This window comes from Microbulbifer maximicatervae (SeqCode) (genome assembly GCF_052467815.1).
In genome coordinates, this window is record NZ_CP174326.1 from 238,186 (window position 1) to 295,856 (window position 57,671).

Genomic DNA, 57,671 nt, shown 5'->3' on the forward strand with positions numbered 1-57,671 from the left:
CATTATGCCAACGCTACAAGCGTTACACCTCGCCAAACAATATAAGAAAAGAAAAGTTGTTCAAGATGTCTCTGTCAGTGTCTCAAGTGGGCAGGTCGTCGGTTTGCTAGGTCCCAATGGAGCTGGAAAAACCACCTGTTTCTACATGATCGCAGGGCTGGTGCAGGCTGATGCCGGGCAAGTCCTGATCGACGACGAAGATATTACCCGCCTGTCAATGCACGGGCGTGCCCGCAAAGGGATCGGTTATCTTCCCCAAGAGGCCTCTGTTTTCCGCCGACTGTCAGTACGCGACAACATTCTCGCAATCCTAGAAACTCGCAAGGGACTCAGTCGCGCGGAGCGAGAAAAACAGGCGCAGGAGCTGCTTGAAGAGTTTAACATTACCCACATTGAAAACAGTCTCGGAATGGCTCTATCCGGTGGGGAAAGACGCCGAGTAGAGATTGCCCGCGCCCTCGCTACAAACCCGAGCTTTGTCCTACTCGACGAACCCTTTGCCGGTGTCGACCCCATCTCAGTAAATGATATTAAATACATAATTCGCCATTTGCGTGACAGGGATATCGGCGTTCTGATCACAGACCACAATGTAAGGGAAACCCTGGATATCTGCGAAACCGCCTATATCGTCAGCGAGGGCCATATCATTGCCTCAGGCACACCAAATGACGTCCTTGCCAATCAGCAAGTGCGGGAAGTCTATTTGGGACACGAGTTCACCATTTAATGGCGAATGATGACAAACATAATCAAATAAGCGAAATATCGAGAACCACATCATATTTTATTTTTGGACTGACCATTCAATTGCCTGCAGTCGGCACGCTTATTGCTTGTAATAGTTTGGGGGCCGGGGTAGTCTGCGCCATCTCGGGTTAACTTTGACGAACCCATTGTCGCACCGGCCTGCAGCACTAAACTATGAAGCAGTCTCTCCAGCTCAAGCTCGGCACACAGCTAACAATGACTCCCCAGTTGCAGCAGGCAATACGCCTCCTGCAACTTTCTACATTGGATTTACAGCAGGAAGTTCAAGCGGCCCTCGATAGCAATCCAATGTTAGAGGTTGAGAGCGAGGACCTGACTCCTGCAACAGCGATTACCGAAAAAAACGCCCAGCAAGAGCCCCCAACCACCTCGGAGGAAGGCTTAAACAGCACCTCCAGTGAAGAGAAAGAGCTTGGCGATACCGACTGGAGCCAGGACATCCCAACAGAGCTGCCGGTTGATTCTCATTGGGATGACATTTACAGCAGCTATAGCGGCCCAGCAGAGGGGGAAGACTCCAATTTTGAGCGCAACAGCTCAACTGATACGCTGCAGGACCACCTACGCTGGCAATTAAACCTAACTGCTCTGTCTAGCCACGACAAGTGGATCGGCGAGCACCTCATTGATGCGATCGATCCGAACGGACTACTCAACACTGACGTTGATGATGTTGCCACCTCCCTACAAGTCGACGAGGATGAGGTAGCGGCCGTACTTAAAGCTGTGCAACAGTTTGAACCTGCCGGCTGCGGGGCTAGAAGCCTCCAAGAGTGTTTATTGCTTCAGTTAAAACAGCTACCAGGAGAAACCCCGTGGCTGAAAGAGGCACAGGCCATCATTGAGCGCCACCTGGAATTGCTTGGGAAAAGAGACTTCAGGCAGCTCAGCAGGCGCACACGCCTCAACGAATCTCAATTAGGTGAGGTGATCCGCCTTATCCAGACTTTAACCCCTAATCCCGGTGAGGAATTTAATGGCGAGCAACCTGCTTACGTCATTCCTGACATTATTGTGTCGCGCAAAGAACACCGCTGGCTGGTTGAACTGAACCCGGAAATCACCCCCAAAATCCGCATCAATGGGCAATATGCATCCCTGGTAAAACGAGCGGATAACTCACGGGACAACAACTTTTTACGGGATCACCTCCAAGAGGCCCGATGGTTCCTTAAAAGCTTACAGAGCCGCCACGACACCCTACTAAAAGTTGCCACCTCAATTGTGGATAAGCAGCAGGGCTTTTTTGAAGAGGGGCCGGAGGCGATGAGACCGATGGTTCTGGCTGATATTGCCGAAACCATTGGCATGCATGAATCCACCATCTCTCGAGTAACTACTCAGAAATACATGTTGACCCCACGTGGAGTATTCGAACTCAAATATTTCTTCTCCAGTCACGTCAGCACAGATTCTGGAGAGGACGCCTCGTCCACAGCCATTCGAGCTCTGATTCGCAAGCTAATTGATTCAGAGGTGCCACGAAAACCGCTCTCTGACAATAAAATCACCCAGGAATTGGATAAGCAAGGCATCAAGGTTGCGCGACGAACAGTAGCGAAATACCGCGAATCCATGGGTATCCCCTCCTCAAGTGAGAGAAAAAGGCTGGTTTAGACTCCCCTTTAAAATTCAACCAGCAATTTTGACCGCAATACTATATATAGTCATGCACTAATGACGCCTTCCGCCGCCCACCTGCGACCAAAATCCAAAATTTGAGTGTATCCTTCCATTCTGGCCCACTTCCTAGTAGGGTTGCGACCCGATAGGGGGTGAGCGCGGACTTGTGATGCACTTTTAAGGAGAAATCCATGCAGATCAATATTAGTGGCCACCATGTCGACGTAACCTCACCTATGCGCAGCTACTGCGAAAGCAAAATGGAGAAGCTGTCCAGGCACTACGACAATATCACCAACGCGCAAGTTATTTTGTCCGTCGAAAAGCTGATCCAAAAAGCTGAAGCGACAGTACATATCAATGGTCACGACCTCTGTGCAGGGTCTGAGGACAGAGATATGTACGCGGCAATTGATGCGCTCACTGATAAGCTGGACCGCCAACTGAAAAAACACAAAGAGAAGTTGCAGAACCATCGCTGAACTATGACACTGGAAGCATTACTCTCTCCCCGCCTCAGCCTTTGCCACTTGGCGGGGAGCAGCAAAAAAAAGTTACTGCTCAATATTGCCCAGGCGATTGCCGAACAATATCCCCAACACGACTCCGACACAGTTTTTAACCAGCTGATCGCCCGTGAGCGCCTGGGCTCCACTGGTATTGGTGATGGTGTCGCAATCCCCCATTGCAGATTGCCCGGATGCGATAGTCCCATCGGAGTTCTCTGTACCACACAGCCCGCCATTGATTTTGACTCTGTCGATCGCCAGCCAGTCGACTTGTTATTTACTCTCCTGGTTCCCGAAGATGCGGAGCAGGAACATCTGGATACACTGGCAGAAATTGCCGCCTTGTTTTCCGATAGCCTGGTAAGAGATAAGCTAAGGCAAGCACAGAGTAGTGATGAACTCTACGCCCTCGCTATTGATAGTACTGCAGCCGCTTGAGGGCAGTTCGGTTAGCAGCTGACATTGACTCCAGTGTTTAAGTGGTACAACAAGCGGAATAATAAAGACTTGACCAAAGAAAAGGGCTCCCCATGCGCTTGGTGATAATTAGTGGCCGCTCCGGTTCCGGTAAAAGTTCTGCCCTGCAGTTATTGGAGGATGTTGGCTTCAACTGCATCGACAACCTCCCCACCAGCCTTCTCCCCGAGCTGGTTAAGCGAGTCAGGGCACAACCGCCGAAAGAGAATACCCCTTTGGCCTTAGGTGTCGATGCCCGCAACCTTTGGCAAGACATCAGGCAGGCTCCCGGCGTAATCGAATCTTTGCGCGAGGCGGGAGTGCAATGCGATGTTATTTATCTCGATGCGCGAGAGCCAGTATTGGTACAGCGATTCAGCGAGACCCGACGAAAGCACCCCCTCAGCAATGACTGCACCCACCTACTAGAAGCCCTCAACCAGGAAAAAGAGCTGCTCACCCCCATCTCCACCATCGCGGATATGGTTATTGATACCAGCACCTTGAGTTTGCACCAGCTGCGTGAACTGATTAAAAATCGTGTTGTTGGTGAACAATCAAACAGCATGGCGATTCTTTTCCAGTCCTTTGGGTTCAAACATGGGGTGCCAGTGGATGCAGACTTGATTTTTGACCTACGCTGCCTGCCCAATCCCTATTGGGAACCTGCTCTAAGAGAAAAAACCGGTAAGGATATCGAAGTCGCTGAATTCTTGCGCTCTCACCCAGAGACCGCAAAGATGGAGGCTGACATCACCAACTTTCTGGAAAACTGGCTGCCCTCGTACCAGAAAAGTAATCGCAGCTACACCTGTGTCTCTATCGGCTGCACTGGGGGCCGACATCGATCAGTTTATATGGTTGAACAGCTGGTAAAGAAATTTTCCAAAGAGTTTGATAACGTCCAGATACGCCACAGGGAGCAACAAAAATAGATTTTTGTCGAGCAGCGCAATGCAGAAACACCAACTGACCATCATCAATAAACTCGGCTTGCACGCCCGCGCTGCAAGCAAGTTCGCGCAGACCTCCTCCAGGTTCTGCTCCAATATTAAAGTGCATTGCCAGGGTAAAGCCGTAGATGGAAAAAGCGTGATGGCCCTGATGTTACTAGCTGCAGGCAAAGGCACGGAGCTGGAATTGGAAATAGAGGGGACAGATGAAAATGCTGCCCTGGAAGCTATCAGCACACTGATCTCCGATCGATTCGGCGAAGCTGAATAGAGGCCGGTATACTATTGCCAGGAAAAGCTCACTCTAAACATTAAATCGCTAAGCTTTTACATCGCCTCCCAAATCCACCATTAGCAGTAAGGACTTGTTGTGCCCAGCTCTCCCCAAGCCGAAATCAAATTCCGCGCACAAAGTCAGCTGGGTGAGCTGTATGCCGCGCTGGATAGCGGTACGGGACAAGAAGTCCGGCGCATGCTCAAGACCCTGACTCCGCAAAGTGTTGCGCAATTGCTGGAGAGCTCTCCACCGCGTATCCGCCAGGTACTTTGGAATTTGGTGGACAGGGAAATAGAGGGTGAGGTCCTACAGGAACTCACCGACGATGTACGCAGCCTGATCCTCGCCACTATGGATACCGAGGAGATGGTGGAGGTGATGGAAGGCCTGGATGCCGACGACATCGCCGATATACTTCAGCAGCTGCCGGAGCGAGTTGTTGCCGAAGTGCTCTCATCGATGACGGAAACCGACCGCCTCCGGGTTGAAAGTGTTCTCGCCTATGATGAGAACACTGCCGGCGGTTTAATGGATACGGATACTATCTCTGTCCGCCCCAACCTGACTCTCGATGTGGTACTTCGCTACCTTAGGCGCCATGAACAACTACCGGAATCTACCGACAGCCTTTTTGTGATTAACCGGAGGGGCCAATATATCGGTCTCTTGCCACTATCCAAACTTCTCACCACAGACCCATCGGTGACAGTTCGCGAAGTGGTCAATACCGATGTGGAACCAATACCCGCAGATATGCCCGACACAGAAGTCGCGCGCTTGTTTGAGAAATATGACTGGATTACCGCACCAGTAGTCGATGAGGATAACCGCCTGCTGGGGCGAATCACCATTGACGATGTAGTGGATGTTATCCGAGAGGATGCAGACCACTCCCTGATGAGCCTTGCCGGCCTCGATGAAGAGGAAGACACCTTTGCCCCAGTAGGGCGCACTGCGCGGCGCCGGGCCGTTTGGCTGGGTATTAATCTGCTCACAGCTCTGCTTGCCTCCTGGGTGATCAGTTTGTTCCAAAATACCCTGGACAAGGTGGTAGCCCTAGCAGTCCTAATGCCCATCGTCGCCAGCATGGGAGGCGTGGCCGGTAGCCAAACGCTGACAGTGGTCATTCGCGGTATGGCCTTAGGCCAGATAGGACGCAGTAATTTAAGCTGGCTACTTTCCCGTGAGCTGGGTTCGGCGGCACTCAATGCTCTTTTGTGGGCGCTTGTGATGGGCTTGATAACCGCCATGTGGTTTGGCGATATATGGATTGCGGTCATTATCCTTGCCGCCATGATAATCAACCTATTAACCGCCGCACTCGCCGGAGCGATATTACCAGTAGCATTGCGTGCCATGAATATAGACCCGGCACTGGCCGGCGGGGTAGCGCTTACTACAGTCACCGATGTAGTAGGCTTTATGTCTTTTCTGGGCTTGGCCACTTGGTACTTTAGCTAAACCACCTCTGAACCAAGCCCCCTTATTTACCGAAAGCGAATCAAAGATGTACGAATACGATGACTACGATGACGACCTGCCGAAAAGTAAATCTCAGGTCAAAAAAGAAATGCACGAGCTGCAGAATCTCGGCAAGCAACTAACCGAGCTCTCCAAGGCCCAACTGGCTGAAGTCCCCATAGATGAGGACTTACAGGAGGCTATTGCTACGCTACATCGGATCAAATCCAATGAGGCTCGCCGGCGCCAGATGCAGTACATCGGCAAGTTGATGCGCAGTGCCGATCAAGAGGCGATAGAATCAGTGTTGAACCGTTTTAAAGAGCGAGACCACCAATACCTGCATTTCGATAAAATGGCCGAAGACTGGCGCAAACGACTACTGGAGGAAGGCAGTAGTGCCCAGGGGGAGTTCTTTGACCAGCATACAAGTGTCGATCACCAACAGCTGCGCCAACTGATTAGGGACTCCCATCGAGAAATCAAAAACAATAAGCCCCCAACCAATCAACGAAAATTATTTCGCTATCTTCGCGACTTCTTTATCCAGGAAGCGGACTAGGGGCTCCGGGCGCTCCAGTGTGAACTGGCTGGCAGCGCCCGCAATCAAGTCATCAGAAGTTATTGCGCTTTCTTATCCCCAGAAGCCGGTACAAAGTCCAAAGCCAAAGAGTTTAGGCAGTAGCGCAAACCAGTGGGCTCCGGGCCATCTTTAAAAACATGTCCCAAGTGTTCCCCGCACTTTGATAACACCTCAGTCCGCTTCAAGCCCCAGCTGTAATCGTCCTTTAAGACAATATTTTTTGGGTAGGCAACATCCCAAAAGCTGGGCCAACCAGTACCCGATTCAAACTTCTGCTCAGAGCTGAAAACCGGTAAACGGCAACCTGCGGTAACATAAACCCCTTTCTCTTTGTTATTCAGAAGCTTGCCACTAAAAGCGGGCTCGGTACCTTTTTTCCAGAGAACTTTGTAGCGATCCTCTGGCAGGATCTGCTTCCAGACAGACTTAGGGATCTGATCGAGATCAGTCCCCTCTGCAATATGCTTTTCAGCTTGAGCGACCGTCATATTCTGATCGCGCTGGTGGTCATCGGCCTCAGAGCACGCCGAAAGGGTGGCGGCGCCACAAAGGAGGGTGAACAGTATTGAATACCATGCCATCTGCTGTGCTCCTTCTACAGGGAATCAACACTAAGATTAGATGGCTATAGGGTAATTAAAGTTCAGGCGGCAGGCGGCAGCTGCTCCTCAGGGCGGGCCTCAACCTGCGACTCATTTCCCTCATCCTCCAGGACTGCTCCCTGGCGTTTAGCACCGTCACCATCGAATAACTTCTCAAATCGCATTTGTGGATCAGCCCAACCACCACTTATTCGGTAACTGACACTGGCGACTTTCTTAACTTGCTTTTTAAATGCCTTACTGATCAGGTAAACACCTGCCGCCGCAGGTAATCCCCCTGCCAAGGCTGCAACCAGAGCGAGGTTATTCCCCACCGGCAAGGTAGCCACTAAGGTCAAGTCCAAATCTTCACGGACTAAATTCACTCGTCCAGCCATCTGCAGTTCACTGGTCGGGCCCTCTACCTGGATCGGAACCGCAATAAGGAGCTGGCCATCGCCTTCAAAGACCACTTCGCCCCTCACCCGATCAAAGGCCATACCACTTTTATAGAGATCTGAAAAATCAAGGCGTAAACGTCGAGCCCAAGTATCGAAGTTAAACAGCGACAATAAACGCAACACGGTAGAGCCCGTCGCACCAGTAGAGCGCAGAAACCGACCATCGCGAATATCAATTTTGAGCTCCCCGGATAGCAGGCTGCTTTTCACCTGCGTCGGAGATCCCGCCCACTTAAAAGCGGTTTCAAAACTCGCCGACTTGCTTTCAATCAACGGCTCATGTCCCATCTCCCGCTGAATATCCGCGAGATCATCAGCCACCAACCGACCGATAAACTGTGATGATTCCTGCCCCTCAGCATCCCTCATCCATACCAGCTCGGCACCCGCTTCATTTTTGCCTTTGCCCTGCCCTTCAAGGCGGAACCCCCTCACCGTACCAAAGATGTCACTCAGCACCAGACGATCTACAGATGGCCTTAATTTAAATGACCAAGGACCCAATGCTTCCTCACCTATTTGCAGGCTTTCAGTACTGAAGTCAATCTGTGGCAAACTGGTAAAGTCAAACCCGGCCAAAGGGTCTGATACCACCTCTTCTATAAAGGGGTCCAAGGGGAACGCCTCATCGCCCAGTTCAGGCTGTTTTTCAGGCATTGGCAAGCGCAAGTGAGCGAGCTTCAAGCTCAACGGTGCAGTGCCATCCAATAGTCCAGCCAGATCCCCCGCAACCATTTCACTGTCAAGTTTAAGCTTCCAGTTTGCCCCGACTCCCTCACCTTTAACATGGATATGCTCAATATCCACAGAACCCAGCTGCAACTGGTCAGTGCTGAGATCCAAGCGCACCGGTAGCGGTTGACTAGAACTCTCCTCAGCATCTACCGGTTTTTTTGTGGCTGCCGCAAAGGTATTGCCTTCTCTGTCGCCCGTTGGCTCAGAGGACTGATAGATGTCCAACAACGACTTCCAACGAAGAAAATCTACAGTGGAAATATCTCCTGTGACCGTTAACTCTCGTTTAGAAGGCAAGTTAGCCTCCGAATTCAAAGCAATCGCAGCTCGATCCAACTCCCCATCGATCAGCCAAAACTGCCCTTGTAAGTGCTCACCGTAATCCATATGGAACAAGCTACCCTGCTCCCCGATAGGCACTCGTAATACAAAATTGGTTTCCGCTTCCGCTTTCTTGCCCAAGGGCTCAGGCAAGTTAACTGCGACGCCTGTCAGATTTGAGGTAAGTTCAAATATTGCGGCGTAGGGTGTTTCAGCTGATTTCGCAGGAATGGTCACCAGGGCCTGGTAATCCATCCCACCCTCGAGCCACTGCAGCTCCGGCCGTGAACTCCATGCATGTACCGACTCAATCAGCGCATTACCGTCAATAATCACCTGGGTTTCCCTCGCATCCCCCTCACCGAAGTGCTGGATACGTGCAGTCAGCGGGCGTCCCCACAATTTGCCTTTGACCTTGGTGCCCTCAAGGCCTGTAGTACTGTCATATTTAACCAAGCCATTGAGTGCAGTCGTATCAAGACGCAGCCCCTGCAACTGAAGACCACCGTGATTCAATTTGAGTTCAACATGCTGCTTAGGCGCTACAGTTGCTCCTCCCAATGGAAGAGACAGGGACACGGCGCCATCTAATTGGCCCGTCAGAGTCCAGTCATCAAAGGCACTTCCAAGGTGATCCCTGATTGGTGATTCACGCAACAGACGCAATCCATCGGCGGCAGGACCAGCCACACCAGTTCGCACGTCCAGGCGTGAGCCTCCCCCCGCTTGAGGAGTTACTGCAACCTGGATATTTTTCGCATCCATGCTCCAAAGCTTGGCTTTATTGGCGTTGACCCGCACAATTTCATCATCGAGCAACAAGCGACCATCCACTTGTCGAACTCCAGGCCAGTCACTGGCGTAATCCAAGCTCGCATTTGAAAAATCGAGCGCCAACTGAATAGTCCGGCGCTTAGAGTGAACCCCGATCGCTCGAAGGGATTCATCCTTGCCATCTTTGCTATAACTACTGCCGCGATAAATAAAAGCTGCGCTCTCAACGCGCCCTTGATTGTTTTCACCCAAACCAGTTTTCAGCCATTTGCGCAAGTCATCACTGACAACAAATGGCACCAGCTCTTCTTGAGTAACAACACCCGCATCTTTCAAAGACAGGGACAGCACCAGATCCGCCGGTCGTGTCTGGGCGTAAAAAGGTAGTGAAAGCATAAACTGTCCACCGACCTCTCCGAGCTCACCATTCAGCATCAATGGGCCCGAAAAGACGGTAACTGCATTCTGCGCCTTATCGACATTCCAAGAGATGGTGCCGCTGGCTTGCTCAAACCCAAAGGCGTTTTTGTACAGGTTGGGAAAGTGTGCCCCCAGGGGAGTGCCATCGAGCTCAACCCGACCGCTGGCGCCCTCAACTTGTAAATATCCGCTCAGTTGGGCAATAGCCGGGGCTCCACGGAATGCTTCAGCGGTAATATCTTTCAGGTTTGCACTTATCTCTAACTGACGGCCCGCACCAGTCCGAAGACGCACGCTGTGTAATTGGCCTCGAGGCTTTAGAGCGCGCAACCACTCATCAGCAGCTCCCTCGAGCAGAGACAGGCGATTTAAAATACCGCTCCATCCTGCGAGATCAACCACATCAGCCACTAGGGACAACCCTTCTTGATCGCTTCTCACCTGCAGATTGAGCGGCGGCATTTGCAGGTCCTGCCAGTCAATTTGAATATTCTGCAAAGCTAATCGCCAGTGCTCACCAGGCAGCCAACGCCCAGACAAATCCCCAGAAAAAGCTCTCAGTGGGGCCAGGCTATGCTCCTCTATATCATTTGCCTTTTGCATATCGGCCAAGCTCTCAACTTGAGCCAGATCCACCTGACCGACTATGCGATAGCCACTGGCAGCATTACTGTGAAGCCATAAGCGGCCATCTGCCCATTTCTTCCCTTTCCAATGGAACCGGTCAGGCAACGGAGTAAGTTCGTGCAGCAAGTCAATGATATCTTCGTCGAGTAGCAACTCATTAAGCTGCATATAGCCCCGCAGTGAGAAGTGCTCTTTATCTTTCGGGTTGCCCCGCCCCTCTAGCACAACCCGCAGGGTCTCTTCATCAACTTGGCTACTCTCCCCTTCACGGGAAATAAAAGCCCGTGCAGTCAGTCGGTGAAAATCTCCACTATTTTCCAGCTGGATTTCAGGCAAATTAATTTCTGCCAGCTGCTCATCGGGAAGGCGCACAGTGATCGCTGCATCACTGATTTGGATTTTGGGGCTCAATTGGAACAGGCGGGCCGGATCTGCGGCTTCGGGATTAGGTGCAGTGCTGCCTTCAAGCTTAAGTGGGGCATCGGGAAACCCCTGCAGATACCAGAGGCCATTTTCATCGCGGTTGAGCCCGGCCGAAAACTGATTCATTTGCAGGTCTTTCCAGACCAACTCTCTATTCCATAGGCTGGAAAGCAAATCCAGCTGGAACAGACCGTGCCCCATTCTCAGCTCACCGTGTTCCCCCAGGCGCAGCCCATCCAGCTGCAATGCAACTTCAAGGGCCTCCCAACGCAGGGAAATACGATCCATCTGTACAGGAACACCAAGCTGCTCACTAAGCCAATGACTAATCTGTGGACGATAGTTCTCTACCTGCGGGGACAGCAATCGCCCTGTCTGCACGATGATTGCCAGGGCAATCACCAAGCTTATCGACAGCAACCAGAATTTTCTTGCAATCCAGCGTATTACAACCATCGCTATACCCTCACCAGCGAACAGGCGTAGACCGAGTGCTGACAATAAGCTCTCGTAGCTTGCGGGCGGGTGAATAAAGGATTACACAAGAACAATGTCATACTGCTCCTGGTTGTAAATGGGCTCTACCTGGAATTGGATAGGCCGACCAATAAATTCTTCAAGGTCGGCGACATTGGCCGACTCTTCATCGAGCAAAAGATCTATTACCACCTGGCTAGCCAGCACCATTATTTTTTCACTATCGTAAGAGCGCGCTTCACGAATAATCTCACGGAAAACCTCGAAACAAACCGTCTCAGCACTCTTTAGGGTCCCCCTACCACTACAGACTGAGCAGGGTTCACATAAAATCTGTCCCAATGACTCTCTGGTGCGCTTGCGAGTCATTTCAACCAATCCAAGCTCTGAGACCCCAGTGATGCTGGACTTGGCATGATCCCGTTCCAGAGCCTTTTCCAGGGTGCGCAAGACTTGCCTCTGGTGCTCAGGATCTTTCATATCGATAAAATCGATAATGATAATCCCCCCCAGATTCCTCAAACGCAACTGGCGGGCAATTGCTGTGGCGGCCTCCAGATTGGTTTTGAAGATAGTCTCTTCCAGATTCCGGTGGCCAACAAAAGCACCGGTATTGACGTCAATCGTACTCATCGCTTCTGTCTGCTCTACGATCAGGTAGCCGCCAGACTTTAAAGTTACTTTGTTGTGCAGTGCTCTTCTTATCTCCTCTTCAACACCGTACAAATCAAACAGTGGGCGCTCACCGGGGTAGTGCTCCAGACGACCGGCAATCTCCGGCGCATATTTACCGGCAAATTCTGCCGCACGACCGTGAGCCTCACGGGAGTCTATACGAATCTTTTCTGTATAGGGGCGCGCAAGGTCACGCAATGCACGCATAAATAACGGAAGATCCTCATAGATAACCGAAGGCACCGGACGCTCCTTGATTCGCTCGTCCAGCTCGCCCCACAATTTGTATAGGAACGGGATATCCCTCAACAGCTCTTCCTCGCTCACCCCCTCGGCAACAGTACGTAAAATAAAGCCTCCGTCAGCAGACAAGCCATCCTCTGCGAGGCGCAGTGAAGCCGCTTCAACCAATTGGCGCAGCCGCTCTCGTTCGCTCTCATCTTCAATACGGTTGGAGATGCCGATATGGCGGGTTTGCGGCATATATACCAGATAGCGCGCAGAGACCGATAAATGGGTAGTCAGTCGAGCCCCTTTACTGCTGATCGGGTCTTTCACCACCTGTACAATCAGTGACTGCCCCTCCCTGACCAAAGCGCGAATATCTGCTACCTCAGCATCCCGCGCCTCCATGCCTTCATCATCGAGAGGCGCGATATCCGACGCATGAATAAAGCCTGCACGTTCAAGGCCAATATCGACAAAAGCCGCCTGCATCCCGGGTAATACACGAATCACCTTTCCCTTGTAGATATTGCCTACAATCCCGCGCCGCGCGCTGCGCTCCAGATAGACTTCCTGAAGCACACCATTCTCTACCAAGGCCACCCGGGTTTCGGTTGGTGCGACATTAATTAACAGCTCTTCGCTCAAGATTGGCCCTCCTGCCAATAGGGAATTCCCGCATGATCCAGCATCGGAATCAGAGCTTCCAGGGGGAGTCCGACAACATTGCTATAACTGCCACTAAAAGCTTCTACCAAGGCGGCGCCAAAACCCTGTATACCGTAACCGCCGGCCTTATCGACAGGTTCCCCGGTCCTCCAGTAATCTGCTATTTGAGCTCTGGACAGGTGGCGAAACCTCACTCGAGTTTCCACCACGCGGCTAAACTGGCATTCCTGGGAGCGCAAACACACTGCAGTAAACACAGAGTGCTCTACACCCGACAAAGTCAACATCATGGATTCAAAGTCAGTAAAATCTTCCGGCTTTTCCAGTAATCTGTCGCCCGCCATAACCACCGTATCCGCTCCCAAGGTCCAAAGCCCTTCTGGACAGCCAGCAGCGCGAAATCCAGCGATAGCCTTGTCATGAGCCAGGCGCTCTATGTACTCAAGAGTACTTTCATTAGGTTGCTTTTGTTCTATAACAGAAGGTGATAATTGGGAAAAAGACACCCCAATTTGGGTCAATAGTTCGGCGCGACGCGGTGAACCCGAGGCTAAAAGAAGTCGATTGTCAGAAGCGCTTTTTGTCACTCTAATACATATTCCCTGTGGGCCAGCGGCTGATTATAGCGATACTGTTCGAAAAATGATCGATTTTTTACACTGATTTACAGTGCTGACGAGACGGTCAACGAACGTGTAAACGCCCGGAAAGGCTCCTCAGCCATGGGGTCACCCAGGGCCAGAGCAGGGCTGTGGTAAGAGCTGGCCACAGGAAGGTCAGCCCGGGTACCGACTTCCCCTCAAGGCCATGCACCCAATTGCCCACGACTTGGTGAATACCCACCAGAACAAATACCCACAATAATTGCTGGGCGGGGTTAAATGCTCGGGTACGCTGGTATGTAAGCAGACTGAAATAGGCGAGAACCGACAGGGCTAGGGCGTGAGTTCCCAGGCTCGCCCCAGTAGCCAAATCCTGGAATATACCGATCACCCAGGCGAACCCCACGCCAAAGCTCTGAGGCATGCGAGTAATCCAGAATATCACCAGCAAGGCCGGAAATGCAGGACGAAACCAAAGCCATTGTTGCGGCAAAGGCATAACGGCAAGCAGCAAGGACAGCAGAATCGTGACCGCAATAAACCAGCGGTTATTCGCTTGCAACAGAGCGTCCTCCATCGCCGATAACCGCTAATACAAATCGACTGCGATTCATTCGTCCCCTAGGTAGCACTTCGGCCTCCGCAAAGGGTTTCCCCGGATCTCTCTGTACCGAAATAACCTCTCCAACCGGATAACCCGCAGGAAACCGACTTCCCAGGCCAGAACTGAGTAACAAGTCGCCTTCACGGATATCACTTGTATTGGCGAGATGACGCAACTTCAGACGATACAGGTCACCTGTTCCCTCAGCGACAGTGCGCATGCTGTTGCGTAAAACCTGGACAGGAATAGCATGACTTGAATCAGTGATCAGCAGGATACGACTATAAGAGTCACCAGCCTCAATCACCTGCCCCAGCAAACCGCTGGCATCCATTACCGGGGTGCCAATATCAACGCCGTCATCCCGGCCCTTGTCAATCAGCAGTACATGCTCCAGAGGGTCAGGGGTAACACCCACCACCTGGGCCACCAGTACTCGGTCGTCGACCATTTCCGCCGAATTCATCAGCTCTTTTAGCTGAGTATTCTCCGCTTTGACGGCAGCCAATAACTGGCTGCGTTGTTCCAGTAACAGTACCTGCCGCTTGAGGCGACTGTTCTCTTCTTGTAACTCCTCGCGAGAGCGAAACTGTTCATCCGCCCAATCACCCACACGCTCAGGGGCACCTGTCACCCAATACAGTGGAGCGATCACCCCAGATAAGCGTTCGCGAACAGGCTGAAACCAATTGGTGTAATGATCGGAGACGATCAGCAAGATTGCGAGTATGGCGAGAAAGCCCAAGCGGTATTCAGCAGAGGGACCGCGGGTAAATAGCGGTTTCACAGGCAATTCCCTCTTAGCAGGTCAATCAAAGACAATGAGATCAGCACAAGCTATAAAAGTGCTTGCTCTGTTTTTATTACAGGGAGCCCCCGGATAAAACCACAGGCTCCCTATCTATATTACGCAATGCCGTCTGTCAGTTAGACATCAAGTAGAGGCGGCTGCGGTCCAACATATCCAGTGCTTTGCCGCCACCGCGGGCCACGCAAGTCAGGGGGTCATCAGCAACAATTACCGGCAGACCGGATTCTTCCATTAGCAGGCGATCGAGATCGCGCAGCAGGGCACCACCACCGGTCAGTACCATGCCGCGCTCAGCGATATCGGAAGCCAATTCGGGGGGAGATTGTTCCAGTGCGCTTTTGACCGCTTGTACAATCCCGGTCAGCGGCTCTTGCAGGGCCTCGAGAATTTCATCGGAGTTCAGGGTGAAACTGCGGGGGACACCTTCGGCCAGGTTGCGGCCACGCACGTCGATTTCGCGAACCTCACTGCCCGCATAGGCGCAGCCAATTTCTTCTTTAATTCGCTCGGCGGTCGCATCACCGATCACACTGCCGTAGTTGCGACGCACATAGTTGACGATAGCCTCATCAAAGCGGTCACCGCCAATGCGCACAGAATCGGAGTAAACTACACCATTGAGGGAAATAATGGCAATCTCAGTGGTGCCCCCACCGATATCCACTACCATAGAGCCGCTCGCTTCCTCGACATTTAGGCCAGCACCTATTGCAGCTGCCATGGGCTCTTCGATCAGCGATACTTCGCGGGCACCGGCGCCCAGGGCAGACTCGCGAATAGCGCGGCGCTCCACTTCTGTGGACTGGCAGGGAACGCATACCAGCACTCTTGGGCTCGGGCGCATCCAACTATTTTCGTGCACTTTCTTAATAAAGTGCTGCAACATTTTTTCAGTCACCTGGAAGTCGGCGATAACACCATCCTTCAGCGGGCGAATAGCGGTAATATTGCCTGGGGTCCGGCCGAGCATGCGTTTAGCTTCTACTCCGACAGCCTCAACAATTTTCTGGCCATTGTAGTGACGGATTGCGACGACAGAGGGTTCGTCGAGTACTACGCCGCGATCGCGAACGTAAATCAGCGTGTTGGCAGTTCCCAGGTCGATGGAGAGATCACTGGAAAACATACCCCGCAAACGTTTAAACATGGAATTCGATTACCTTGTACTAATTATCAGCCCCCAGGTCGGGCACTGCGGGCGCGGCTTCTTTTATGGATACAAATCCTAATTAGTCCGCATAAATAATTCTGAGTTCCGAGCCGCATTTCGAATCGGATTCTACGCAAAATACCGGAGTCTCTCATCACTCGGCAGGTTTCGGCAAACTCTAACAACGGCTAGGCATCAGGGCAAGGCTGAAGGGAGGTCATTTGAGGCCCACTATTCATTACAGCCCCGGCCGGTGAGAATATACCCTCATTGTGCTAAATTTGCCGGTTCTGTCCGCCACATATCATACGGGCAGCTTTCGACTCGCAACTCAAGCTGGAGGAGTCCATCACCATGACAGTGGATACGCAAACTGTAGAAAAACTTGCGGAGTTGGCCCGAATCGCCATATCCAAAGAAACCATCGATGAAGTCAGCAACCGTCTCGGGGATGTTTTGCAATTGGTAGACCAGCTGCAATCCACCAATACCGATGGTATCGCCCCGATGGCGCACCCACTGGACGAAGTTCAGGAGCTTCGCACCGACACAGTAACAGAGACTGACAATCGAGAAGACTTCCTAACACTGGCTCCCCAAACCGAAGAAGGCCTCTACCTGGTTCCCAAAGTGATTGATTAACCGGTCCAACACCAACGAAATCCACCTAAATACCCAGCCCTCAGCCCGTCTAGAGCCTTTAAGGGAATAACATGCATCAGCTTACTATCGCCGAGATCATCCGTGGATTGCGGAGCAAAGAGTTCTCAAGTACAGAGCTAACCCGCCATTTACTCGGCCGCATCCAGCAACTGGACAGCAACTACAACAGTTTTATTACCGTCACCGAAGAGAGCGCCCTAGCGCAAGCCGCAGCCGCCGACCAACGCCTGGCCAACGGAGAGGCACCGGCACTGTGCGGTGTGCCCATCGCCCACAAAGATATTATTTGCACTAACGGCGTGCGCACCAGCTGTGCCTCAAAAATGCTGGATAATTTTATCCCTCCCTACGATGCCACGGTGGTAGATAACCTCAACGCTGCCGGCACCGTCTCCCTGGGCAAGACCAATATGGATGAATTCGCCATGGGCTCATCCAACGAAAGCAGCTTTTACGGCCCAGTAAAAAACCCCTGGAATACCCGCTGTGTGCCCGGCGGTTCCTCCGGTGGCTCAGCTGCGGCAGTTGCTGCACAACTGATACCCGGCGCTACAGCTACCGATACCGGCGGCTCTATTCGCCAGCCGGCAGCGTTGACAAACACCACCGGGCTGAAGCCCACCTACGGGCGTATTTCCCGCTACGGTATCGTTGCCTACGCCTCCAGCCTGGATCAGGCCGGCCCCATAGCCCGCAATGCGGAAGACGCTGCTTATTTGCTCTCCGCCATGGCCAGCCACGACCCGAAAGATTCCACCAGTCTGAAGCAGCAGCTCACTGACTTTACCGCCGAACTGAATAACCCGATCGCCGGGCTGCGGATCGGAGTACCCCGAGAGTACTTTGGGGAGGGGCTTAACCCTGAAACCGCAAGCCGGGTTCAGGAAGCTTTGAGAGCGTTTGAAAAGCTGGGGGCTCAACTGGTCGATATCAGCCTGCCACATACCGAGTTAGCGATACCTGCTTACTATGTGATCGCCCCCGCTGAAGCCTCTGCCAACCTATCTCGATTCGATGGGGTGCGCTATGGCTACCGCTGTGAAGAGCCCAAAGACCTGCGCGATCTCTATATGCGCTCCCGTGGTGAAGGCTTCGGCGAAGAAGTGCAGCGTCGCATCCTGGTAGGCACCTACGCCCTGTCCGCCGGTTATTACGATGCTTATTACAACAAAGCCCAACAGGCCCGACGCCTGATCAAGCAGGACTTTGTCGAAGCATTCGAAAAAGTGGATGTGATTATGGGCCCCACGACCCCCTCCCCCGCTTTCGAGCTTGGCGCAAAGAGCGCTGACCCGGTAGCTATGTACCTGGAGGATATCTACACCATCGCCACCAACCTCGCCGGACTACCGGGCATGTCTGTACCCTGTGGCCTGGTGGACAATATGCCAGTGGGCCTGCAAATAACCGGTAATTACCTGGAAGAGGCGCGCATGCTCAATATCGCCCACCAATACCAACAGGTAACCGACTGGCACAAAGCCAGCGCCGTATAAGGAGATAAATTGTGGAATGGGAAATCGTTATCGGGTTGGAAATTCACGTCCAGCTCTCCACCCAGTCAAAACTCTTTTCCGGCGCTAGCATCCGCTTTGGCGCCGAGCCGAATACCCAGGCATGCGCTGTGGACCTGGCCATGCCAGGCACACTGCCGGTACCCAATGAGGAAGCATTTCGTTTTGCAGTAATGTTCGGCCTGGCGATGAACGCAGAGATCGGCAAGCGCTCTGTTTTTGAACGCAAGAATTACTTCTATCCCGACTTGCCCAAGGGCTATCAAACCACTCAATTGGAACAGCCGATTGTCGGCCCAGGTGAAGTGGAAATTCACCTGGAAGATGGCAGCAGTAAGAAGGTGCGTTTGCACCACGCTCACCTGGAGGAAGATGCCGGTAAATCCCTGCATGAAGATTTCCACGGGATGTCTGGTATCGACCTGAACCGCGCAGGTACGCCGCTGATCGAGATTGTCTCTGAACCGGATATGCGCAGTGCCGCCGAGGCTGTGGCCTACCTGAAAAAAATTCACAGTATCGTAACCTACCTGGGCATTTCCGATGGTGATATGTCCCAGGGCTCACTGCGCTGTGATGCCAATGTGTCTGTGCGCTTAAAAGGCGAAGAAAAACTCGGCACCCGCACAGAGTTAAAAAACATCAATTCTTTCCGTTTTGTCGAGCGCGCAATTAAAGTCGAAGCTGAACGTCAGATCGACATCCTGGAAGACGGCGGCACTATTACCCAGGAAACCCGCCTCTACGACGCGGACAAAAATGAAACCCGCTCTATGCGCAGCAAAGAAGTGGCCAATGATTACCGCTACTTCCCCTGCCCGGACCTTCTGCCAGTTGTACTCACTGATGAATATGTCGAACAACTGCGCAGCATCCTGCCAGAACTGCCTGATGCAAAAGCAGCCCGCTTCCAAGCGGAATACCAGCTATCTGCTTATGATGCAGACCAGCTGACACAGGAGCGTGCCAGTGCAGACTATTTTGAAACTGTGAGTAAATCCTGTGGCGAATCCAAGCTTGCCGCCAACTGGATTAACGGTGAACTGGCAGCGCTGCTCAACCGTCGTGAACTTACTATTTCACAATCTCCGGTTTCTGCCGACCAGCTAGCTGGACTAATCGCACGGATCAAAGACAACACCATTTCCAGTAAGATCGCCAAACAGGTATTCGAGGCTATTGCCGACGGAGAGGGCAGTGCCGACGAAGTCATCGAAAAGCGTGGCCTGAAACAGGTTTCGGATACCGGCGCTATCGAAAAAATGGTGGATGAAGTGATTGCTGCAAGCGGTGCTCAAGTAGAAAACTACCGCAAGGCAGATGAATCAAAACGCCCCAAAATGATGGGGTATTTCGTCGGGCAGATAATGAAAGCGTCCAAGGGGCAAGCAAACCCACAGATGATTAATAAAATCCTCAAGCAAAAATTGGACGCACTACTTTAATCGTCAACATTCTCAACTTGGGTCGGGCTTCGCCCGTCCCCTATTTATGTAGCAAGGATATAGTTTTGAGCCTGAAAAAAGACAAACAAAAAGTACTCGGAGAAGTTTTTGACAAGGAGCGTATTGCTGGATTCTTGATTGGCGAAGCCCCCGCTGGCGTAAACCGGGATTTTCACCTGCTCGAGCGCGCCTACCGAAGTATGAAAGCAGAGAGCTTTGCCACATTTGTAAAGTTATTTCTCGCTGAAGGCCTGGATCTGAACAGCCCCGGCCCCGACGGAAAAACCCTGCTGGCCCGTATTGGCGAACACCGCCAGGGCGCAGAGTATAGCGAGATTTTAAAAGCCGCTGGCGCCAACTAGCAGCCTAGTAGCCTTGAAATTCCTGGAATAGTTCCAGCGAGAGGTGAGAATATGACTTCAAATCCCGTTCACGGTATCGATGCACTGGTGCGCGGTATCCACTTGATTACCCGGCGTGAATTGCGCCCATTTATCCTGGTACCACTACTAATAAACCTCGTACTGTTTATTATTATCAGCGGCATTATGATTTCCCAACTGGGAGGACTTACCGATTATATCGGCAGCCTGCTTTCCCACACGCCAGTAAATACAGAAAATATGTCCTGGTGGGAAGCCATGATGGCCAAGGGGGCCGCGTGGGCTGCCAGTGTTTTTCGCTGGCTCGCCTGGATTATTGCGTTACTTGTGCTTTTCCTGTTTTTTCTCGCCTACGGCTATTTATTTAGCGTTATTACCAACATTATTGCCGCCCCCTTTAACGGTTTGCTCGCCGAGAAAGTCGAGGAGCTACTAACCGGTAAGGCTCCCCCTGCCGAGCCGATAATGCAAATGGTATGGCGTACCCTGGGCCGGGAATTACGTAAGCTGGGTTACTTTATATTTTGGGGTTTGATCGTATTCATTATTGCCACCATCACCAGCTGGACCATTATTATCCCCGCAGTGCTCACTGCAGTTTGGGGTGCTTGGTGCATGGCCATTCAGTATGTTGACTACCCACTGGATAATCACCAACGGCCATTTGATGAATTAAAAACAGTTCTGCGCCGCCGCAAATTGACCAGCCTGACCTTTGGTGGAACTGTCATGCTTGCCAAAATGGTACCGGTTTTAAATATCTTTATTATGCCTGCGGCAGTTGCTGGCGGTACGGCTTTGTGGATTGAAAGACTGCGTATTGAAGGAGATCCCGGCACTCAAACTCCGGTACTTCAGTAACTTTACCTGTAAAACAGGAAGCCCTCTTATACAGAGGGCTTTTTATTTTGATACTACCTTCCCGATGTTTTCTTCTTTTTCAATGCTCGATACCAAGGTTGTTGGCCCTTGGCAATATAAGCGCTAGCCGATAAGCACTTTGCCAAATTCTCAAGCTCCTGGGTGAGTACATCTCCTGAAAACCTTTTTCTTAACATTTGTTGGAGTTTGTCTGCCAATAATGCATCCCTCAACCCCTCTGGCTTCTGGATACCGGCAGATAGAATTTCAGGAATCCACTCAGACAGATCTCGCACCGTTATCCAATCATTTCCCTGTTCAGGGTACACAGAAAAATCAGTATCGAATGCCAGGCCTGAATCGTTACTAAGAAAGGTACTATTTAACAACTGATTGGATGCTTTGAACTGCAGGAAGAACTGCCTGGCATCATCTCTTGATGGAAGTAACTGAGTATGATCTTCCAGCATCATTGGCTTCAGCTTAATCAATTCAGACTCCGCTACCCCCAGCTCCAGTAATTTATGGGTCAGCAAGAACTCCTTTCTATCTACCCCTTCATTCACCCTGCGAGCAGAAAGCTTCACATCCCCATCAAGCAAAGAGAAAAAATCACTCACAATATCACCCCCGTTCAAAGCTTCCCGACCGAAAAGCCTCACCTTGAGGGAATCAGTCCCAAATACCGTCTCCCATAGCTTCAACTTGCTAAAATAATCGTAGTAAATCTCAATATCTTTATTGAGAGTGGGAAAAGCCCCCTCACTATGGCCAAGCAACTTACTAGAGGAGCTTCGATTGGAAGCGGCCCCACGAGCTCCTTGTTTTTTAAAAGATATTGCCTGTAAATCCTGCCTGCGCAGATAAACAATCACTTTAACGTTATCGAAGTACTTGGCACACACCTGCTGAACCAGCTCAATACTCTCATGTTGATGCAAAAAGCAAAGGTGCTCCGCCGATACAATGGTTTGCTTACTGCGACTAGCTGCAAGTAGCTCATCGAGCCGGGAATTGAGCTTAAAACGGACCAGCCCTTTCTCCCGCAAAACTTCAATACACCCAGAGGAGTTTCCTTTTTTTCCAAGGGAAAGGAATTCAAAGCCCGCCTTATTCAGGGCTTGTGTCTGCTCCTTCATTGCCAACTGGAGAGAGCTGGAGCCGGTTTTATGGAAACCGATATGTAAGTAGAGGGTGCGCATCCGAGTATTTACTTTAATTCTTATTGAGTAATGGATGTCAGAATGCAAGCTAGCCCCATACTATAGGAGCAATCTCAACCTGCAGAGTCTTGACTCATGCAACTGGCTAAATCCGTTTAATTTTAGGATAGAAATGGACATTAGAAAGAAATATAAGCCATTAATGGTACATTTGTCACAACTTTAACACTAACAAAGCACAGAAAGATTGAACAGAAAAGTGGATAAGAGCCACTGCTGTCCAATTCTGGGCAGTGGCTCATAATCACAAGTGGAGGGGAGCTGGTGTGTAAGAGAGGGGTGGCTTCGATGCCTACTATTTTGAGTGCTGGTATCAGCTAACCGCCTGGCCTTATATTCGAGTTCGCCATTAATAGTCGATTCATCAAGCCTGGTACCAGCATCTCTGAACCAAAAGTGCTCAGATGATTATCGTCGCGATACAGCGACCGACCCTCCATCTGTATTTGGCATTCTGATGGGCAAAGCTCCGACACAAGACTACCTCGCTGTATTTCAAACTCCTCCGACAAGGCCTCAAGAGTCGCCCTTACCCGACTGTTACGCTCCACCACCTGTTCTAGTGTCGGCGCCGCTTGTACCCGAGCCCCAATAAACTCCGCGCTGGCAATAGCCAATGGTACGGAAAAAGAAATCTCTGGAATCCCCTCAATAATCACCACGCTGCGGCCCGAAGCACGAATTCTGGCGATAGTTTGCCGAAGCCCATAATCAAATAACTCATAGTTTCGACTGGATTGGGCTCCATTTATCTGAGGGCCATCTTCATCTCCCGCCAACCCCAAAACTGCCGACAGCCCGCCTTCTCCAGGAGATCGTGTGCCCTCGGCCAATAGGGCCCAGCGAGCCACCAAAACAACTGTGCCTAAATCAGAGCGGCGCTCCAGCATCCCCATGACATCTTCATTAAAGCGGTCACACCCATGGGATGCACCCATTTCCAAACGAATTACATCCAGAAGCGGCGCACAAGCAGACTTTGCAGCTACAATTCCACTGTACCCCTCAGCCTCAAGCCAATGCTCAAATCCCGGAATAAAAGCACCCGCATGGGAATCTCCCCAGAGTAGATAGTCTACCTGAGAGTCGTCGTCGGGTGCCCCCACCTCACAAAGCCCCTCGGAAGGTGCAAGCTTCATACAGCGGCGCTCTTCGGGTGTGCGTGATCTAGCGCTCTCATAAGCTGCATATACCGGCTCTGGCAGCCTTGAGGGCACTCCTTTTTTTACATTGATAACCAGGGAAACACTCATGATAAGTGTTCCCACAGCTCCCAGTGACAAAGCCAGGCCCCGACGGGAAAGTCCCCTCTCAGATGCACGGCGAAATGGCGCCTCTACGAATCGCCAGCTGAACCAAGCGAGAATGAAAGAGAGCGCAATCGCGACCAATGCCATTGCCAGGGGGAGCTCAGCTGATCCATTGAGAAGGCGGAGTAAAACCAGGACTGGCCAGTGCCATAGATACAGAGAGTAGGAAATCAAGCCTATTGCTACGATGATCCGCAGCCGCAACAACCGAGCAATAATTGTTTCCCGATTCCCTCCAGTCCAAATGAGCACCGCAGCTCCGATACAAGGTAATAGTGCGGCAATTCCAGGGAAGGGCGTGGAGGAGTCATAAACAAAGACGCTATAAAGAATCATTGCGATTCCAGCAGCCGCCACCAACTCCAGCAACCAAGCTTTGCGCACTTGTGGAATAGCTCCTAAGGCCAGTAGAGCCCCAAGCCCCAACTCCCAAACCCGCGAAGGCGTCAGGAAATAATTGGCGAAAGGCTGGGCTTTAGTTGCCCAAACTGAGTAAACGAGAGAGAGTATCGATAACCCAGCCACAACCAGCAATTTCGAGCGCCGGCTACGAGAAGCTAGCAGGCAAAGCAACAGCGGGAAAAACAGATAAAACTGCTCTTCAACAGATAACGACCAAGTGTGTAGCAGAGGTTGCCAGTCTGCTCCCGAACCAAAATAGTCCTCGGTACTTTGCCAAAACCAGAAGTTAGATGCGAACAATAGCGTCGCCAATGCGGACTGCCCCAGTTCTTTAAAGGGGTCTGGTGGTAATACAAACCACCCTGCAACAATCGAAGTCGCCAGAACAAAGAATAATGCTGGCAAGATACGGCGAGCTCGACGCTCATAAAAATTAGCCAGGGAGAAGCGATATTCACCAATTTCCTTCACCAGGATACTGGTAATCAGGTAACCGGAAATAACAAAAAAGATATCGACCCCAACAAAGCCACCGGAGAAACCCGGTAACCCTGCATGGGCCAAAACAACAGGAAGAACTGCTAATGCGCGCAACCCATCGATGTCTCGACGGTACCCAATACTGCTCATAGTGTATAACCGTAAGTCCCTTTATCCCCAAACTTAATGTCTGCGGGGGCGACGGTTACCACCAGGGCCACCGCGTCGTCCGTCACGATCACCGTGACTGCGCTGGACCTTTACTTTAGGAGGCTCTACCAATAGCTCTTCGGGCGGAACTTCACACTTGAGCTTGCCACCGAGCAGCTGCTCAATAGGCTCCAGGCGCATGGCATCATCTTCACAGGCGAAACTGATAGAGGTGCCCGTTTTACCTGCTCGACCAGTTCGACCAATGCGATGAACGTAGTCCTCCGGCTCTTCAGGCAAGGTGAAATTCACCACATGGCTGATACCATCAATATGGATACCACGCCCGGCGACATCGGTAGCCACCAGGACCTTGGTTTTGCCGGACTTAAAGTCGTCGAGGGTGCGAACCCGCTTATTTTGTGCCACTTCACCAGAGAGCAGGCCGGCAGAAATACCGTGAGCGAGAAGCTGTTCGTGCAAGCGGCGACATTGATCGCGGCGGTTGGCAAATACAATCAGGCTATCCACTTCTTCCCGCTGCACAATGTTGTAAAGCAGGGTGTACTTTTCTTCACTGGCAGACAGGTAAACATGCTGCTCAACAGTATCTGTGGCAACCCTCTCCGGCTCAATCTCCACAACTACCGGATCATCTGTCCACTGCTCCACCAGATCATCAACTTCAGGAGTAAATGTCGCGGAGAAGAACATGGTTTGGCGATGGGTTTTACGCGGGGTCTGGCGGACAATGCGGCGTACCTGGGGGATAAAGCCCATATCCAACATACGATCCGCTTCATCGATTACCAGAACTTCTACTTGGTCCAGGTAGCAGTCTCGATTGCCGACGAAGTCCAGCAGACGGCCCGGCGTCGCCACCAGGATATCCACCAGCCGCTCATTCAGGTTTCTCTGCTGCTTGTCGTAATCCATACCGCCCACCAGGGTATGAATTTCCAGTTCGGTATGCTTACACAGTGCCTTGGCATCATCGGCAATCTGCATCACCAGCTCACGGGTCGGAGCGATAATCAGGGAGCGGGCTTCGCCAGCGTAGCGCTCACCTTCAAACGGGTGCTTAAGCAGATCGTCAATCACTGTGATCAGGAAGGCCGCCGTCTTACCGGTACCGGTTTGTGCCTTACCCACCAGGTCGTGACCATTGAGGGTGTGGGGAAGGGAGCGACCCTGAATAGGCGAGCAATACTGGAAACCCAAGTCGTGGATAGCGTGCATCAACTCATTGGGCAGTCCCAGGTCGTGGAAGCGGACCTTGCCCTCCTGTTCTGGAACCTGGAATTCATCCAGGGACCAGGGCGCTGCGGGTGCCGCTGGCTTTCTGCTGCGCTGGCGCCCTTTTTGAGCATTTCTGCTACCGCCCCGGCGCAACTTCCCCTCCGCCTGTGCGGATTTTGTACGCCCCTTGGCAGCCTTATCAGACGGCTTTTGCCCTTCTTTTTGGCGTCCGGAGCTGTCTTCTCCCCGGCGGGAGCCCTTATCCTCTTTGGAGGAGGATCGGCGGAACAACTTTCCTATCAAGTGAAATACTCGCTCAAATGTTCAAATAATCGGCGAGTATAACATCTCTATGGGGCTCCCTGCCCGCTATAGTGACGGCACAGCCAGTAATCCACACTGAAAAACCGCCCTGCCCCACTACAAAATAGCGCCAACAACATAATGAAGTAGGTAGCGGCAAACTCAATACCATTTTTCAGGATGGTCACTCCTCCAGTTTCCACCAACCACTCATAATTGCCGTGCTCCTTGAGTAAACCGACAATCTTCTCTTTGCGCACTGAGGCTTCATCAATCAGATCCTTGCGCCACTCCCAGGGCACACTCAAGGTTTTATCCGGCAATGCAGACCAACCGTTCTCCCAGTGGGCCGTATAAGCTGCCACTGCCATCACAAACATCAGTGGAAGCGCTACCAGGCGGGTCGCAAAGCCCAAAAGTATGGCAATACCGCCCAAAAACTCGGTCAAGGCCGCCAACCAGGCCATCAATAGTGGTGCCGGTAACCCTAGCCCCCAGTCCGGATTGCCAAACCAGGCTGCCACATCATCGATATTGTTCATTTTGTTGAGGCCGGCAAGCACAAGAATTGGCGCCAAGTAGATACGCAGGGCAAGGGGCCCCAACCAGTCAATTTTTCCGGCAGCCCGCAAGAAGCAGGCATACCAGCGGCTCAAGGTAGTCATCTGCACCCCACACTCGCTCTGTTTCGCTGTATTTGTTCACTGTAGTCGAGCCAGAGGCAACATTTCTTACAGTAGACCGGTCAGACTGCTGTGTCAGAGGGAGTAAAGAGGAGAAACCCAGCTTAAGAGCGCAAGACTCCAGCCTGCGTATCTAGCGCCGCCACGCCCTAGGGCTCCAAGGCCAGAAAATCAATATTGGCAACGTCATTGCCGAATTTTGCACAGGAAGTAGGCTTATCCCAAACCACCCAGGCCAAATCATCGAGGATAATATTCGTGCCCTCGGCAACCGTCCCCTGCAAACGCAGGCGATAGCCTTTAACCGCCTGCTTATCCAGCGGTGGAAAATCTACTCGAAACGCCTGCCAATCGCCCTTTCTGATTGCGACAGAACCGAAACACTCCTGCTCAGCAGACTCCAGCGATTGCGAAAAAGCACGCGCTCGGGGGGCATATTCCAAACAAACTTGCAGCGATTGTGCCTGTGTCGAGCGGGCGTAGCCGAGCAGTGAGTGAAGTGCCTGTGGCGGCGCCTCCACCAATCGATGAAAGCCGCGGGTGACTGCTTCGGCAAGACCCCGGCTGTTCCCACGCAGCACCATCGAGTGATCTCCCGAGCGGGCAATTCCCGCATTGATACTACTGGCGGGGGACAGACGCCAAGTGGCGGGCTGCCCGGGCAGCAGTCGGTCGGATTCAAAATCACCGGTCACCAACAGATCGCGACCACTGGTACAGCTCGCCTGTGGATCAATCCCCTCGAGCGCCGGCAATTGCTGTTGCCAGGTCAACGGCAGCTTGCCCACCCACGAGCCCGTTGTAGGTGCCAACGGGGCAGTACCGGCGCTCAGTGCCTTGCGGGCCCGTTTATCACTATCAGGCAAAATAACCCCGTGTCCGCCACTGGCCGACAGGGACAGTCCTTTTAGAATGGATTGATGCTGTAGGCGGCGGAGAATATGCTGCCGCACAGCCCCAACCGCAGGTGTGGGCTGGTAGTGCTGGATATAGAGCGGCGCCACCTCAGCCCGCACAAACTGCTCGCCATCCATCCATACGTACAACAGCGCAGATCGGTGGGTTTCCTGAAAATACTGGTCAAATAAAAAATTGCCCAGGGAGTAAGCGATAAGCTTACCCCGGTATAACTCAAAGCCGTGCAGCACATGAGGGTGATGGCCAACAACCAGATCGGCCCCCCGGTCAATGGCCAGCTTCATACGGCTCTGGCTTAGTTCAGTGGGCGCGTAACTGTACTCTTCACTGCCGTGATACTGCACCACCACCGGGCGCTGTTCAGCAGCTTCGCGGGCCACTGTGCGGGCTATATTCACTTCACTGCCCAAGGCAGCCCCGGCTTTTTCTCCCTCGGCCACCTGATTGGGGGAGAAGTTACCGCGCCAGCCCACAAAGCCCAATAGGCTGTATTGCTGTGAGCCTCCTTGCAGCAGAGCACTCTCGAGCGCCTGGGGCTCATTCAGCCCGCCCCCTGAAAATTTCAAGCCGCTCTCCCGCAGGGCGTCGAGCGTGCTCGTTACCCCGGCATCGCCAAAGTCATACAGGTGATTATTACCCAAAGTGACGTAATCAATGCCCGCCCATTTCAATGCTGTCAGGGTGAGAGGGCGGGAATAGAAAGTGACACTTTTCGGCGTTTCCGTACCGGGCTTATCACCAACCAGAACCGCTTCCAAATTGACTGAAGCGATATCCGCATCGACAAGGTAAGGTTTAATCGGGGCCAGCAGCTGTTTAAACTGTGCGGCATCACTGCCCTCACGCAGCAGGGGCAGGTCCCCCTTTAGCGGCTTGTAATAGCGCCGCCCTGTCATTAAATCGCCCGCAAAAGCCAACATAACCCGGCCGGGTTTTCGGGCGACCAGGGTAACGTCGGGAATTTTTCCATCGCTGAGCGTTAATTCATGGGCGGAAAAAGTATGGGTTAACGGGTAGTAGCCGGCCGCAGAAAATTTAAGCTGATAGATATTTTCGGCAGCCAGCGTCAGGCGGAAGCTCCCCTTGCGGGTAAAAACCACTCCATCATTATTATTGATCTCAACCCCAGCAATCGCCTTACCCTGCTCATCCACTACCCGGCCGGTAATAACCGTATTGGGCGCTGCGGTTTTGGCAGACAGCCCGGTTGAGAAAATTATGCCGGCCAGTAACAGGCTGAAACCCTTGATTAATTGGTGGCCCTTTCGCCCTATCCCGTTCATCTGTTCCCCGCAACCGATGGCTTTTAGAGTGATAAATTTGGCGCGCTGCGCTTACTGCACAGCGACTGTTCCAGCATCGGGACGGCGGGGGTCAGAGGCACCATAAAACAATCCCTCCTTCCACATAATGGACTGCACACTGCCCATGGTCCGCCCCTGTTTCACCTTCTGCCCTTTTTGCAGCAACAGTTTGATCGTATCCGGACTAAAGCCAGGCTCCAGTTCCAATTGGTCCGGCAGCCATTGATGGTGAATTCTGGGCGCGTGGACCGCATCGGCAATATTCATTTGGTGGTCCATAACATTGACCAACACCTGCAACACCGTAGTGATAATACGGCTGCCTCCCGGGCTGCCAGTTACCACATAGGGTTTGCCCTCGCGAAATATCATGGTCGGTGTCATTGAGCTCAATGGGCGCTTGCGCGCGGCAATGGCATTGGCCTCCCCTCCCACCAGGCCAAAGGCGTTGGGCACACCAGGCTTCGCGGAAAAATCGTCCATCTCATTATTCATCAAAATACCGGTACCTGGGATAACGATTCCCGAACCGTAGGAAAAATTAAGGGTATAGGTATTAGACACCGCGTTACCCTGCGCATCCATAACAGAAAAATGGGTGGTGTCAGGGCTTTCATAGGGCGCGGGGTTGCCCGCATGGATTTTTGCTGAGGGGGTCGCACTCGCCAGTGAAATACCCTCGGCCAATTCCCGCGCGTAGGCTTTACTGGTGATACCGGCAATCGGTACGGCAAAGTGATCAGGATCGCCGAGGTGTTCACTGCGATCCGCATAAGCGCGCTTCATCGCCTCCGCCAGCAGATGGGTCGCATCGGCACTGCCCGCCCCCATTTTACCGATCGGAAACTGCTCCAGAATGTTGAGCATCTGAATAATATGAACACCGCCGGAGCTGGTTGGCGGCATCGATACCACTTGATAGCCACGGTAATCGGTAGCGACCGGCTCGCGCTCTTGCACCCGGTAGTTGGCCAGGTCATCGCGGGTAATCAGGCCACCCCCCTCTTGCATCGCCGTAACAATTTTATCGGCGATTGCGCCCTGGTAAAAAGCCTCCGGGCCGTCTTGCGCCAGCTGTTTTAAGCTCCAGGCCAAATCCTTTTGCACCAATACTTCGCCGGGCTCATAGGGAATACCACCGCGCTTGTAGTAGGCTTTTGCTGTGGCCGTATTGGCAGTGAGCCAGGCCTGACGACTTTTCAGGTTCTCCGCCAAATCATAGGAGACCACAAAACCTTTTTCTGCCAGTTCTATCGAGGGAGCCACAACTTCTTGCCAACTCATGGTCCCATACTTTTCCAGAGCATGGGCCAGTCCCGCCACAGTGCCAGGCACCCCTGATGAGAGGTGGCTGAAGCGGGCTTTTCTGGTATCCACATTTCCCTCAGAATCCAGATACATATCCCGGTGAGCTGCTGCCGGTGCCATCTCGCGATAATCGAGCGCCACCACCTTATTCTCTTTAGCGAGGTAGACCAGCATAAATCCACCACCGCCAAGGTTCCCGGCCCTGGGTAAAGTTACTGCCAAGGCAATCCCTGTGGCCACTGCCGCATCCACCGCGTTGCCGCCCCGACGAAGAATATCTGCACCAATTTCACTGGCCAACTCGCGTTGGCTTGACACCATTCCACCAGTACCGATTACCGGGTGATGAATACTGTCATAGCGGATTATCGCTGCACTTTCATCCACATGACTTGCCGCCTCACCCGTCACAGACACGATCAGCAGTGTTGTCAGCAGAAATGATGATATCAATTGTTTGCTTTTCTCAACCATCAACATAATTCTTCTCGCTCTTATTTTTAACCCACTACCTGCATCATCTCGCCAAGCGTTTGCGGAGCCCGATATTGTTCAAATTGCACTGCACCTGCAGCGCTAATCCGATAACCGTAAACCGCCGGTGCCGGTAGGGAGTTATAATAAAATGGGTTGGAAAAATAATATGCACCAGTATCGTGGAGCATTACATAATCGCCACTATCAAGTTTTGGTATTACCCTCCGGTTGGCGATGACATCCCCCGAGAAACAGCAGGGGCCAGCAATATCCTGCTCAATAAAGTTTTGCGTCTTACAGACACCGCTACTATCGAAAGAGGATAGGCGCAGAGGCCAAGCCTCCGGCATAAAAATAGTGCGCGCGGCAATTTGGGCACCGGCGTGAGTGGTGACGATATGCCTTCCGCCACTGTTTTTAGCGTATTCCACTCGAGATAAAATACAGCCATTTTTTGCCATCACCGCACGGCCAAATTCAGTTTTCACCTTAAACTCGCCGGTGAATAATTCGGGAACTTCCTCTTTCAGGAAGTCGGCGTACTGCAGGTAGGTGGGTGTCACTTTATCACTGTAAAAATTTACCCGTAGCCCCCCGCCAATATCAATTGAACGAATACGCTGCTCTCCGGCACGCTTGTTGATCTCCTTTGCCAACGCCACTACTTTGGCGATCCCCTCTGCCATTAAATAAAAGGGGCAGCCCTGGGAGCCAACATGGGTATGGATTGTATTGAGCCAGGGGTAGTTTAAATAGTCATTAATAATACGCTCGCGATTGCCGCGATCATCTAGAGCCACACCAAACTTGGAGTGTAGCCCTGCGGTACTCATCGCCTTAATCTGACCACTGCCCACTTGGGGATTAATTCTATACCCCAGCTCGCCGCGAGCATGGTCATCGCCGAGAATCTCTTGCACCCGCGACATTTCATCAAAATTATCGATATGTAAAGTAGCACCCAGCGATAAAACCCGGCGAATCAATCCGAAGGTTTTTGCCGGCTCATCAAACACAATCTGATCGGCAGAAAAACCGGCATTCAGGGCCTGCTGCAATTCACCGGGACTTGCCGTTTCGGCACTCATGCCAAGTTTTTTCAGCAGTTTTAATACCGCCGACATGCCGTTGGCTTTGACTGCAAAATGATGCGTAAAATGTTTTGGGAAAGCCTGATGTAAAGATTGTACCGTGTTCTCCACCCCGGCAATATCCACAAAACCGGCCAATGGCTCCTCCTCACTCAGAAGCCCCTGCTGAATTGCTGCTTTTGTCAGCAGTTCATTATCGAGGTTTACGGCAACACCATCAGTTGCATATTCATCAATAAACTCATAATCATTCATTGCAATTCGCTCCCCCGAATTAACGCTTTATAAAAAAGCAAAAATTATTATTCACTTTATATATTCCCAGGGATCTACCCCAACAAACTGCATTTATTTAATCCAGCCCAACGGTTTTGGCATTGGGCCGGCGGGGGTCTGAGGCCCCAAAATAATAGCCATCGCGCACCATAATCGATTGGCTACTGCCCATAGTCCGCGTCTCCTCAACGGTATGCCCTTTAGCTCTTAACAGCGCCATACTGTCGCGATTAAAACCCGGTTCAACCTCGAGAACATCCGGCAGCCACTGGTGATGAATTCGCCGCTCATTGGTGGCCTCAGCAACATTCATTCCATGATCAATGACATTGCTAATTACCTGTGTCACCACATTGATAATGCGGCTGCCGCCAGGGCTACCTACCAGCAAAAAAGGTTTGCCTTCTTTCAGCACGATCGTAGGTGACTGCGAACTGACCGGGCGCTTACCCGATTCCAACCGATTTGCCTTACTTGCAGAAAAACCCGTCGCCCCTTCAACATCCGCCTGAACAGAAAAGGTATACACCTGGTTATTCATCAATATCCCCGTTCCCTCAACCATATGGCCGGTGCCAAAAGAATTAGCCAAGGTGTAGGTATTGGATACTGCATTACCTTCAGCATCGATCACCGAAAAGTGTGTGGTCGAGGGGCTTTCCTCTGGCAAACTGTGTCCGCCGAGTTGCTCCGACGGCGTCGCGCGGTCGAGTTTGATCGTTGCTGCAAGCTGGCCTGCACGCTTTTTATCGATTAACCATTGCTGTGGAACCGGGTAAAAATCTGGGTCGGCCAAGTGCTGACCGCGATCGGCAAAGCTGCGCTTCATCGCCTCGGTCATTACGTGAAAAGTCTGTGCGGATCGCCCCCATTGCTCCAGGGGGAACTGCTCGAGAATATTCAGTGTTTCAATAATCGCCACACCACCGGAACTGGGCGGCGGCATTGAGACAACCTGATAGCCACGGTAATCACCCACCACCGGGGTTCTGTACTTCACGGCATAGCCGGCTAAATCTTCACGGTCAATATGGCCACCTTGCCGCTGCATGGCCGTAACAATTTTGTCAGCAATGGCCCCCTGGTAAAAAGCCTTTGGGCCGTGTTTGGCAATTTGCTTTAACGACCAAGCCAGGTCAGTCTGAAGCAGTATTTCTCCAGCTCGATAGCTGCTGCCATCCGCCTTAAAATACGCTTTTGCAGTAGCGGCATCCTGTCGCAGCCACTCACTTTTTGCCTGCAACAGCTGGGCCAGGTCGTAATTGACTGCAAAGCCCTTGGCTGCCAGCGTTATCGCCGGCTGTAACAACTGCGACCAACTGAGCTTACCACTACCGTGATCCCGCCATGCCCGGTGTAACCCGGCCACAGTGCCAGGGACACCTATAGCGTGCCAGCTGCGGCTGGTCTCTCTATTTTTGCTGCCATCCCAGTGAAGAAAATCTGCGGCCGAAGCTCCACTTGGGGCTGTCTCGCGATAGTCGATTGCAACCGTTTTTTTACCGTCGGCGAGGTGAACCAGCATAAAGCCACCGCCACCCAAATTACCTGCTCGCGGCAGTGTCACCGCTAGCGCGAACCCGATTGCAACCGCCGCGTCTACTGCATTGCCACCGGCATCCAGAATCTGCACACCGACATCGCTCGCCAGTGCATTTTGTGTGGCCACCATCGCACTGCGACCCACCACTGGGTGAAAGACATCCTCATAGCGAACAATCCCATCCCGGCCCATATTGTAAGGACCACTGGCGGCAAAGCTGAGAGGAGACAACACGGCGAGCAGCGTCGATATCAAGCTGACAGCTGTGTGCTTACGAATGGTCAAAACTACAACCTCTTCTTATGTTGTCATCGTCACTGATTGTATTTAAAGCGTCGAAGGCTCTATCGGGTACACCTAAGAAGTCGCGGTAATAGTACCGACTCAGACAGAGCTTCGAGAAAAAAGGGGGGGAGTTACCCCCCGTTAATATCCATCAACAAAGCGCGTTAAAAGTTCTTTGCCACATCGAGGTAGACATAGCGGCCGCGATTGGAATAAAGGCTGCCGAAATACCCCATTTGTTCATCGGCAATATCTGGCTCTTCGTCAAAGATATTATTCATACCCAAACGAACCCTTAAGCCATCCCTCATTCCACCGACAAAGCGATAGTCCACATTAGCATTAACCGTTGTATAGCTATCGACAGGCAGTGCGGTATCCGGTGCAGCAGTATCGCTGTCAGCCAGGGTACTGGTATCCGTCACAGCACTGGTGTACTGGGCAAAAACACCTGCTCCCCACTGATCCTGACGCCAATTCATTGACAGCGTGGAGCGCCAGCGGGGACGACCATCCTCACCGATCAGGCTGCCGGCATTGGTGGCCACTTCTCCAGCATCAATCAGAATTTGCATTTCCTCACTGGGGTCCTGATCAAATTTGATGAGATAAGCACCATTCCACTTCAGGTCAAAGTTGCCGATGTCAGTATCGAAGGAATACATCGCGCTAAAGTCCATACCACTGATTTCGCGCGGGTCCAAATTGAGATATTCATCCAGGAATAAAATAGGCTCCCCCACTGAACCATCAGTGGTTTCTGCGCGAATGACATTGGGGTTGTATGAACCCTGCTCACGCAACACCGCATCCAGAGCCAAACCATTGCTCGCACCGAGAATGCCTACCACACCCTCTTGTCTAATATCCCAGTAATCAGCGGTAAAGGTGAAACCATCAAATGGAGTTAGAACAAAACCGTAAGTATGACTCCAGTTTTCCTCTGGCTGCAGATCGGCATTACCCAGGCGCTGCTCTTCCAAGCCCACCGATTCCCCGGTCACCGGATCGGTACGGGTATTCACTACGGATATAGCCCCCTGGTGCAATTGCATCAGGTTGGGTGCACGGAAGCCTTCGGAGTAGGCGCCGCGAATTTGAAACCAATCATTGACGTACCACGAGAGGGCTAACTTGGGCTTGGTCACACTGCCCACATCTGAGAAGTTTTCGTGGCGTAACGCTAACTGCATATCCAGGCTGTCTACCAGGGGAAGGTCGCGCAAGAGCGGCACCAACATTTCCGCATACAGGGACATCACCCGGCGCGAGCCATCGGCATCCGGCGATGCACTACTGCCCATAATGTCACTGACATTCACCAACTCACCGGTCACCTCATCGGTAAACTGGATAGTGCCATCGGAACGGTCATCGCGATTCTCATCAAAGCTCTCTTCGCGCCATTCAATACCTGCAGCCAGGCCCACATCCCCAGCCTGCAGGCTGAACAGGTTGGCATTAGAGACTTTGAAATCTGCCAGGGCCAGAGAGGTTTGACTCTGTCTTTTCACATTGATACGGAATGTATCCAGTACCGCCTCAGAGTTTGGCGTGGGATCGGTGAGACTGGTTGGGTCATCCACATCCAGACCGCTGAAGAGGTTGTAGGCATCTTCGGTGTCGAGCATTAGCGACTGTTGAAACAGGCTGTGACTGACCCGGTTATCGGTGCTGTCTATGGTCTCGGCCTCACTGTAAACCAAGCCAGTATCCCAATCCCAATCACCCCAGTTACCGCGCAAGCCACTCACAAACCGATAGCTGGTGTCCACCACATTAATCTTGCGCAGCCCAACGTCGTAGGGGGTGAAGGTTGTCAGAGTAAAGCCGAGCCCCTCATCCGGTACATTCTCATCACCGGCAGGTACAATTCGATTGGGATTGAGAGTGCCATCATCAAAATATACGGGGCCAAAGGGGTTCCAGTAGTAATCCGCCGGCACTTCAAAACGACTATTCGAGAGCAGGCCGGCCGCTTCACGCACCCGATCAACTTCCGCTCTGTAATAGCCCAGCTCAGTATAAAATTCCGAGCCGTTTTCCAGTTCGTGGGTCAAGAAACTAAATAAATTGATCCGTTCAGAATCTGGTGACAACATCCGCACAGAGTTTCGGTTGCCGCGCAGTGCGCGATCTCCACTGCCATCATCCAGACAAATATCAGAATCACTCAGGGAATAGGAACAATCACTCTCACCGACACTCGAGCCATCGTCCTGCACCAAATCGGTTGGACGAACATGCAGCAGACCCAGATCATCAAAATCAAAGGCACCCCAACCGTGGATGCTCGAGCGGTTATCAAGGCTGGTATCCCCCTCAAACAGAGAGTCGCCGGTAAAAAAGCCGCGAAGATCGGAATTGGCTGAATAATCGCGCTCGCTCGCATAGAAACCATTTTTACTATAGTAGGTTCCGGTCAAATTCAGCTTGGTAGCACCGTCATTAAATTCAAAACCGTTAGCGCCATTAACTGTGAATTCATCGAGTTCAGTACCCACTGAAGAACCGTAGCGCATATTGAGCATAGCGCCGTCATAGTCCTTCTTCATCACATAATTGACCACCCCGGCAACTGCATCCGCCCCGTAAAGTGCGGCGGCGCCATCGCGCAATACCTCTACCCGCTCCAGGCCATTGACTGGCAGGGTATTGGAGTTCACGGTCACCACAGGAATATAGTTTTCGGTCTGCGTGCCGGGGTGCAATACCATACGGCGGCCGTTTAGCAGCACCAGGGTATTGCCGGTTCCAATACTGCGCAGATTAATGGAATTTACATCCCCACGCGCCGCATTTACCCCGGTTGTCACCGATTCGTTAAAACCAACTTGACCCATCTGCGGGATAGAGCGCAACAACTCATCCCCGGAAGCCGCACCCATGAGTGCAATATCCTCTTCGCCAATAACCGATACCGGCAGAGTGCCTTCAACATCGGCTCCTTTGATTTGGCTACCGACGACAGCGACCTCCTCAAGTGCACTAGACTCAGTATTTTCCTCGGCTGCTGCCACCACTAACGGTGCCATTACCAGAAGTGAGCAACTGGATACTAGGTTTTGCCTGAAAAATGAACTGAGCTTAGATCGTTTTAAAAATGCCATTTCAATCCCCTCTTATTTTTTAGCTGTTGTGGGAAAGTGTTTTACTCGGCCCTTAACCCGAAATGTAATTATGCTGAAAATATCTTTATCATCTATTGACTTTAATTAAGGCACATATAACCTGTGTCTATCACCCAAAGCTTTTATAATAATATGGGTCTGAAATGCGCCTACGTCATATTGAAGTCTTCCATGCTGTATACAACACAGGCTCCATTTCCGATGCAGCCAAATTACTGAACGTATCTCAGCCATCGGTCAGTAAAGTATTGAGCCATGCAGAGATGCAGCTTGGATTCAAATTATTCTTACGGGTGAAGGGAAAACTGGTCTCAACTTCCGAAGCCCACTCGCTAATTGAAGAAGTCCGCAAGATTTACCAGCAAATCAGTGCTATCAAGAAAACAGCAGAAAATTTAAAAGAGCACACTCACGGTCATATTCGTGTAGTTTGTATGCCTGCACTGGGCCTGAATCTCCTGCCTGATGCGATTAAGCACTACCACAAAAAATTTCCTAATGTGACCTTCGATGTTAAAACGAAGCACTACGATCAAGCGATAGAATCACTCTACGAATACGAAAATGACTTAGCCTTGGTATTTACTGACCGAGACCACCCCAGTATTGAAGCCATAGAAATTGGCACCGGGCAACTGGTGCATATCGCTCCGGCAGACCCGGCCAGCAGCGAGCGAGAGCAAATTAAACTAAGCGATATCGATAAAGAGGGCTTTATCTCAATTTCCAATACCGGGCCCCTGGGCGACCTACTGAGCCAACGTTTTTCTGCAGAAAACATTATGCCCAAGACCTCCATTCAGGCACAGACTTATTACCTGGCCAAAAATCTGGTTGCGCGGGGACTCGGTTATTCCATTTTTGATGAGTTTACTGCTGCAGCAGATAATCGTGGCGAGGTGGTCTGCACACCTTTTAACCCACCGATTGAATTTAAACTGAAGTGCTTCCATCATGCCAACCAGCCGCTTTCCAAAACTGCAGCAGACTTTGTTGAAGACATCAAAAAGGCTTTTAGCGCTCTGCGGGCCAGCTAACCCTGCAGCCAAAAAATTACGATAGCTCCACGGTAATATCATCGCGAAAGGCTATCACCAAGACGTCAATCGGCTGTCTGCTCTATGCTAGAACTCAGTGCTACCTTCAGACCATCCACCGAATCGACAGGAACAGCAGACCACCCTTTGCCACCCTGCCGATAGAGCGCGAAACCGTGCACCGAAATACTATCTCCAGGCAGGTTGCCATTGGCCTCCAACCCCTCGACTCCCCTCTCCGCTGCGTTCAACAGGTGATGCAGAGGGCTGCGCCCCTGGCCATCCCACGCCGCAAAACGCCACTCACGGCGCAATTGCAACTCCGCATGATAATAAAACACCCATTGATCGCTCTCGCCATCAGAATTTCCCATCCATGGCTGGGAGCCGTAACGCTTAAAGCGCTGCACCTCCCACAACCCATCGCCAAAGGTGCTATCGAGCTGCGCCTGCAGGTTACCCTGCAACTCCGATATCGCAGGCCCTCTCGAGCAGCCAGGCAGTACCATCGGCAACAACAGGGTAAACACCAGTGCGACACAACGTTTTTTCAAAAAGCAAATCACTCGCAGCCCCCTCTAAAATATCCACGACAAGCCCATAAAGAGCTGAATAACCAGGGCGTTAGTAATATCAATAAAAAATGCCCCTACCAACGGCACAACCAAAAAGGCTTGTGGCGATGGCCCGTGACGCGACACCAGAGCTTCCATATTGGCAACAGCCGTGGGAGTTGCCCCCATCGCAAAACCACAGTGCCCCCCGGCGATAATGGCCGCATCATAGGTTTTTCCCATGACCCGAAACGTCACAAAGTAACAGAACATCATCACCGCAATAGCCTGAACACCAATAATCAGCAACATAGGCCCGGCCAGACTGAACAACTCCCACACCCGCAAAGACATCATCGCCATCGCAAGAAAAATTGACAGCGACATAGTGCCCCACAGATCAACACAGGCTGTGCTGACCCGATAGCGGCCTGTAAAATCCAACAAATTGGTAACGAACACTGCCAGTAGCAACGGTATTAGAAAAGCTGGGATAACCAGCCCGGCCTCCACTAGCAAGCCGTGCAGGCCACCTCCAGCCAACATGCACCCAACAAGCAAAAACAGGGTCTCCATCATCCGTCGTGGAGTGACCGTATCTTTGTCGTCAACGTCGTAGGTCACCATATTATCGCTATGGTCTTTGCCTGCCGTGGGCTTGAGGTTGTGCTTGCGAATAAGACGCTCAGTGACCGGCCCGCCAATTAATCCACCTAACACCAGACCGAAAGTTGCTGTTGCCATGGCGATTTCCAGCACCCCCTGCAGGTTATAGATATTGCTGAATAAATCTGCATAGGTAGCTCCATTGCCGTGGCCGCCCGATAGGGTGACCGACCCCATCACCAAGCCAAACAGCGGGTGCATATCCGCCGACTTGGCCATCAGCACCCCGATTAGGTTCTGCACTATCAGCATCACAGTGGCCACGCCGAGAAACAGCACGACTTTAGGTCCACCCTTAATCAACAATTTAACACTGGCCGCCAAACCGACTGTGGTAAAGAACATCACCATTAGCAGGTTTTTCATGCTCATATCAAATGAGAAAGAAACATCAAACAGTGTGTAACCGAGCGCCGCTAACAGTGAAAATATCAGCCCTCCCACTACCGGTTCGGGAATACTATTGCGGTTCAAAAATGGAATAACGTGCGACAGGTAGTAGCCGACGATCAGGATTAGCATTGCAATTAGCAGGGTGCCGAGAAGAGATACCTCAATGACCATATTTTCATTATCTTTCTTATACGACCGAAGAAGCCAAAATGGCAACGATGACGCCATCTTACACGACCCCGGTACCCAGCAACCTTTCTAATTTCATCCCTCCCATAGCACCAGGTTATGCCCTCCCCAGAGGTGCACATCTATGCTTGCAGAACTCAAGTAATTAGAGAGTAATCCGGTGGGAAAAACTTACGTGCTGGTCCACGGGCTATTTCATGGAGGCTGGTGTTGGAGCAGGGTCGCCCACCTTTTGCAGGAGAATGGGCACCGAGTATTCACCCCCACCCACAGTGGCCTGGGAGAGCGCAAACACCTACTCTCTCCCTCTGTTGGTCTGGACACTTTTATCCAGGACCTTATCAATACAATCCTTTGGGAGGAGTTGCAGCAAGTGACCCTTGTGGGCCACAGTTTTGGAGGGATGGCCGCAACCGGTGCCGCCGACGCTCTGCCCGAGCGGGTGCACCGCTTGATCTACCTGGATGGCGCTGTTCCAGAGCCCGGGCGCCCATTCAGCAGCCAACTCCCCAGCGGTATTGAAGAGCAGCGGCTCAAGCAGGCACAGGATATCGACGGTACTCTCTGTATTATGCCTCCACCACCAGAAGCCTTGGGGATAACCCAGCCAGATGATATCAACTGGCTAAAACGCCGTATGACCCCGCACCCCATCAAAACGTTACTGGATCCCATCCACTTAAAACGCTCTCCTGAGCAGGGCCCGCCGTGTACTTTCATTCACTGTACCCAACCCGAATACCCACCAGCCGTCTACAGTAGCCACAAGGCTAAGCAGATATCCGGGTGGACATATCGGGAAGCGGAAATAAACCACGACTGCATCATCAATAAGCCCGAAATTGTGGCCAAACTACTTGAGGAAAGTCCGTAATCGGCACTGGGCGCAGGCACCGTTTGTGCCGTAGAATGTCGGACCTTTTTGCGGTGTTGTCCCGCCTGCTCCCAAGCAGACTGAAAGCCTTTCCGAACTTTGACCCTCCGACCGTTTTCAGCTGCCTGCGTGCATTGCGAAGGTTAAGGTCTGTTAACACTCCCCCGCAGGATTAATTTTTTGTCAAAATTAGCCCAACCCCCAGAACCCTCTATCGAAAACAGTAACAAGAGCTCAGGTTTTTCATTGTTCAAGCTTTACCGAAATGCCACTAAAACCGAATTGTCGCACCTAACCACCCTGGGAGGCCCTCTGGTGGTCAGTAACCTGGCCGTGGTAAGCATGGGAGTTGTTGATACTCTGGTAGCAGGACGCGCCGGGGAAGTGAGTCTTGCCGGCCTCGCGTTGGGAGCCAGTATTTGGGCTGTTTGCGCAGTGACATTAATCGGCCTGCTCGCTGCTATCTCCCCGGTTGTTGCACACTTGCGCGGTGGCCGCGATGAAGCTGGCTGCGCCAGGCAACTGCACCAGGCGCTGTGGATCGCACTGATCGGTGGCATTCTGGTGTTTTCCGCCCTGCTAGCGGTTCCTATCTGGAGTCACTGGATAGACACGGAAGAGCCTGTTCGCAAAGTGATGGAGGGCTATGTACTGGCCCTGACTGTCGGCACCCTGCCTTTTGCACTCGGCACGGCGTTGCGCGGTTACTGTGAGGGTATGGGACAAGTGCGCCCGGTAATGCGCATCTATATCACTGCCGCAATTTTAAATATTCCCCTGGATATTCTTTTGGTGTTTGGTGCTGGCCCCTTACCGGCAATGGGAGGAGCGGGATGCGGATGGGCTACCGCAGCGGTCAGCTGCCTGATCGCACTGGCACTCTTCTGGCACGCGAACACCGATCCGGTCTACCACAAGCTTAAACTTAGGTTGTTGCCGCCTCGCCCTCACTGGCCAACCCTGCGCCACTTGCTCGCAGTTGGCCTGCCAATTTGTGTGGGTGCGGCCAGTGAAGTTACTTTTTTTGCCAGTCTTACCATTTTGCTTGCCCCCTATGGCGCAGCCATTGTCGCCGCCCATCAGATCGGCATGAACGTGGGCTCGATTTTTTACTTGGTCGCACTGGCACTGGCCCAGGCCCTGAGTATCCGCACCGCCCAACTACTCGGTCAGGGACGACCAAAGCGCGCGCGCTTCTGTGGCAAAGTGGGTATCAGTAGCGGCCTAATCTACGCACTGGGCACCGGTGTACTTTTGATTACCCTGCGCACCCTGTTTGTTCAGGCCTACACCAGCAATGAAGAAATTATTGCGGTGGCCACCAACCTGCTGTTGCTGTGTGCCGCATTCCAGCTGGTGGATGTCACCCAGGCAATGACCTGGGGCGCATTGCGCGGATATAAGGACACCAGTGCGCCCATGTTTATACAGCTATTTTCCTATTGGCTGGTGGGGCTTTCTACCGCCTACTGGCTGGGAGAGAGCTTCTGGGGGGTATACGGTTATTGGACCGGTGTCTGTATCGGCTTGGGAACGGCTTCAATCCTGCTGGGAATTCGCTTTTGGCGAACCAGCCGCAAAGCCATCGAGCGAACCTACGGATACGCGTAATTCGGCGCGTATCACATTCCTCGGGAACGTATTGACTATACTGGCGCTCCAAAGTCCCAATCTGTGCCGGACACAAGGCTCTCCGGCACACCCAGATATACGAAGTTGACCGGAGTGCCGAATGATCCCGCGCCAATCCTCCCGAAGGACCCGACACCTGTTAAGCCTGGCTTTACTGCTTTCATCCACCCAGGCCCTGAGCGCCAACGACAGCACAGGCGAAGAGACAGAAGCGGTCCCCCAGGCTGCCAATATGCAGCTGGACCAACCGGTGATCACAGAGCTGGGGCCACCCACCAACGTTGCCCCTACTGAAGAGCAATCCCAGTCGATAGATGCTGGTTCTGAAGAAGTTTCCCTGCCCCAAGCGGAAAATCTGGAGCTGGACCAACCTATCCAGGAACTGGATAAACCGGCAGCTCCCACCGAGACTGCTCCCACTGCCGATAAAGAAACTGAAACAGTTAAACCTCAACCCGAATTACCGGAGCCCGGCACCATCTCCCTGGTTCCGGGAGAGACTGCCAAGCCGCTGCGATTGTTAGGCTCAGAGGTTCCCCCTGCGACCTCTACGCGCCTGGCCTGGTCTCCCAGCCAACACTTCGAAGGGGTCTATAGCCCCACCGCTGTATTGGTGGTTAACGGCGCCAAGCCAGGGCCGGTTCTCTGCCTTACTGCGGCGGTGCACGGTGATGAGTTGAACGGTGTGGAAACTGTGCGGCGGGTTATGTACGACCTGGACGCAGACCATTTGAGCGGTGCGGTAATTGGCGTACCCATCGTCAACCTGCAAGGCTTCCATCGAGGCTCCCGCTACCTGACTGATCGACGCGACCTGAACCGGCACTTCCCCGGCGATCCCAATGGCTCTTCGGCCTCGCGAATTGCCAATTCATTTTTCCACGAAGTGATCAGCCACTGTAACGCCGTGGTGGACTTGCATACGGGTTCTTTTTATCGCACCAACTTGCCACAGTTGCGCGGCGACTTAACCAATCCCAAGGTAGTGAAAATGACCCAGGGTTTTGGCTCCACTGTGGTACTGCACAGCGCCGGAGCCAAGGGTACCCTGCGCCGCGCCGCTGTGGAGGCTGGTATCCCCACCGTCACTCTGGAAGCCGGAGCACCCATGGTGTTGGATGAACTATCGGTAAGTCACAGCGTGAAAGGTATACGCACTCTGCTCAACCAACTGGGTATGGTGAGTAAATTCCGCCTCTGGGGCGATCCCGAACCGGTTTACTACACCTCCACTTGGCAGCGGACATCGACTGGCGGGGTTATCTTTAGTGAGGTACAGCTCGGTGAGTTTGTGCGTAAAGGCGACTTGCTGGGAACAGTAACCAACCCTATTACCAATGTGCGCACAGAAATTCGCTCTGAGCACAACGGCCGTATTCTCGGTATGGCATTAAACCAGGTCGTGCAACCGGGATTTGCCGCCTACCATATCGGTATCCAGGCTCCCCAGGAACAAATCAGCCAGCCCCAGGAAGTAGTAGCGGAAGAATCGGTCGCTGACAAATCAGAGAGCAAAGTACCAGCCACCCCAGAAAACCGCCAACCGCCGACAGAAGGTGAGGAGTAAATCCCCACCTGTTAATCACTGACCTTATCGATCACCGTCACTTCGGGCATTGCCAAAGGTTCCGGTTGAAGGGTGATATGGTCGATATCGAAGCGCTTGACCAGGGTTTCCCGCAAGCGCTCCAGTACGCTGGGCCAAGCCTGCAAGTCATCCACCACAATATGGGCCGACAGGGAAATAGTACTGGAATCCAAGCGCCAAATATGGAGATCGTGCACAGAGCGTACCCCGGTTACCGCCGCCAATGTCTCGCCCACAACCGGAAGGCTCAACTCCCTGGGTACCCGCTCCATCAATACATCGATCGCATCCCTGAGCAGTCGCACGCAGGAAACCAGGATTAACAGGCAAATAAGCAATGAAAGCAGGGGGTCGATGGGTACCCAACCGGTAAAATAAATCACAGCTCCGGAAGCTAGTGCCGCAACAGAGCCCAGCATATCGCCCATCACATGCAAAAGCGCACCGCGAATATTGAGCGTGCGCTCGCCTTTTAGTAAAACCCAGGCCGCCAGAATATTAATCAGCAACCCCATGGCCGCAATCAACATCACCGTACTGCCGTGCACCGGCTGGGGATTGCGCAACCTATCAATGGCCATAAAAGAAATACCGACCACGATCAGTAGCATAATCAGGCCGTTGGTTACCGCAGCTAAGACCTCCGCTCGCCCCCAGCCAAACGACAATTCCCGATCAGCGGGCTTTTTCGCCAGCACTGCGGCAATAGCCCCCAGTGCCAGGGCAAAAGTATCGGTCAGCATATGGGCGGCATCGCCGAGCAATGCCAGTGAGCCAGATAGCCATCCACCTATGGCTTCAACTATGGAAAAACTGAGAGTGAGAACCAGTGCAATAATTAATGGGCGCAAAGCCCCATTGCCGGTTCGGTGGTGGACATGATCATGCATAGGCTCCCTCCTCAAATCCCTGTGGCAGCTCCGCAGGTATAACTATTTTTGCCCTAAGGTAATTCGCTCCCAACCGGAATAATCCCTGCGACTTGAAACTTTATTCAACCCCGCCGCAGAAAAAATATCCCTCACGCTCTCAGCTTGCTGCCAACCGTGCTCCACCATTAGCCAGCCATCGTTTTCCAGGTAATCACTAGCGGTTGTGGCGATATGCTCAATATCTGCCAAACCCTGTCGCTCTGCCACCAACGCAGTGCGGGGCTCAAAGCGCACATCGCCCTGCACCAAGTGCGGGTCAGATGCATCGATATAGGGAGGGTTGCTAACGATCAGGGAAAACGGCTGTGGCTCCAAACTGGAAAACCAATCGCTCTGGATAACTTGCACATTTTGCAACTTGAGGGAGCGCCGGTTTTCCTCTGCCAGTGCTACCGCAGCGGGTGATTTCTCCGCTGCAATAATTTCCCATCCCGGTCGCTCCGATGCCAGAGCCAGTGCAATAGCACCAGTGCCAGTGCCCAGGTCCAGTGCTCGCAACCTGCCCTGGGGGAAAAACTCCAGCGCCGTCTCCACCAATAATTCAGTGTCCGGGCGGGGGATCAGGGTGGAGGAATCCACCTTTAGCGGCAGGGACCAAAACTCGCGCTCACCGATAAGGTGTGCCACCGGCTCGCCCGCTTGCCGGCGCTTAAGCAACTGCTCATAGCGCACTTGCTCGGCTTCACTTAATTCGTATTCCGGCCAGGTATAGAGCCAGGTGCGCTCGCGCCCCAACACACTGCCGAGCAGAAGCTCTGCATCCAGGCGCGCGCTGTCGCTATCGGTTAATTGGGCGCAGCGTGCGATATTTTCCTTGACGCTGGTCATGGAGAAAAACCTATAAAAACGCCGCTCGAGGCGGCGTAAAAAATCTGGATTTATTGGGCCAGGGCCGCCAACTGGTCGGCCTGGTATTCCGTGCGCAATGGCCCGATCACCTCCCCCAGAGACCCCTGCATAATCTCATCGAGTTTGTAGAGAGTGAGGCCGATACGGTGATCGGTAACCCGGCCCTGGGGATAGTTGTAGGTACGGATTCGCTCAGAGCGATCACCGCTGCCCACCAGGCTGCGGCGGGCATCGGAAATTTCCTGGGCCGCCGCCGTTTCCTGCGCAGTATTGAGCTTCGCTTGCAACAGTGCCATCGCCTTGGCTTTGTTCTTGTGCTGGGAGCGCTCGTCCTGACACTCCACCACAATCCCCGTGGGAATATGGGTTAAGCGCACCGCAGAATCGGTTTTGTTAACGTGCTGACCACCGGCACCGGATGCACGGTAGGTATCCACACGTAAATCCGCTTTATTAATTTCAATCGCATCGCGCTCATCCGGCTCCGGCATCACCGCGACCGTACAAGCCGAAGTGTGAATACGACCCTGGGATTCTGTTTCAGGAACCCTTTGTACCCGGTGCGCACCGGACTCAAATTTTAATTTTGCGTAGACATCTTCACCGGCGACACGGGTGATAATTTCCTTATAGCCGCCGTGCTCACCGAGATTTTCGCTGACAATTTCTATTCGCCATCCCTGCTTCTCCGCATAGCGAGAGTACATGCGGAACAGATCACCGGAGAAAATAGCTGCTTCATCACCACCGGTTCCTGCGCGAATTTCCAGAAAGACATTTTTTCTGTCGTTAGGATCGCGCGGCAACAGCAAAGTCTGTAGCTCTCGCTCCAGCGGCTCCACTTGACCTTCAGCCTCGCGCAGCTCTTCCTGAGCCATTTCGCGCATTTCCGGGTCATCTTCCCCCAGCATCTCCCGAGCCGCGACCATATCTTCCTGCAACTGTTTGTAAGCGCCGTAGCATTTAACCACTTCTTCCAGCTCAGAATACTCGCGGGAAAGATCGCGGAATTGATCCTGATCAGCAATTACGTCGGCGTCGCCCAACAGCGCAGATACTTCCTCATGGCGCTCAAGCAGGGTTTCCAGTTTATTCAGTAACGATTCTTTCATTGATGCTTTTTCTCTAAATCGATATCGGTGAGATCATCCAACCCAACGACCTCGCGAGCGATACGCAAACGCTCAATATCACCCTCCGCCGTGGCTTTTTTCAGACTGACGGTGGGTGCATGAATTAATTTATTGGTGAGAGAGCGAGCGAGCTGCTCCATCAGTCGACGAGGGTCCTCGCCTTTTTCCAGCTGCAAAAGTACCCGTTCAAGTTCGGAAGTGCTCACTTCCTGGGCTCGCTGCCGGTAGCTGCGAATACTATCCACAGCCTCCAAAGAGCGGCTCTCTTTGGTAAATTCAGCCGCTGCAGCGTTTACGATTTCCTGAGCGGCCTCCGCCGCTTTCTCACGGGAGCGCTTGCCCTCATCAATAACCCCGCGCAGATCGTCCACCGTATACAGATAAACATCATCCAGCTCGCCAACTTCCGATTCAATATCACGGGGTACCGCAATATCCACCATAAACATGGGGCTGTGCCGACGCTTGCGCAGCGCCGATTCGACCGCTCCCTTACCCAGGATCGGCAGCTGGCTCGCGGTGGAACTGATAACGATATCCGCACGCGCCAGATGCTCGGGGATATCCGCAAGCAGGATTGCCTCGGCACCAAAGCTCTCTGCGAGCAACTGGGCCCGGCTCAATGTGCGGTTGGCAACAATGACCTGCTTGATTCCCTGATCGAGCAAATGGCGGGCAACCAACTCCACAGTCTCTCCCGCACCGATCAACAGGGCAGTCTGCTTTTTCAGGTCGGTGAAGATACGCGAAGCCAGAGAAACAGCAGCGTAGGCAACAGAAACCGGGTTTTCACCGATTGCAGTTTCGGTGCGAACCTTCTTGGCGACGGTAAACACCCGCTGGAAAACCCGGTGTAGTTCACTGCCCACACTGCCGGATTCCCGCGCCACCGCATAGGCGGACTTGATCTGGCCGAGGATCTGCGGCTCACCCAACACCAGGGAATCGAGACCACAGGCAACGCGCATTATATGGCGTACCGCTTCTTCATCGCTGTACACATAGGCACAGCCCTTGAGCTGCTCCAGGGGCACCTGGTGGTATTCAGACAGCCATTGCAACAGGGCTTCTGACTCCACATTTCCGTATATTTCGGTGCGATTGCAGGTAGACAGGATGGCCAGCTCGCGGCACCCCAGTGCTTTTCGCGCATCTCCCAGTGCGCCGGGCATCACCTCGGGGGCAAAGGCCACCCGCTCGCGCACTTCGACCGACGCGCTATCGTGGTTGATACCCAGGGTAAGAATTGGCATAGACTTCCGTTAGCATTAAATCTTAAAAGGCGGAAACCGCACTGGGAGCGCATTTTCATAGGCAGCCGCCTCCCTTGCAAGCGTATGAGGCAGTAAAATTGCCCGCCGATTTGGCAAGAGCCCCTGCCCACTACCGTTCCAAACCCGATTCACGACTAGAATTATATGGCGATAATCGTTTAAAACACGCCAGTAACACCCCGCTTTCAGCGACAACGTAACGTATGGACACGATCTATGCTCCCACCTCGCGCACATCAGCTTCCAGCCCGAATTTCCAGCCACCTGCTCAAGCTTGCCGCTTCCCTTGTAGCATCCGTAATACTTGTTTCTTGCACCCAGCACCAGACGCCGGCCACCCCCTCTACAGAAATCGCGAGCACAACACTGGAGCCGAGCAACCTTAAGGGTAAGGAAACCACTGAGTCAGAAGAGCCGGAAGCTAAAACCTTCCCAATTGATACCTTCTACACCCTTCTGGTGGCCGAAGTCGCCGGTATCCGCGAACAGTACGATGTCGCACTGGCCAATTACTACCACCAGGCGGAGGTCACCAAAGATCCCGGGGTCGCCGCCCGCGCTACACGCATTGCCCGCTTTTTAAATGCCCGCCAGGCCGCCTTGGATTCAGCCCGGCTATGGGTAGAGCTTGAGCCACAAAACGCCGATGCACAGCTGGCCCTCACAGCCGAGCTGACTTTGTCCGGCGACTTGCAGACAGCCCTGATTCACGCCAGTAAAACCCTGGAACTCGGCGGCAACCCGCCCATGCAATCTCTCGCGGCAACCGCAATCGGGCACGAGCAACTCACGGAACAAGCCAAGCGGGAGTTTGCCCGGCTGGCAAAAGTCTATCCCCTCGATGACGAGGTCGTGCTCGCCTATGCCATGGTACTGCGCACCGAAAGGGAATTCGCCCGCGCTTTATCCCTGGTGCGCCGCGTTCAGGAGCACCATCCAGATCAACTGGATGCACCACTGCTAGAAAGTCACCTGTTGGTTGATCAGGGCAAGCGCAAGGAAGCCATTTCCCTTCTCGAACGACTCGTCGGCATCCATCCCTCCGAGAGCCGCCTGCGCCTTCAGTACGCCCGCCTGTTGATTCGGGAGGACCTGGCCCTGGCACGCAAGCAGTTTGCTGAACTGGTTAAGCAGCGCCCTGAAGATGGCAACCTGATTTTGTCGTTGGCCCTAATTCAGTACGAGACCGAGCAAACTGACGAGGCCAAAGTCCTCTTTACCCAACTACTTGAATTACAGCAGCACGAATCCGCTGCTTATTTTTACCTGGGCAGCATTGCAGAAAAATCTGGAGATTTTTCCAATGCAATTAAATATTTCCGCAAAGTGGGCCCCGGCAGTGATTACGTAGAAGCCATTACTCGCGGTACAGAATTGCTGTCGAGCCTCGGACAGTACAGCACTAACCGGGAATGGTTTGCTGAACTGAGAAAAAAACACCCCACTCAGGAAGAACATTTTTACTTGATGGAGGTCGAATTACTTCGCAAAAGTGGTGAAGCCAGTATGGCTTTGCAGCGAGTAGACGAGGCACTACAAACCAACAGCACCAGCGGTCGCTTGATGTACACCCGCGCGCTGCTGCATGACCAACTCGGCAACGCACAACAATTCGAAAAGGACTTGAGAAACCTGCTGGAAAGAAATCCCGATAACGCCACAGTTCTCAACGCGCTCGGCTATAAACTGATTGAAGACAAATCCCGGCACACAGAAGCCTACCAATTGATCAGCCGTGCTTTGGAACTCGAGCCGGAGGACCCGGCCATTATCGACAGCATGGGATGGATAGAATACCGTCTCGGCAATCACGAAGCTGCGGAAAAGTACCTGCGGCAAGCGATGGAAAAGTTACCCGATCACGAAATTGCCGCACACCTCGGCGAAGTGCTCTGGGTTCAGGGAAACAGAGAAGCCGCCATGGAAATGTGGAGAAAAGGTCTTCTGCTGAATCCCCACAGCAAAATTATTCCGGCTGCCATGAAGCGCCTACAAATCAAAGAGTCACTGGAACAACATGCATCAGATAGCTGACAAAACAACCGCGCGAAGATTCTATCTGTTATTGCTGGCATGCCTGGCAATAATGATTTCCGCCTGTGCCGGACAAAAAACCAAACAGGAACCGGAGCCAGGTTCCCCCACTGAAAATCCAGTACCTAAAACGGTAGCTGAATTTACCCAGTGGAATCTCAAGGGCAAGCTGGGGGTTCGCTCTCCCAAGGAAAATGGCAGTGCTAACCTGGCCTGGCTTCAGGGCGGCGCAGAGAATTTTCGCCTTCATCTCAGCGGTCCGCTCGGAGCGGGCACTACCGTCATCACCGGCTCAGCTGGTGGCGTCAGTTTGGTGCGCGGTAGCGAGCCACCAATTTATGCACGCAATGCGGCACAACTGACCCAGGAAGCACTGGGCTGGCCCCTGCCCGCCCGGGAGATGTTCTACTGGGTGCGCGGTCTTCCTGCGCCCGGCGCCAAAAGTGGCGAGCAGCGCAACGCCCAGGGCCAGCTGCAAAGCCTGCAACAATCCGGCTGGGCCTTGAGTTTTAGTGAATATCGCAGCGAAGGCCCCTTTATCCTGCCAACCCGGATCAAAGCACAAACCAACAGCCCCGCTGGCCCCGTATCCGTTACCCTGGTGATAAAAGACTGGGGGTTGTAGGGGGTTTTTCATAACTCTATAAAGAATGCCCAAATCGCAGCATGCAGGTATTATTGCGATCCTGTAATTGATTAACCTCTTTTTGCCTCATGCTGCTAACCCTGCCCGCGCCTGCAAAACTCAACCTGATTCTGCGCATTCTCGGCCGTCGCCCGGATGGCTATCACGAGTTACAAACCCTGTTCCAACTGCTCGATTTCGGCGACTTATTAGAATTCAGTGAGCGCAGCGACGGCATTGTCAGTGTCGATGCCGGCCAGCTGGATGTAGCTGAAGAGGACAACCTGGTTTATCGCGCAGCCCAATTACTGCGCAAACAAGCTGAGCCTGACCGACAAAATTCTCTCGGCGCCTCTATCCGGTTGATAAAGAAGTTGCCTCACGGCGGCGGCATCGGTGGCGGCAGTAGCGATGCCGCCACCACTTTGCTCGGGCTCAACCACTTATGGCAATGTAATTTATCGATCGATAAACTGGCGGAGCTGGGGCGGCAATTGGGCGCGGATGTTCCAGTTTTTGTGCGCGGACGCACCGCTTGGGCGGAAGGGGTTGGTGAAAAATTAACCCCAATAACCACCGAGCAACACCACTACCTGGTTGTCTCAACTGGTTGCGAAGTGAGCACTGCAAAAATTTTTCGCGATTCACGTTTGACAAGAGATTCAGTCGCAATTACATTAGCGGCCCTTCGCGAGGAGCAGGCCAACGAGATGCGACTCGGCAGCGAAAAACTGGAAACATTTTCCGGTAATGACTGCCAGCCATTAGTTGAGAAGCTCTACCCTGAAATACGCGATGCCAGAGAATGGCTCGAGCAATTTGCTCCAGCACAACTCACCGGCACCGGGGGCTGCGTTTTTGCAGCATTCCCTACGGCAGAGGCGGCCACTGAGGCACACGCCAAACTGCCTGAAGCGTGGCAGGGTTTTACAGCAGCGGGTGTATTGGTTTCACCGACACATCAAGCGCTAGCGAAAATCTCCTCAGATTTTTGAGGAAACATTACTGGGGCGTAGCCAAGCGGTAAGGCAGCGGGTTTTGATCCCGTCATGCGAAGGTTCGAATCCTTCCGCCCCAGCCACTTTCTTTACATGCAATGGCACAGTCAAAAACCGGTTCCGACATGATTCAGTCTACGCTGATCCAGCCGGCCCAGGCCATTCGCACAGGGCTTTACAGAGCCACCCCCCAATTTTTAAAGAATCCTGAAGGCAGACTTGAGTGCAAGCGCCCGATGGTTGTGCGAGCACGCACCCAGAGCAACCCGTTGAGCAAGGAAAAAAACTGTGGCCAAAACCCTGTTTTTATCCGCGCAACAGTGCGCCGCTCAACGCAAAAGTGTTGCAGCAAAAACCCTGACTGCTAGCAAATATGCAGGCATCTACACTTCAATTCACTTCAAGACAGAATTAAAGGAACTCGCAGTGGCTGACTTAATGGTCTTTACCGGCAACGCAAACCCGGAACTGGCACAGAAGGTTGTCGACCATATGGCGATCCCCCTGGGTGAAGCCACGGTCAAGCGCTTCTCCGACGGCGAGATTGCAGTAGAAATTACCGATAACGTACGCGGCCGCGACGTTTTCGTGGTGCAATCCACCTGCCAACCCACCAACCGCAACCTGATGGAACTGATCCTGCTGGTAGACGCCCTGCGCCGCGCCTCCGCCGGCCGCGTTACCGCTGTAGTCCCCTACTTTGGATACGCCCGCCAGGATCGCCGCGTAAGATCCCAGCGCGTGCCGATTTCCGCAAAAGTGGTTGCCGATATGATGGTGAGCGTAGGTATCGACCGCGTACTGACTGTCGACCTGCACGCGGAACAGATCCAAGGCTTCTTCGACGTTCCTGTGGATAACGTTTACGGCTCCTCTGTCCTGCTCGACGATATCGAGCGCCAGAAGTACCAGAACCTGGTGGTGGTATCCCCGGATATCGGCGGTGTTGTGCGCGCCCGCGCCGTGGCCAAGAGCCTCGACTGCGAACTGGCCATTATCGACAAGCGCCGCCCGGCCGCCAATGTTGCCGAAGTCATGAACATTATCGGTGAAGTCAGCGGCCGCACCTGCCTGCTGGTAGACGACATGGTCGACACCGCCGGCACCCTGTGTAACGCCGCCAACGCCCTGAAAGAGCACGGCGCCGAGAAAGTTGTCGCTTACTGTACCCACCCGGTACTGTCCGGCAACGCCATCACCAACCTGAACAACTCCGTTCTGGATGAGCTGGTGGTTACCGACTCCATCCCCCTGGGTGACAAAATGGAGAAGGCACCAAAAATTCGCCAGCTGACCCTGTCTGCAATGCTGGCCGAGTCCATGCGCCGCATCAGCAATGAGGAATCCCTGTCCGCAATGTTCCGCTAGGAACTTGCCGATCAAGGTATCCCTGCGCCCCGCATGCCGGGGCACTTTGCCTTTAGCGCTGATTCCCGTAGAATACGCGCCCGCCCGGCACTGCCGGGCGATTACTTTTGGGCCCAGTGCCCATTTAACATCCATGCCAGAGCGGTCCGGTCGCAGGTCACTCTGGACAGACAACCCGAGGTTTATCCCATGTCTGATATTAAATTGAACGCCATTGCCCGCAGCGATGAAGGGAAAGGTGCGAGCCGCCGCCTGCGTCGCCTGGAAGGCCGTGTACCCGGCATCATCTACGGCGGTGAAGCAGAGCCTGCTTCTATCTCCGTGCTGCACAAAGACCTGACCAAAGCTCTGGAAAACGAAGCTTTCTTCTCCTCCATGCTGACTGTTGACGTAGACGGCAAAGAAGAGAAAGTTATCCTGCGCGACCTGCAGCGTCACCCGGCTAAAGCCCTGCTGCTGCACATCGACTTCCAGCGCGTATCTGCCAACACCAAAGTACACGTTAAAGTACCTCTGCACTTCCTGAACGAAGACAGCAGCAAAGGGGTTAAAGCTGGCGGTATCGTTTCCCACACCCTGACCGAGCTGGAAGTTAACGCTCCTGCCGGCAAGCTGCCTGAGTTCATCGAAGTGGACCTGGCCGACCTGGAAATGGACGGCGTACTGCACATCTCCGACCTGAAACTGCCGGAAGGTGTTGAGTCTGTGGCACTGAGCCACGGTGCAGACCACGATCTGGTTGTAGCTTCTATCCACAAGCCTCGCGGCGCTGTGGAAGCTGAAGCCGAAGCTGGCGAAGGCGAAGAGTAATCGCCTTGGCTGCGGCACCGGATACTCCGATCCAGTTGATTGTCGGCCTGGGAAACCCCGGACCGGAATACGATCGGACGCGACACAACGCCGGTGCCGACTTTGTTGTCGAGCTGGCCCGCCAACAAGGCACCCAGCTCAGCCTCGACAGCAAATATCACGGCCTCACTGGCCGTGTGCGGGTCGGCAGCCAGGATATCCGGCTGCTGATTCCCACCACCTATATGAATCGCAGTGGCCAATCTGTCGGCCCACTGGCGAACTTCTTCAAGATTCCCCCGGAAGCCATTCTGGTCGCTCACGATGAGCTGGACCTGGCCCCCGGTATCGCGCGCCTGAAAGCCGGCGGCGGTCACGGTGGACACAACGGCCTGCGGGATATCATTTCTGCACTGGGCAACAACCGAAACTTTATGCGCCTGCGACTCGGCATTGGCCACCCCGGCAGCTCGAGCGAAGTGGCCCGGTTTGTACTCCAGCGAGCCCCCAGGGCGGAACAGGAAACACTGGCTGATGCGATCGATCGCTCGATCGACGTTCTGCCCACCGCCGCTTCCGGCGACTGGGGCGCAGCCATGAAAACGCTGCACACCAACAAATAGATCCCACCCGCCGGCTTGCCTTTTGCCGCGGAAATCTCGATAGTGTGCTGCGCTAAATTTGCCGGTATTTTCCCGGCTGGCCCGGACCCTGTGGTGGCCGAGACACCCCGCCCATCCAAAATCCCGCCAGCGCAACCACTACCGGACCTCAAACGCAATTAGCAGAGCGCGCTGTATGCGCCTCGGGCAAACGGAAAAATATCACCATGGGTTTTACTTGCGGTATTGTCGGCCTACCTAATGTGGGCAAATCCACCCTATTCAACGCATTGACCAAAGCGGGTATCGATGCGGAAAACTTCCCCTTCTGCACCATCGAGCCCAATGCCGGTGTCGTGCCGGTACCAGATCCCCGCATCGACAAGCTGGCTGAGATCGTCAAACCGGAAAAGGTAATTCCCACCACCATGGAATTTACCGATATCGCCGGCCTGGTTGCGGGCGCCTCCAAGGGAGAAGGCCTGGGTAACAAGTTCCTCGCCAATATCCGCGAGACCGACGCTATCGCCCACGTTGTGCGCTGCTTCGAAGACGATAACGTTATCCACGTCGCCAACAAGGTACACCCGGTAGCGGATATCGAGGTGATCAACACCGAGCTGGCCCTGGCCGATCTGGACACCGTGGAAAAGGCCCTACAGCGCTTTACCCGCGCCGCCAAGGGACAGGACAAGCACGCGATCAAGATGAAAGCGCTGCTGGAAAAAATCCAGCCACACCTGGATGAAGCCAAGCCACTGCGCTCTTTCGAGCTTTCAGAAGACGAGCTGGCGGACCTGCGCGAACTGAGCCTGCTCACTATCAAGCCCACCATGTATATCGCCAACGTGGACGAAGATGGCTTCGAGAACAATCCGCACCTGGATGCTGTAGCAGCTATCGCCGCTGAAGAGAACGCGGTACTGGTACCTATCTGCAACAAGCTCGAAGCGGAAATTGCCGAGCTGGACGACGAAGAGAAGCAGGAGTTCCTGGAAGAACTGGGTATGGAAGAGCCGGGGCTGAACCGCGTGATCCGCGCCGGCTACCAACTGCTGGGCCTACACACCTACTTCACCGCTGGCGTGAAGGAAGTTCGTGCCTGGACCATCCCACTGGGCGCCACCGCTCCCAACGCCGCCGGTAAAATCCACACCGATTTTGAAAAGGGTTTTATTCGCGCAGAAGTGATCAGCTACAGCGATTACATTGACAACAACGGTGAGGCCGGCGCTAAAGACGCGGGTAAATGGCGCCTGGAAGGCAAGGACTACATTGTCGCCGACGGCGACGTAATCCACTTCCGTTTTAACGTCTAACCGCCTCTCCTTTTTTTGCCTCCCCATCCCGGGGAGGCCCGCCACCCGTGTAAATTCTATGGCTCAATCAGACTGGAAAGTCGGCCTGCCGCTGGCACTGATTACCGTATTTATGTGGGCAACCCTGCCCATCGCTCTCAAAGGGCTTCTCGAATACATCAGTCCCGGTACCGCCACCTGGTATCGCTTCGCCGGTGCAGCACTGTTAGCGGGCGTCTACTACGGACAAGCGCGCAAATTACAGCTCAAGCCACTATTCAGTCGCGGCTTGCTGCTTTTTACCTTCCTCGCCGTTGCCGGCCTCCTTGTGAACTACCTCGCCTACGCAAGTGGACTCAATTACATCACCCCTGGTGCCGCCCAGGTTGTGATCCAGCTGGCCCCCCTGCTTCTGCTGATATCCAGCGTGCTTTGGCTGGGAGAGCGCTTCTCTCTGCGTCAGTGGAGCGGCGTGGTACTGGTAGTAATCGGGCTGCTGCTATTTTTTAACCAGCGCCTGGAAGAGCTGACCAGTGGCGCCGGCGGCGAATACCTGCTGGGGCTCGGCTATATCCTGATCGCCGCTGTCACCTGGGCGATTTACGGCTTTTTCCAGAAAAAAATATTGAGCCGCGCAACGCCCCAGGATCTACTGGTAGTAATTTATATCGCAGGGACCCTGCTCTTCCTGCCCATGGCGGAGCCAATGAAGGTTTCTCACCTGGGCTGGCTCGAGTGGGTGCTATTGGCATTTCTCACCGCCAATACGCTGATCGCCTATGGGGCTTTTAGCAAGGCACTAGCGCACTGGGAGGCATCCAGTGTCAGCGCAACCCTGTCATTAGTGCCAGTCATCACCCTATTGTTCAGTACGCTGATCAGCTCTATCTGGCCCAACTATATTGCAGTTGAGCCGCTCAACTGGATCAGCTGGGCCGGCGCCGGCGCCGTAGTACTCGGTTCCGCCCTCGCCGCAATCAGTTCCAGGCGCGGTTCTGAGCAGTCCCGGGCATCAGATGAAAAAAATCGCTAACTATCTGAAAAGAATACAAAAAAGTGTTGACACCCCCGGCCCATCGTTTAATAATGCGCGCCCTCGGGACAGCCGAGACAACAAAAGAAATGGCAAGGTAGCTCAGCCGGTTAGAGCGCAGCACTCATAATGCTGAGGTCGGGAGTTCGAGTCTCCCCCTTGCTACCATTTCAAATCACAGAGACTATTCTTTGTGAACCTTGAAACTGGGGCGTAGCCAAGCGGTAAGGCAGCGGGTTTTGATCCCGTCATGCGAAGGTTCGAATCCTTCCGCCCCAGCCATCTTCCCAAATTATCTAGCAGGCCCAAGTCTGGGCAGCAATCAAAAGCCCAACCGTTTTTTATCTGATTCTACGAATAGTTCGCCAGAGTTCGTCCGGCGAACGCAATCCAAAAATCAACTACTTGGGCAGCACCACACCATTCGCTTCCATAACGGTCGCTCCGGTTCTATCGGGCTCAAGGGCAGTAGTACCTGAAGTTGCTGCAGGCGTTCGCACTTGTTCCCTGCGCAAACCCAGTGCCCGCAGCCACTCGAAGCCCGCCAGGCAGCACAGCAATGCCAGCAGCACTAGCGGGCCGCCATATCCCTTCATAGCCTCACTCTCGGACATACAAGTCCACAC

General features: G+C 53.1%; 48 protein-coding genes and 3 tRNA genes (1 of these 51 running past the window's edge). 28 read left to right on the forward strand and 23 right to left on the reverse strand.

The genetic code is table 11. From position 1 onward, the window contains the following. Positions 1-4 precede the first annotated feature (4 nt). The 8 genes from lptB to yjgA all read left to right on the forward strand — a co-directional run bounded on the left by lptB (position 5) and on the right by yjgA (position 6,612). Positions 5-730 (forward strand): LPS export ABC transporter ATP-binding protein, encoded by a 726-nt coding sequence (lptB, locus tag ACJJIW_RS01025; protein WP_282933903.1) that lies wholly within the window; start codon positions 5-7, stop codon positions 728-730. 194 nt (positions 731-924) lie between these two features. Beyond that, the gene (locus ACJJIW_RS01030) at positions 925-2,388 is read left to right on the forward strand and encodes an RNA polymerase factor sigma-54 (RefSeq protein ID WP_444936488.1); all 1,464 of its coding nucleotides are present in this window, start codon (positions 925-927) and stop codon (positions 2,386-2,388) included. 197 nt (positions 2,389-2,585) lie between these two features. Continuing rightward, positions 2,586-2,876 carry a ribosome hibernation-promoting factor, HPF/YfiA family gene (gene hpf / locus ACJJIW_RS01035; RefSeq protein WP_108734230.1) on the forward strand — a complete coding sequence of 97 codons (291 nt, stop codon included), beginning with the start codon at positions 2,586-2,588 and terminating at the stop codon, positions 2,874-2,876. Between the two features lie 3 nt (positions 2,877-2,879). Further along, a complete protein-coding gene (ptsN, locus tag ACJJIW_RS01040; protein WP_108734231.1) occupies positions 2,880-3,341 on the forward strand; it encodes a PTS IIA-like nitrogen regulatory protein PtsN in 462 nt (153 codons plus the stop codon). A 92-nt stretch (positions 3,342-3,433) separates the two neighbouring features. Continuing rightward, positions 3,434-4,294: an RNase adapter RapZ gene (gene rapZ / locus ACJJIW_RS01045; RefSeq protein WP_282933906.1), complete on the forward strand. Its 861-nt coding sequence runs from the start codon at positions 3,434-3,436 to the stop codon at positions 4,292-4,294. A 19-nt stretch (positions 4,295-4,313) separates the two neighbouring features. After that, entirely contained in the window at positions 4,314-4,583 is a 270-nt protein-coding gene (locus ACJJIW_RS01050) for an HPr family phosphocarrier protein (RefSeq protein ID WP_282933907.1), read from the forward strand. Positions 4,584-4,682: 99 nt separating this feature from the next. Next, complete coding sequence (gene mgtE, locus ACJJIW_RS01055) at positions 4,683-6,050, forward strand: magnesium transporter (RefSeq protein ID WP_282933908.1); 1,368 nt, start codon at positions 4,683-4,685, stop codon at positions 6,048-6,050. A 46-nt stretch (positions 6,051-6,096) separates the two neighbouring features. After that, the gene (yjgA, locus tag ACJJIW_RS01060) at positions 6,097-6,612 is read left to right on the forward strand and encodes a ribosome biogenesis factor YjgA (RefSeq protein ID WP_444936489.1); all 516 of its coding nucleotides are present in this window, start codon (positions 6,097-6,099) and stop codon (positions 6,610-6,612) included. A gap of 59 nt (positions 6,613-6,671) precedes the next feature. Here the strand turns inward: yjgA and msrB are convergent, their stop codons facing one another. The 7 genes from msrB to ACJJIW_RS01095 all read right to left on the reverse strand — a co-directional run bounded on the left by msrB (position 6,672) and on the right by ACJJIW_RS01095 (position 16,185). Further along, positions 6,672-7,214, reverse strand: a complete 543-nt coding sequence (gene msrB / locus ACJJIW_RS01065; protein ID WP_282933910.1) for a peptide-methionine (R)-S-oxide reductase MsrB — start codon at positions 7,212-7,214, stop codon at positions 6,672-6,674. A 62-nt stretch (positions 7,215-7,276) separates the two neighbouring features. Next, positions 7,277-11,476 carry a YhdP family protein gene (locus ACJJIW_RS01070; RefSeq protein ID WP_444936490.1) on the reverse strand — a complete coding sequence of 1,400 codons (4,200 nt, stop codon included), beginning with the start codon at positions 11,474-11,476 and terminating at the stop codon, positions 7,277-7,279. A 36-nt stretch (positions 11,477-11,512) separates the two neighbouring features. After that, positions 11,513-13,000 (reverse strand): ribonuclease G, encoded by a 1,488-nt coding sequence (gene rng / locus ACJJIW_RS01075; protein ID WP_444893008.1) that lies wholly within the window; start codon positions 12,998-13,000, stop codon positions 11,513-11,515. After that, on the reverse strand, positions 12,997-13,608 hold the full coding sequence (locus ACJJIW_RS01080) for a Maf family protein (protein WP_444893007.1): 612 nt from the start codon (positions 13,606-13,608) through the stop codon (positions 12,997-12,999). Before ACJJIW_RS01080 ends, rng begins: the two co-directional genes overlap by 4 nt. Positions 13,609-13,705: 97 nt before the next feature. Beyond that, positions 13,706-14,185: a rod shape-determining protein MreD gene (gene mreD / locus ACJJIW_RS01085; protein WP_282933914.1), complete on the reverse strand. Its 480-nt coding sequence runs from the start codon at positions 14,183-14,185 to the stop codon at positions 13,706-13,708. Then, the gene (gene mreC, locus ACJJIW_RS01090) at positions 14,172-15,014 is read right to left on the reverse strand and encodes a rod shape-determining protein MreC (protein WP_282933915.1); all 843 of its coding nucleotides are present in this window, start codon (positions 15,012-15,014) and stop codon (positions 14,172-14,174) included. Before mreC ends, mreD begins: the two co-directional genes overlap by 14 nt. 136 nt (positions 15,015-15,150) lie before the next feature. Further along, positions 15,151-16,185 (reverse strand): rod shape-determining protein, encoded by a 1,035-nt coding sequence (locus ACJJIW_RS01095; RefSeq protein ID WP_020412569.1) that lies wholly within the window; start codon positions 16,183-16,185, stop codon positions 15,151-15,153. Between the two features lie 357 nt (positions 16,186-16,542). On the opposite strand from ACJJIW_RS01095, the gene gatC reads away from it, so the two are divergent. The 5 genes from gatC (at position 16,543) to cysZ (ending at position 21,054) form a co-directional block, all read left to right on the forward strand. Continuing rightward, positions 16,543-16,830: an Asp-tRNA(Asn)/Glu-tRNA(Gln) amidotransferase subunit GatC gene (gene gatC / locus ACJJIW_RS01100; RefSeq protein ID WP_282933916.1), complete on the forward strand. Its 288-nt coding sequence runs from the start codon at positions 16,543-16,545 to the stop codon at positions 16,828-16,830. Positions 16,831-16,901: 71 nt separating this feature from the next. Further along, positions 16,902-18,347, forward strand: a complete 1,446-nt coding sequence (gene gatA, locus ACJJIW_RS01105) for an Asp-tRNA(Asn)/Glu-tRNA(Gln) amidotransferase subunit GatA (protein WP_444936491.1) — start codon at positions 16,902-16,904, stop codon at positions 18,345-18,347. An 11-nt stretch (positions 18,348-18,358) separates the two neighbouring features. Then, on the forward strand, positions 18,359-19,810 hold the full coding sequence (gene gatB, locus ACJJIW_RS01110) for an Asp-tRNA(Asn)/Glu-tRNA(Gln) amidotransferase subunit GatB (RefSeq protein ID WP_282933918.1): 1,452 nt from the start codon (positions 18,359-18,361) through the stop codon (positions 19,808-19,810). A gap of 65 nt (positions 19,811-19,875) precedes the next feature. Next, a complete protein-coding gene (locus ACJJIW_RS01115) occupies positions 19,876-20,172 on the forward strand; it encodes a PA4642 family protein (protein WP_282933919.1) in 297 nt (98 codons plus the stop codon). Between the two features lie 51 nt (positions 20,173-20,223). Beyond that, on the forward strand, positions 20,224-21,054 hold the full coding sequence (gene cysZ / locus ACJJIW_RS01120) for a sulfate transporter CysZ (protein ID WP_282933920.1): 831 nt from the start codon (positions 20,224-20,226) through the stop codon (positions 21,052-21,054). A gap of 53 nt (positions 21,055-21,107) precedes the next feature. Here the strand turns inward: cysZ and ACJJIW_RS01125 are convergent, their stop codons facing one another. The 9 genes from ACJJIW_RS01125 to ACJJIW_RS01165 all read right to left on the reverse strand — a co-directional run bounded on the left by ACJJIW_RS01125 (position 21,108) and on the right by ACJJIW_RS01165 (position 37,156). Continuing rightward, on the reverse strand, positions 21,108-22,256 hold the full coding sequence (locus ACJJIW_RS01125; protein ID WP_282933921.1) for a hypothetical protein: 1,149 nt from the start codon (positions 22,254-22,256) through the stop codon (positions 21,108-21,110). Positions 22,257-22,594: 338 nt separating this feature from the next. Next, complete coding sequence (locus ACJJIW_RS01130) at positions 22,595-24,619, reverse strand: acyltransferase family protein (RefSeq protein WP_444936492.1); 2,025 nt, start codon at positions 24,617-24,619, stop codon at positions 22,595-22,597. Between the two features lie 33 nt (positions 24,620-24,652). After that, a complete protein-coding gene (gene rhlB, locus ACJJIW_RS01135) occupies positions 24,653-26,161 on the reverse strand; it encodes an ATP-dependent RNA helicase RhlB (protein ID WP_444936493.1) in 1,509 nt (502 codons plus the stop codon). 47 nt (positions 26,162-26,208) lie between these two features. Beyond that, positions 26,209-26,826, reverse strand: a complete 618-nt coding sequence (locus ACJJIW_RS01140; RefSeq protein ID WP_282933924.1) for an HvfX family Cu-binding RiPP maturation protein — start codon at positions 26,824-26,826, stop codon at positions 26,209-26,211. A gap of 167 nt (positions 26,827-26,993) precedes the next feature. After that, complete coding sequence (locus ACJJIW_RS01145; protein WP_444936494.1) at positions 26,994-29,045, reverse strand: CapA family protein; 2,052 nt, start codon at positions 29,043-29,045, stop codon at positions 26,994-26,996. Positions 29,046-29,096: 51 nt separating this feature from the next. Then, positions 29,097-30,848: a gamma-glutamyltransferase gene (ggt, locus tag ACJJIW_RS01150; protein WP_282933926.1), complete on the reverse strand. Its 1,752-nt coding sequence runs from the start codon at positions 30,846-30,848 to the stop codon at positions 29,097-29,099. Positions 30,849-30,874: 26 nt separating this feature from the next. Beyond that, the gene (locus ACJJIW_RS01155; protein WP_282933927.1) at positions 30,875-32,197 is read right to left on the reverse strand and encodes a type III PLP-dependent enzyme domain-containing protein; all 1,323 of its coding nucleotides are present in this window, start codon (positions 32,195-32,197) and stop codon (positions 30,875-30,877) included. Between the two features lie 97 nt (positions 32,198-32,294). Next, entirely contained in the window at positions 32,295-34,046 is a 1,752-nt protein-coding gene (ggt, locus tag ACJJIW_RS01160; RefSeq protein ID WP_444936495.1) for a gamma-glutamyltransferase, read from the reverse strand. Positions 34,047-34,210: 164 nt separating this feature from the next. Continuing rightward, complete coding sequence (locus tag ACJJIW_RS01165) at positions 34,211-37,156, reverse strand: TonB-dependent receptor domain-containing protein (protein ID WP_444936496.1); 2,946 nt, start codon at positions 37,154-37,156, stop codon at positions 34,211-34,213. A 164-nt stretch (positions 37,157-37,320) separates the two neighbouring features. Here ACJJIW_RS01165 and ACJJIW_RS01170 point away from each other — a divergent pair, with 164 nt between their 5' ends. Then, positions 37,321-38,214 (forward strand): LysR family transcriptional regulator, encoded by an 894-nt coding sequence (locus ACJJIW_RS01170; protein WP_282933930.1) that lies wholly within the window; start codon positions 37,321-37,323, stop codon positions 38,212-38,214. A 65-nt stretch (positions 38,215-38,279) separates the two neighbouring features. Here ACJJIW_RS01170 and ACJJIW_RS01175 read toward each other — a convergent pair whose 3' ends face one another. Together ACJJIW_RS01175 and gltS are read right to left on the reverse strand one after the other, a co-directional pair. Then, positions 38,280-38,768 (reverse strand): hypothetical protein, encoded by a 489-nt coding sequence (locus ACJJIW_RS01175; RefSeq protein ID WP_282933931.1) that lies wholly within the window; start codon positions 38,766-38,768, stop codon positions 38,280-38,282. Between the two features lie 24 nt (positions 38,769-38,792). After that, complete coding sequence (gene gltS, locus ACJJIW_RS01180; protein WP_444892997.1) at positions 38,793-40,055, reverse strand: sodium/glutamate symporter; 1,263 nt, start codon at positions 40,053-40,055, stop codon at positions 38,793-38,795. Between the two features lie 121 nt (positions 40,056-40,176). Between gltS and ACJJIW_RS01185 the strand changes: the two genes are divergently transcribed. The 3 genes from ACJJIW_RS01185 to ACJJIW_RS01195 all read left to right on the forward strand — a co-directional run bounded on the left by ACJJIW_RS01185 (position 40,177) and on the right by ACJJIW_RS01195 (position 44,089). Then, positions 40,177-40,890 (forward strand): alpha/beta fold hydrolase, encoded by a 714-nt coding sequence (locus ACJJIW_RS01185; protein WP_282933933.1) that lies wholly within the window; start codon positions 40,177-40,179, stop codon positions 40,888-40,890. 180 nt (positions 40,891-41,070) lie between these two features. Next, positions 41,071-42,501 carry an MATE family efflux transporter gene (locus tag ACJJIW_RS01190; RefSeq protein WP_444936497.1) on the forward strand — a complete coding sequence of 477 codons (1,431 nt, stop codon included), beginning with the start codon at positions 41,071-41,073 and terminating at the stop codon, positions 42,499-42,501. 121 nt (positions 42,502-42,622) lie between these two features. After that, positions 42,623-44,089, forward strand: a complete 1,467-nt coding sequence (locus tag ACJJIW_RS01195; RefSeq protein ID WP_444936498.1) for a succinylglutamate desuccinylase/aspartoacylase family protein — start codon at positions 42,623-42,625, stop codon at positions 44,087-44,089. Between the two features lie 11 nt (positions 44,090-44,100). Here the strand turns inward: ACJJIW_RS01195 and ACJJIW_RS01200 are convergent, their stop codons facing one another. Genes ACJJIW_RS01200 through hemA form a run of 4 tightly spaced genes read right to left on the reverse strand, consistent with a single transcriptional unit; the run spans position 44,101 to position 48,277 of the window. After that, entirely contained in the window at positions 44,101-45,000 is a 900-nt protein-coding gene (locus ACJJIW_RS01200) for a cation diffusion facilitator family transporter (RefSeq protein WP_444892994.1), read from the reverse strand. Between the two features lie 42 nt (positions 45,001-45,042). Further along, complete coding sequence (prmC, locus tag ACJJIW_RS01205) at positions 45,043-45,870, reverse strand: peptide chain release factor N(5)-glutamine methyltransferase (RefSeq protein WP_444936499.1); 828 nt, start codon at positions 45,868-45,870, stop codon at positions 45,043-45,045. 50 nt (positions 45,871-45,920) lie between these two features. Further along, complete coding sequence (gene prfA / locus ACJJIW_RS01210) at positions 45,921-47,003, reverse strand: peptide chain release factor 1 (RefSeq protein WP_282933938.1); 1,083 nt, start codon at positions 47,001-47,003, stop codon at positions 45,921-45,923. Next, a complete protein-coding gene (hemA, locus tag ACJJIW_RS01215) occupies positions 47,000-48,277 on the reverse strand; it encodes a glutamyl-tRNA reductase (protein ID WP_444936500.1) in 1,278 nt (425 codons plus the stop codon). Before hemA ends, prfA begins: the two co-directional genes overlap by 4 nt. Before the next feature lie 237 nt (positions 48,278-48,514). Here hemA and ACJJIW_RS01220 point away from each other — a divergent pair, with 237 nt between their 5' ends. The 11 genes from ACJJIW_RS01220 (at position 48,515) to ACJJIW_RS01270 (ending at position 57,327) form a co-directional block, all read left to right on the forward strand. After that, positions 48,515-50,332, forward strand: a complete 1,818-nt coding sequence (locus ACJJIW_RS01220; protein ID WP_444936501.1) for a tetratricopeptide repeat protein — start codon at positions 48,515-48,517, stop codon at positions 50,330-50,332. Next, complete coding sequence (gene lolB / locus ACJJIW_RS01225) at positions 50,316-50,957, forward strand: lipoprotein insertase outer membrane protein LolB (RefSeq protein WP_444907463.1); 642 nt, start codon at positions 50,316-50,318, stop codon at positions 50,955-50,957. Before ACJJIW_RS01220 ends, lolB begins: the two co-directional genes overlap by 17 nt. Before the next feature lie 89 nt (positions 50,958-51,046). Then, positions 51,047-51,952 (forward strand): 4-(cytidine 5'-diphospho)-2-C-methyl-D-erythritol kinase, encoded by a 906-nt coding sequence (gene ispE, locus ACJJIW_RS01230; protein WP_444936502.1) that lies wholly within the window; start codon positions 51,047-51,049, stop codon positions 51,950-51,952. Between the two features lie 11 nt (positions 51,953-51,963). After that, positions 51,964-52,038, forward strand: a tRNA-Gln gene (locus ACJJIW_RS01235). Between the two features lie 355 nt (positions 52,039-52,393). Next, positions 52,394-53,323, forward strand: a complete 930-nt coding sequence (locus ACJJIW_RS01240) for a ribose-phosphate pyrophosphokinase (protein ID WP_282934570.1) — start codon at positions 52,394-52,396, stop codon at positions 53,321-53,323. 189 nt (positions 53,324-53,512) lie between these two features. Further along, on the forward strand, positions 53,513-54,133 hold the full coding sequence (locus tag ACJJIW_RS01245; protein ID WP_282933942.1) for a 50S ribosomal protein L25/general stress protein Ctc: 621 nt from the start codon (positions 53,513-53,515) through the stop codon (positions 54,131-54,133). Between the two features lie 5 nt (positions 54,134-54,138). Beyond that, positions 54,139-54,735: an aminoacyl-tRNA hydrolase gene (pth, locus tag ACJJIW_RS01250; protein ID WP_282933943.1), complete on the forward strand. Its 597-nt coding sequence runs from the start codon at positions 54,139-54,141 to the stop codon at positions 54,733-54,735. 206 nt (positions 54,736-54,941) lie between these two features. Next, the gene (gene ychF / locus ACJJIW_RS01255) at positions 54,942-56,033 is read left to right on the forward strand and encodes a redox-regulated ATPase YchF (RefSeq protein ID WP_282933944.1); all 1,092 of its coding nucleotides are present in this window, start codon (positions 54,942-54,944) and stop codon (positions 56,031-56,033) included. A gap of 58 nt (positions 56,034-56,091) precedes the next feature. After that, the gene (locus tag ACJJIW_RS01260) at positions 56,092-57,045 is read left to right on the forward strand and encodes a DMT family transporter (RefSeq protein WP_282933945.1); all 954 of its coding nucleotides are present in this window, start codon (positions 56,092-56,094) and stop codon (positions 57,043-57,045) included. Between the two features lie 91 nt (positions 57,046-57,136). Then, positions 57,137-57,213 (forward strand) — tRNA-Met (locus ACJJIW_RS01265). A 39-nt stretch (positions 57,214-57,252) separates the two neighbouring features. Further along, positions 57,253-57,327, forward strand: a tRNA-Gln gene (locus ACJJIW_RS01270). Positions 57,328-57,446: 119 nt separating this feature from the next. Here the strand turns inward: ACJJIW_RS01270 and ACJJIW_RS01275 are convergent. After that, a protein-coding gene (locus tag ACJJIW_RS01275; RefSeq protein WP_282933946.1) for a sulfite exporter TauE/SafE family protein crosses the window boundary here: on the reverse strand, positions 57,447-57,671 show its end. 858 nt of this gene lie beyond the right edge of the window; the window shows 225 of its 1,083 coding nt (coding positions 859-1,083); its start codon lies beyond the right edge, outside the window — the gene reads right to left on this strand; its stop codon occupies positions 57,447-57,449.

Coding starts and splice junctions, on each gene's coding strand:
- lptB (WP_282933903.1), top strand. CDS start 5: ATGCCAACGCTACAAGCGTTACACCTCGCCAAACAATATAAGAAAAGA.
- ACJJIW_RS01030 (WP_444936488.1), top strand. CDS start 925: ATGAAGCAGTCTCTCCAGCTCAAGCTCGGCACACAGCTAACAATGACT.
- hpf (WP_108734230.1), top strand. CDS start 2,586: ATGCAGATCAATATTAGTGGCCACCATGTCGACGTAACCTCACCTATG.
- ptsN (WP_108734231.1), top strand. CDS start 2,880: ATGACACTGGAAGCATTACTCTCTCCCCGCCTCAGCCTTTGCCACTTG.
- rapZ (WP_282933906.1), top strand. CDS start 3,434: ATGCGCTTGGTGATAATTAGTGGCCGCTCCGGTTCCGGTAAAAGTTCT.
- ACJJIW_RS01050 (WP_282933907.1), top strand. CDS start 4,314: ATGCAGAAACACCAACTGACCATCATCAATAAACTCGGCTTGCACGCC.
- yjgA (WP_444936489.1), top strand. CDS start 6,097: ATGTACGAATACGATGACTACGATGACGACCTGCCGAAAAGTAAATCT.
- msrB (WP_282933910.1), bottom strand. CDS start 7,214: ATGGCATGGTATTCAATACTGTTCACCCTCCTTTGTGGCGCCGCCACC.
- ACJJIW_RS01095 (WP_020412569.1), bottom strand. CDS start 16,185: ATGTTTAAACGTTTGCGGGGTATGTTTTCCAGTGATCTCTCCATCGAC.
- gatC (WP_282933916.1), top strand. CDS start 16,543: ATGACAGTGGATACGCAAACTGTAGAAAAACTTGCGGAGTTGGCCCGA.
- gatA (WP_444936491.1), top strand. CDS start 16,902: ATGCATCAGCTTACTATCGCCGAGATCATCCGTGGATTGCGGAGCAAA.
- cysZ (WP_282933920.1), top strand. CDS start 20,224: ATGACTTCAAATCCCGTTCACGGTATCGATGCACTGGTGCGCGGTATC.
- ACJJIW_RS01125 (WP_282933921.1), bottom strand. CDS start 22,256: ATGCGCACCCTCTACTTACATATCGGTTTCCATAAAACCGGCTCCAGC.
- ACJJIW_RS01130 (WP_444936492.1), bottom strand. CDS start 24,619: ATGAGCAGTATTGGGTACCGTCGAGACATCGATGGGTTGCGCGCATTA.
- ACJJIW_RS01140 (WP_282933924.1), bottom strand. CDS start 26,826: ATGACTACCTTGAGCCGCTGGTATGCCTGCTTCTTGCGGGCTGCCGGA.
- ACJJIW_RS01145 (WP_444936494.1), bottom strand. CDS start 29,045: ATGAACGGGATAGGGCGAAAGGGCCACCAATTAATCAAGGGTTTCAGC.
- ggt (WP_282933926.1), bottom strand. CDS start 30,848: ATGGTTGAGAAAAGCAAACAATTGATATCATCATTTCTGCTGACAACA.
- ACJJIW_RS01155 (WP_282933927.1), bottom strand. CDS start 32,197: ATGAATGATTATGAGTTTATTGATGAATATGCAACTGATGGTGTTGCC.
- ACJJIW_RS01165 (WP_444936496.1), bottom strand. CDS start 37,156: ATGGCATTTTTAAAACGATCTAAGCTCAGTTCATTTTTCAGGCAAAAC.
- ACJJIW_RS01170 (WP_282933930.1), top strand. CDS start 37,321: ATGCGCCTACGTCATATTGAAGTCTTCCATGCTGTATACAACACAGGC.
- gltS (WP_444892997.1), bottom strand. CDS start 40,055: ATGGCGTCATCGTTGCCATTTTGGCTTCTTCGGTCGTATAAGAAAGAT.
- ACJJIW_RS01195 (WP_444936498.1), top strand. CDS start 42,623: ATGATCCCGCGCCAATCCTCCCGAAGGACCCGACACCTGTTAAGCCTG.
- ACJJIW_RS01200 (WP_444892994.1), bottom strand. CDS start 45,000: ATGCATGATCATGTCCACCACCGAACCGGCAATGGGGCTTTGCGCCCA.
- prmC (WP_444936499.1), bottom strand. CDS start 45,870: ATGACCAGCGTCAAGGAAAATATCGCACGCTGCGCCCAATTAACCGAT.
- prfA (WP_282933938.1), bottom strand. CDS start 47,003: ATGAAAGAATCGTTACTGAATAAACTGGAAACCCTGCTTGAGCGCCAT.
- hemA (WP_444936500.1), bottom strand. CDS start 48,277: ATGCCAATTCTTACCCTGGGTATCAACCACGATAGCGCGTCGGTCGAA.
- ACJJIW_RS01220 (WP_444936501.1), top strand. CDS start 48,515: ATGCTCCCACCTCGCGCACATCAGCTTCCAGCCCGAATTTCCAGCCAC.
- lolB (WP_444907463.1), top strand. CDS start 50,316: ATGCATCAGATAGCTGACAAAACAACCGCGCGAAGATTCTATCTGTTA.
- ispE (WP_444936502.1), top strand. CDS start 51,047: ATGCTGCTAACCCTGCCCGCGCCTGCAAAACTCAACCTGATTCTGCGC.
- ACJJIW_RS01240 (WP_282934570.1), top strand. CDS start 52,394: ATGGTCTTTACCGGCAACGCAAACCCGGAACTGGCACAGAAGGTTGTC.
- ACJJIW_RS01245 (WP_282933942.1), top strand. CDS start 53,513: ATGTCTGATATTAAATTGAACGCCATTGCCCGCAGCGATGAAGGGAAA.
- ychF (WP_282933944.1), top strand. CDS start 54,942: ATGGGTTTTACTTGCGGTATTGTCGGCCTACCTAATGTGGGCAAATCC.
- ACJJIW_RS01260 (WP_282933945.1), top strand. CDS start 56,092: ATGGCTCAATCAGACTGGAAAGTCGGCCTGCCGCTGGCACTGATTACC.